The following is a 56229-nucleotide window of genomic DNA, read 5'->3' on the forward strand; positions in this document are numbered from 1 at the left end:
GAATCTATCCACCCCGCTGGGCCCGCAAACCCGTTTCGGCCTCCCTGAGGCGTTTCAGTTCGGTCGCAGCGTCCAGATCACCGTCATCTCCGAGGTCGGCTTGCCGTCCTCGGTGGCGATCTGGACCGCGACGGGGAATTCCGGGCGCTGACCGGCGGCCAGCTCCTCGGCCACCTCGGCCACCGGCCGGCCGAGGCGCGCGGTGGCCAGCACCGGGCCCATGGCGAGCTTCCGGTAGGCGATCTCGGCCCGGACGGCCAACGGCACGGCCCGGTCGAGCAGCTGCCCGAAGGCGGCCAGCACCACCGCGCCGGAGGCCGTCTCGCCGAGGGTGAACATGGCGCCGGCGTGCGGGCCCCCGATGTGGTTGTGGGTGGCCGGCGAGTCGGGCAGCCGGACGACTGCCCGCACGCCGCCCTCCGCCTCGGGTGCCACCTCGACGAACTCGATACCGAGCGTACGAGCGAACGGCACCGCTTCCAGCATGCCGGCCGCCACCTGGCGGGAGTCGATAGTCATGGCCTGACGTTACTAACCGGTAACCAGGCCGGCAACCAGCGACTTCGCCGTCAGGGCACGGTCAGAGGTTGCCGATGATGCGCAGGATCTCCGCATAGAAGTTGCCGTCGATGCTGCGGAAGAAGGAGAAATCCTGCCCCGGGTCGCCAAAGAACGGGCGCAACGTCCACGCCAGCTGGGTGCCGACAAAACCGAAGAGCAGGATCCAGATGTAGAGCAGGGTCATGCTGGCCGGCCGCTGCGTCGGCTCACCGCGTCGGGCCGTACGGCCGTCCCACGGGCGTTGCGCCACGTAGCCGGGCGGCAGCATGCCGGGCGGGAACGAGGCACCCGCCGGCTGACCGGCCCACTGCGTCGGAACCTGGGCCGGAGCCGTCGCGGTGGTCACGGCACCGTTCGCTGTCGACTCGGCCACTGCGGCCCCGGCCGGCACGGCGACCGGCTCGGCGCTCTGACCGGCGGCCGGAGACGGCCCGGCGGGCACCGCGGCGGGCACGGCCTGGACCGGTGCCGGGGCGCTGGCCCGCTCGTCGACAGTGACCTTGGCGGCCTCGGGCGCGAGCAGCCCGTTGTCGTTGAGCACCTGCATCCCGCTGGTCAGGAAGCGCAACCCGACCAGCGCCGACAGGGTCAGGATCGACACGTTGAGCAGCTTGAAGAAACCGTAGTCGTTGGCCGTGATCAGGAAGAAGAGGCTGATCGGCGCGAACGCCACAGCGAGCATCGAGGTGACAGTGATCGCCACCATCACCAGCGCCAACGACTGCCGCACCGAGAGCCGGGCGCCGAAGACCAGGTTGAAGAGGTAGAGCGTGGGCAGGCAGATGACCAGGGTGACCAGGAACAGCAGCGGCAGCTTCAGCGCCGAGGTCAGCGCCATCAGCGGGCTGTGGAAGAAGCCCAGCACCGCCCCGTAGCAGGCCAACGCGATGGCGGAGCTGGTCAGCATCCGCCCGGTGAGGGCGTTGAGGTCACGCTCGGCCACGATCTGCTGCCAGATGCTCTCGCGATCCCGCAGGATGCGCTCGATGACGAGCGGGCTGGGACGGTCACCCGACACGGGTGCACCCCTCTCGGTGGTCTTTCACAGTGGACTGGTGGGCAGACGGTAGGGCACGGGGTGGCGGGCCCGCCACCCCGTCCGGGTACGTCGTCAGCGCCAACCCACGTCGATCCGGTCACCGCGCTCGTCGAAGAAGTGCAGCGCGTCCATCCGTACCGAGACGGCGAGCGGGTGACCGGCGCTGACCGCCGGGTACGGCGCCAGCCGCACCGCCAACTCCGCCGGGCGGCGGTGGTGCCGGCCCGGATCGGGGAGCACGCTGGTCTGGACGCCACTGGGCGGGGCCTCCTGCGCGTCCACCGGCTTGCCGGTGAGCCGCTGCATCACCGAGCCGAAGCGGCGCAGGCCGCGCTGGCCGACCGGCGGCGGTTCGAGGGGGGCACCCATCTCGTCGACAACGATCGCTGTCGCGCCGATGTCGAGGAACGCCAACGACTCGTGCCCGTGGTGCTCCAGGTAGCGGATCCGCCCACGCAGCACGTCGCCGGGGCTGTCCGGTGCGACCGGAGTGAGCGCCTCGGCCCGCATGCCGACCACGATCCGCTCACCGTGGTAGTGCGCCACCGCCCGACTGCGGATGTCGTTCCAGGGCAGGTAGAGCGACTGGTCACCGAGGTTGAGCGTGACGTACCGGTCGAGATGGACGTAGACCGACGCCTCCAGCAGGTTCATCCGTGGGCTGCCCAGGAACGCCGCCACGTAGAGAGTCGCCGGCCGGCCGTACACCTGGGTCGGTGTGCCCACGTCCTGGAGCACGCCACGGCGCATGATGGCCACCCGGTCGGCCATGGTGAGCGCCTCGGCCTGGTCGTGCGTGACGTAGACAGTGGTGACGCCCAGCTCGCGGGTCAGGCCGGAGATCTCCGCACGCAACTCGGCCCGCAGGCCGCTGTCCAGGTTGGACAACGGCTCGTCCATCAGGAACAGGCCGGGCCGGCGGACGATCGCGCGCCCCATCGCCACCCGCTGCCGCTGCCCGCCGGAGAGCTGACCTGGCTTGCGGGCCAGCACGTCACCGATGCCCAGCGCGCTCGCCACGTCGCTGACCCGTTCGCCCCGCGGCTCGGGCTCGACCCCGGCCAGCCGCAGCGGAAACGCGATGTTGTCGCCAACGCTCATGTGCGGGTAGAGGGCGAAGTCCTGGAAGACCATGGCGATCCTGCGGTCCCGTGGGGGCAGGTCGTTCGCCACCTCCCCGTCGAGCATGACCGCGCCGGTGGTCGGCTCCTCCAACCCGGCGATCATTCGCAGCACTGTCGACTTGCCGCACCCGGACGGCCCAAGCAGCACCATGAACTCGCCGTCGTTCACATCCAGGTTGATGCTGTCGACGGCCAGCGTGCCATCTCGGAAAACCTTGGTCACATCCTTGAGCGTGACGGTGCTCACCGTCTTCCCCCCCAGCGCGCGTCGACCGAACCCCACAAGACTGTGACCAGGATCATGGGTTTGTGACATCGGGTAAACGTCTCATGTTCGATCGATGACACTGCTATTACACGACAGAAGCCGCGATCAGCAGCGCGTGGACCGCTCGCCCGGCTCCCCGAGGAACACCTGCCGCACCACCCGCTCCGCCGCCCGGCCGTCGTCCAACGTGCAGAACCGGGCCCGGAAATGCTCGCGGGCCTTGGTCGCCGCGTCCGAGCGCACACCGTCGGTACGGAACAGGTCGAGCAGATCGGCGAAAGTGGAGGCCACCGCGCCCGGCGGTTCGGCGGTGACGTCGAAGTAGACACCCCGGGCCAGCCGGTACGCCTCCCAGTCCGGGGTGTAGAGCACTATCGGCCGGTCCAACACCGCATAGTCGAACATGGCCGACGAGTAGTCGGTGACCAGCACATCCGCCACCAGGTAGAGATCCTCCACCCGTTGATGGCCGCTGACGTCACGAACCCTCTCCCAGTCCCTCGGCTGGCCGGGACGTCGATCACGGTCGTGGAAGTAGTGGCTGCGCATCAGCAACCGGCCGGAGTCACCCAGCGCCTGGACGAACCGGTCCGGGTCGAACGGCGGCCGGTAGCCGGGCAGGTGCTCACGGTGCGTCGGGGCGTACAGGACGACCTGCTCGTCGGGGTCGAGGCCGAACGTCGCACGGAGTCGGCGCACCTCGTCCGGGCTGGCCGTGACCAGGCGGTCGTTGCGCGGGTACCCCACCTCCAGCGTGGTGTACGTGGCCGGGTACGCCCGGTCCCACATCTGGGTGGAGAAGCTGTTGGCGCTGACGCTGTAGTCCCAGCGGTCCACCCGGCGCAGCAGCCCGGCGAAGTCCATCCGGCCCGCGCCGATCGGGTAGCGCTGCTGATCCAGCCCCATCACCTTGACCGGCGTGCCGTGGTGGGTCTGCACGTGCACCTGTTCCGGCCGCTTACGGACGAAGTCCGGAAAGTTGACGTTGTTGACCAGCCACCGGGCGCGGGCGAGCACCCGGTAGTACGCCGGCGTGCCGGCCACCACGTACTCCACTCCGGCCGGCACGGTGTCCACCCGGTCCCGGCGGACCACCCACACCCCGCGCACCCCCGGCGCCAACCGGCGGGCGACCTCGTAGATGGCCGCCGGGTTGCAGGAGTAACCCCGGTACCAGTACGCCGCGTACACCGCGAGCGTCGGGTCGACCGGCCGCCGCAACTCAGCCCGGTAGTACTCGCGCAGCAGCCCGTCCCGGGTCAGCCGGGCACCGCGCCGGGCGACCGGGCCGACAGTGCGGCGCGCGGTGCGGGCCCGCCGGCGGGCGGCGTCGCGGGCCCGGCTGGCGGCCCGCAACGCGCTGAAGGTGCGCCACCGGCCGGAGGCGACCAGCTTGTGCTTGATCCCCTCGACCCCGTCCGGTACCGGGTAGCCGCCGGCCGGCAGCCAACGCTCGTAGTCGGCGGTGATCTGCGCGAAGAACGCCTCCCGCAGCTCCGGCGCGATCCGCTGACCGTTGCCGAGCACTGTCAGGTAGTGCCAGATCATCCGTTCGAAGACCGCCGGCCGCAGGGCCTCCGTCGCCGACCCCCACGAATCCATCAGGTGGAAGACGCGGTGCCACTGCGGGAAGACCTCGAAGTGCCGGTCACCCCGGGTCCGGGTGATCGCGCCGGCGCGGCGTTGGCGGTAGTTGACGCAGACCAGGTCCAGTACGCCGATCCGGTGCGCTGCCATCAGCACCGGGTAGCTGAACGAGACGTCCTCGTACCAGCCGGGCGCGAAGCGAAGCCCCAGGTCGGCGAGGAACTCCCGACGGACCAGCCTGTTCCACGCGGTGTGCAGCAGGTGCATCGCCTGCGGCCGGTCCCGCAGGCGGAAGGTGCCCGGGCCCGGCGACTCCGGAAACACCTCGGCCATCGCGCTGCGGGTGGCGGTGTCGTTCCAGTGGGTGCGCACGTGGTCGACCAGCAGGACGTCCGGGCGAGTGACCCGCAACCGTTCGGCGACCTCGGTCAGGCACTCCGGAGCCAGCCAGTCGTCGCCGTCGAGGAACCACACGTACTCGCCGACGGCCCGGTCCAGCCCGATGTTCCGGGCCGGACCGAGGCCGACGTTCTCCGACAGCCGGACCGAGTGCACCCGCTGGTCGCGGGCCGCGTACTCGTCGATGATGTCGCCGCTGGCGTCCGGCGAGCAGTCGTCGACGGCGATCACCTCGATGTCGGTCTCCGGCTGACCGAGGATGGAGTCCAGGCATTCCCGCAGGTATCCCTGCACCCGGAAGGCCGGCACCACGAAGCTGATCAGAGTCATCCGGCCGCCCTCCGTCAGCGCGGCGCGGCACCTCCAGCGCCCGCCGGCGCCACCGACGCCCGCGCGCTACGGGCCGGTCGCACGAACCAGGCCAGGACGACGCTCACCACGAAAACCACGAGAAGGTACGCACCGAGTGTAGCCAGTCCGATACCCGCAATACCGGCGATCGCCGCGAGGGCCAGCAGCACCGAGCGCCCCTCCCAGCCCAGCGTCGCCGCGTGCAGGGGCGGTGCCACCTGTCGCTTCTCCAGCCGGGCGGTCAGGTCGTAGTGGTGCACGGTGAGCACGAAGACGTACCCGAAGATCAGCCAGCCGGGCGCCTCGCCGACCACCCCGACCGCGATGGCGAACAGGTACTCGGCGGCCCGCAACGCGGCGGGCACCAGCCAGTCCAGCGGACCGTTGTGCGCCGCCCCGGCGCCCAGCCCTCCGACCAGCAACACCAGCAGCGCCACCGGCACCGCCCAACGCAGCCCTTCGGGCGCGTCGCTGAGCAGCGCCCCGACCAGCAGCACCGCCGGGCCGAGCGCGGCGATCACCGCCAGGGTCAGCGGCCCCATCGGGCGGACCACAGGCAACCAGCGGGCCAGCGGCCCGTCGTCGCGGTGCAGGGTGGCGTCGACAGTGTCCAGCACGGGCACCCACATCCAGCGGGCCCGCAGCGTCCGCAGCGCCCCGGTGTACGCGAACGCCAGCACCCCCCAGACCAGCACGGCGATCAGGCTGACCAGCGGGTTGAACAGCGCCACTGTCAGCGCGATCAACGCCCACCGCTCACCGATCGGGAAGACCACTGTCCGCTTCAGCCAGTACGACAGCGAGCCGGTGTCCGCCTGCACCCGGGTCGACGCCGCGTTGAGCCGGTCACCGATCCCGCCGCCGGCGTTCGTCGCCGTACGCGGCCGACGCGCCGCCTCGTCGTGCAGCACCCCGTACCAGGTGTCGGTCATGTGCCGGACGGTCTGCAACGTCATCGCGGCGATCGCGAGCGCCCACCCGTTGCCCAGCCCGGCGTGGCTCACCCCGAAGCCCAGCCCGGCGTAGACCAGGTACTCCTTGGCCCGGTCCGCCATCGTGTCCAACCAGCCACCCCAGGCGCTGAAGTGCCGGGTGTAGCGGGCCAGCTGGCCGTCGACGCAGTCCAGCACGAAACCCAGGTAGAGCAGCACCGCGCCACCGACCAGCGCGGGCCGCCCACCGACCCCGAACAGCACCGCCGCGCCCAACGCGAACAGCACCGAGATCACCGTCACCCCGGTCGGGGTGAGCCGGAGCCGGGCCGAGAGCCGGACCACGTACGGCGACCAGGTGCTGACGAAGTAGGTGGAGAAGAAGTCGTCCTTCTCCTTCACCGACAGCCGCAGCTCGGCCCGGTCCTCGTCGACAGCGGTCACCGCCGTCTCGGCAGCGGTCAGCCCGGCCTGGTCCTCGACCCGGTGGGCGACGAGCAGGCGTACCCGCTGGGCGAAGATCAGGGTGCCGAGCGCCGCGAGACCCGCGAAGATCCGGTCCACGGCGGACCCGGGGCCACCGGCCGCTACCGACCCTCCGGAGCCGGTTCCGCCGGTCGCCGGCAGCGGCGCCACGTCGCCGGCCGGGCCGATCGGGGCGGCGACGGGAAGCATCCCGGACGCGGCGGCACGGGCGGCGGCCGCGAGGTTCGGCAGGTCGTCCACGCCGACCCGCAGCGCGCCGCCGAACACGCCGGTGGCGGCCCCGTCGAGGGCGTCCAACGCGCCGGCGTCGACCACCTGGCCGCGCTCCTCGCGCACCGCGGTCCGACCGGGCACCGGCGGGTCGCCGAGGACCAGCGCGACAGTGGGGCCCACCGGGCTGGTGGCCAGGTGCCGCAGTACGGCGGTGTGCGCGACCAGGTCCGTGCCGGTGATCAGCACCGGGGCGGTCGCCCTGGTGACCAGGTCGGACAGCTCGTCGAGGTTGGCGGCGAAGCGCACCTCGTCCGCCCCGGCCAGGCGCAACTGGGCGGCCAGCCGGTCGGCCAGCGGCTCACCGGTCGCCGTGGTCAGGCCCGCCGCGGGTGTCCCGGCGGCGAGCACGATCGCGAGCGTCACCGCGGAACCGCGGCGTGGTACGCGTCGAGCGCCTCGGCGATGGTGCCGTCGAGCGTCAACCGGCCCGCGTCGAGGTACAACCCCCGACGGCAGAACCGGGTCAGGTCCTTTTCGTTGTGTGACACCAGCACCAGCGTGCGCCCCTCCCCGAGCAGACGATCAATAGTCGCGTAACACTTCTTGCGGAACTCCGCGTCCCCGACCGCGGTCACCTCGTCCATCAGCAGGATCGGGTGCGGCAGGTGCGAGATGATCGCGAAGCCCAGCCGCACCTTCATCCCCGACGAGTAGTGCCGCACCGACGTGTCGATGGCCCGTTCCACCTGCTCACCGGCGAACTCGACGATCTCGTCGAAGTGCCGCTTCAGGTAGCTCGTCGACAGTCCGTGCAGCCCACCGACCAGGTGCAGGTTCTCCCGCCCGGTCAGGTCGTTGGAGAAACCGGCGGACAACTCCAGCAACGGCGCCACCGCGCCGTGCACCCGGATGCCGCCCTCGTCGGGGATGAGCACCCCGGCGATCAGCCGCAGCAGTGTGCTCTTGCCCGTGCCGTTGCGCCCGATCACGCCGACCGTCTCGCCGGGCTCGATGGTGAACGACACGTCCCGCAACGGCCAGAACTGGCCGGGCAACGCGCCACGGGCGCCCCGGTGGATGAACAACTCCCGTAGCCGTAGCTGGCGGCGACGGTTGCGGACGAACCGAATGCCCAGGCCGTCGGCCTCGATGATCGGCGCGGCCACCTCAGAGCTCCTTGAGCACGGCGGGCTCCAACCGGCGGAACGACCACCAACCGGCGGCCAGCACCAGCACGCTGCCGACGATCGTGGTGGTGAGCAGCCGAGCGTCCGGAAACTCGTCCGGATACCAGATCGCGTGGTGCAGCTGGAAGATCCCGACCAGCGGGTTCAGCTCGTACACCACCTTCAACCAGCCGGGCAGCCCCGACTCCCGAACCAGGCTGAGCGGATAGATGATCGGCGTGGCGTAGAACAGCACCCGGATGATCAGCCGCATCAGCCGTTCCACGTCGCGCATCAGCACGTTCCACGCGGACAGCAGCAGGGCGAGCCCGGTCAACAGGACGGCCTGGACGGCCACCGCCAGCGGCAGGGAGAGCAGCGACCAACCGGTGTGGATCCGACCGTGCACCGCGTAGATCACCGCGATGGCGATCAGGATCGGCAGACCGGCCGCGTACTCGGCGAACCGGCCGGTGACCCGGCCGATCGGAAAGACCTGGCGCGGCACGTTCATCGTGGTGATCAGCCGCGACTGGCCGGTCAGCGCGTTCGTCGCCTCGCTCAGCGCCGAGCTGGTCCACATCCAGGCGAAGATGCCGGTGATCAGGAACAACGGGTACGACGCGGCCGCCTCACCGAGGTGCCGACCGGTGTCGGAGGAGTAGAGCACCCCGAAGACGAACCAGTAGATGGCGCCCATGCCGAGCGGCTCGATCAACGACCAGAAGTAACCCAGCACCGACTGCTGGTACTTGACCGCGAGATCCCGCCTGACCAGGATGCGCAGCGAGTTGCGGTGCGACCACAACGCCGCGACGCCAGAGGTCACCGCGAGCCTCCCGCCTCCTGAAACGGACGACAGGTTAGCAGTCGGTGAACGATTGCCCCGAATCGACCGGACTCAGCACTCGATCACGTTGACGGCCAAACCGCCACGCGCCGTCTCCTTGTACTTGACCTTCATGTCGGCGCCCGTCTCCCGCATGGTCTTGATGACCTTGTCCAGCGACACCTTGTGCACCCCGTCGCCGCGCAGCGCCAGCCGGGCGGCCGTGATCGCCTTGATGCTAGCCACCGCGTTCCGCTCGATGCAGGGGATCTGCACCAGGCCACCCACCGGGTCACAGGTCAACCCGAGGTTGTGCTCCATCCCGATCTCGGCCGCGTTCTCCACCTGCTCAGGCGTGCCACCGAGCGCCTCGGCCAGCCCCGCCGCCGCCATCGAGCACGCCGAACCGACCTCACCCTGGCAGCCCACCTCGGCGCCCGAGATCGACGCGTTCTCCTTGAACAACACACCGATCGCCCCCGCCGTCAGCAGGAACCGCACCACACCCTCGTCATCGGCGTCCGGCACGAACCGGGTGTAGTAGTGCAGCACCGCCGGAATGATCCCGGCCGCGCCGTTGGTCGGCGCGGTGACCACCCGGCCGCCCGCGGCGTTCTCCTCGTTGACAGCGAGCGCGAACAGGGTCACCCAGTCCATCACGTGCAGCGGGTCGGCCGACCCGGCCTCCGCCTCCAGACCGCGCCGCAGCTCCGCCGCGCGCCGCCGAACCTTCAACCCCCCAGGGAGTACGCCGTCCCGCTCGCAGCCGCGCTGCACGCACTCCTGCATCACCCGCCAGATCTCCAGCAGACCGGCCCGGATGTCCGCCTCGCTGCGCCAGGAGCGCTCGTTGGCCAGCATCACCTCGCTGATCGACAGCCCGGTGCGGGTGGTGACGTCGAGGAGTTGCGCCCCGGTCAGGAAGGGGTACCGCACCGCTGTGCTGTCCGGCTTGATCCGGTCCGCCCCGGCCGCCGCCTCGTCCACCACGAACCCGCCACCGACGGAGTAGTAGGTGCGGCTGCGCAGCACGGCGCCGGACCGGTCGTACGCCACGAAGGTCATCCCGTTCGGGTGGTACGGCAACGACCGGCGGCGGTGCAGCGTCAGGTCCCGATCCGGGTCAAAGTCGATCTCGTGCGCGTCGAGGATGTTGATCCGCCGCTCGGCCCGGATCCGCTCAACCCGAGGCCCGACGGTGTCCGTGTCGACAGTCTCCGGCGACTCGCCGGCCAGCCCGAGCAGCACCGCCGGACCGCTGCCGTGGCCGTGCCCGGTGGCACCCAGTGAGCCGAACAGCTCGGCCTGCACCCGCGCCGTGTCGCTGAGCAGCCCGTCGGCCTTCAGCCCGCCGACGAACGTCCGCGCGGCCCGCATCGGCCCCACAGTGTGTGAGCTGGACGGCCCGATACCGACGCTGAAGAGGTCGAAAACACTGATCATGGCTGCGCTTCCTCGCCGTCGTCCCGGCGTACGGGACCCGGCCGGGTCGTGACCGCCGATCTGGCGGCCCCGCTCGTGACCGTCCGGGGTATGGGGTGCCGGCCCTCCGGGGTGTGGAAGGCCGATCAGCCAGCCTACCCGCCCAGCTCACCGGCCACCCGGTCCGGGACGTGAACACCCGATCACCGTCTCCCGCCCGGCGCCGCCCCGCGGTGGGCGGGGCGCTGCGGGGAGGCGTCAGCGGGGGGCTGCCCGGGTAAAGCACCTACGGGTCCACTGGTTGCCGCTCCTCCTCGGGACCGAGGGCGAGGTGGCCATCCCTTTCTACCGTGGATTGCAGACGCGGCGCACCGCCGCAGAGTGGGAGTACGACGATGAGTCGCAAACTGGTCCGGCCCCGCGAGGGGCGCATGATCGCCGGTGTCTGCGCCGGCCTCGGACGGCGGTTCGGCATGTCGGCCGGAATGGTCCGGCTGCTGTTCCTGCTGTCGCTGCTGCTGCCCGGCACGCAGGTGATCGTCTACCTGATCCTGTGGGTGCTGATGCCGAACGAGGACCGCTACCTCGCCTCCACCGGCCACTGACCCGCCCGCCGCACCTGACGTAAGCGCAGAACTTGGACGGTTTCCGTCAGCAGGGCGGGAACTGTCCAAGATTGCTCGTGTCGCGACGGCCCTGGCATCTCAGGTCCGGCAGCGGATCGGGGCCGCAGGCCCCCACACGGAAGCGCCCGCTCCGACGGAAGTCGGTGCGGGCGCTTCGGCGTACGGGACGCAGGTCAGGGGGCTATGTAGGTGACAGTGATCTGCTGGTAGCCGAGGGAGCGGAGCAGCCCCTCCAGCATCTTGCGGGTGTTCTCCTCGGCTCGGGCCGAGAGCCCGCTGTCCCGGGCGGCGGCGGTGATCCGCTCCTCGGCGAGCTGGTAGACCTGCTGCTGCCGGTTGGGGTCGTTGCCGACCAGGTCACCGAGTCGGTTGAGCAGACCGCGCTGCTCGGCGAAGACGTAGCTCTTCTCCATGTCGAGGTTTGTCTCACCGAGCTGCGGCGCGGGCAGCTTGATCTCGACGGACTTGCCGTCGGCGGACTGGACGACGGCACCCTCACCGATCTTGGTGAAGTCGACGTACGCCTCGATGCTGCCGGCCCCGACGAACAGGGTGCGCTCGTTGAGCAGGAAGTCCGGAACGTTGCGCCGGTCGTTCTGCGTGTCGACCACCACCTGGAAGTTGCCTTCCGCCGCCACGTAGCGGCTGAGGTCCTGGATCGACTTCAGCAGCGGTGGCTGACTGCGGTCGGTCTGCTCCTTGGCGAACGGGTTGCGGAACTCCGGCAGGATCCCGGTCGCCTGAATGCCGAGCAGCGCGACAACGGCCAGCGCGGCGGCGCCGAGCAGCAGGAGCAGGCCTCGGGCCGCCCCACCGCCACCGCCACCGACGGGGCCATCGCCACCGCTCGTGGGACCACCGGGACCTCCAGGCCCACCGGGGCCAGCGGGACCGGCCGGCTCGCCGGGACCACCCGGCGCATCAGCGGTCCACTCGGGTGTCGCGGTCGACCGCGCCTTGAGATCGTCACCGGTCGGGTAACCGGGGAACTCTCTCGTGGGCTCGTTGCTGCCAGCGTCGCGGGCCATCACGCTCACCGTCCTCGTCAGACAAGTCGTCTGTCAATGACGGTACGGCCCCGATACGACAGTCGCGCGGCGAGCGCCAGGAAGCGACAAAAGGGCAGGTCAGGCGAACGCGGAGAGCCCGGTGAGCCGCTGCCCGATGACCAGTTGGTGGATCTCGGAGGTGCCCTCGTAGGTCAGCACGCTCTCCAGGTTGTTGGCGTGCCGCATCACCGGGTACTCACCGGAGACGCCGTTGGCACCGAGGATCGTGCGGCACTGCCGGGCGATGGCCAGCGCCTCCCGCACGTTGTTCAGCTTGCCCACGCTGACCTGCTCGGGCCGCAGCCGCCGGGCGTCGGCGAGCCGGCCCAGGTGCAGCGCGAGCAGTTGCCCCTTCACCAACTCGACGGCCATGTCGGCGAGCTTGGCCTGGGTGAGCTGAAAGCCGGCCAGGGGGCGACCGAACTGGGTGCGGGTGCCCGCGTACGCCAGTGTGGTTTCCAGGCAGTCGCGGGCCGCGCCGACCGCGCCCCAGACGATGCCGTAGCGGGCCTCGGTGAGGCAGCTCAGCGGCGCCTTCAGCCCGACCGCCTCGGGCAGTTGGGCGTCGGCCGGGAGCCGGACGTCGTCGAGCACGATCTCGCCGGTCACCGACGCGCGCAGCGACATCTTGCGGCGGATCTCCCGGGCCGTGACGCCGGGGGTGTCCATGGGTACGGCGAAACCCCGTACGCCCTCGTCGGTGCGCGCCCAGATCACCGCGACGTCCGCGATCGGGGCGTTGGTGATCCACATCTTCCCGCCGGTGAGCACCCAGTCGTCGCCGTCGCGGCGGGCCCGGGTGGCCATCGAGGCGGGGTCGGAGCCGTGATCCGGCTCGGTCAGACCGAAGCAGCCGATCGCCTCACCGGTGGCCATCGACGGCAGCCACCGTTGCTTCTGCTCCTCGCTGCCGTAGCGCCAGATGGCGTACATGGCGAGCGATCCCTGCACCGAGACCAGGGAGCGGAGGCCGGAGTCGCCGGCTTCCAACTCCTGGCAGGCCAGCCCGTAGGCGACAGCGGAGGCGCCGGCGCAGCCGTAGCCGGTCAGGTGCATGCCGAGCAGGCCGAGCTTGCCGAACTCGCGGGCCAACTCCCGGGCGGGCACCGTGCCGTCCTCGTACCAGTCGGCGACGTGGGGTCGCACCCGGTCGTCGACGAGTTGGCGGACGACGTCGCGGATCTGCCGCTCCTCCTCGCTGAGCGACGGGTCCAGGTCGAGCAGGTCCAGCGCAGCGGTCATGGACGCCACCCTAACGAAGGTTCAGCTCGGGAAAGAAGGGCTCGTCACTCGATCGGCTCGGAGAGCACCAGCACCCGCGCGTGGATCTGGTTGCGCTGCTGGAGGGCTGCGCGCAGCGCCCGGTGCAGCCCGTCCTCCAGGTAGAGCCCGCCGTTCCACTGCACGACGTGCGGAAAGAGGTCACCGTAGAAGGTGGAATCCTCGGCGAGGAGCTTGTCCAGCGCCAACTCACGCTTGGTGGTGATCATCTGATCCAGGCGCAGTGGCCTCGGCGGGATCTCCGCCCACTGCTTGAGCGTCAGATTGTGCTCCGGATAGGGACGCCCGTCCCGGACCGCTCTGAAGATCACGACGGCACGCTCCCCTCCCCGTGGCCGGGCCGACCGACGGCGCCGAGCCGGGCCGCGGCGGGCACCGCGCGGCGCGGCACCGATGACCGTGCCAGCCTAGCGGCCCAGCGCACGCTACGTTCTGCTCCCTGATGTCAGTTTCGCTATCGCTCGTCCGATCCTCAACCGGACGAACGGGACGTCCGCGTCAGTTCCACCGGCCTCGTCGCACGACCTCGTCCATCGGACGGCGTCCACGGCGCAACGATGGTGACCGATGGTCAGCCGCGCGGTAACCGATTGTGACGGCTCCGATGGGTTGGTACTCCACCGGCACGCCGAACGCGTCCCGGTAGGCGGCGAGCCGCTGCGGCGGAATCCCGAAGAAGCACGCCCCGAGCCCCTCGTCCACAGCGGTGAGCAGCATCAGCAACGCCGCGAATCCGGCGTCCACGTGCCAGTACGGCACCGGCCAGCGGTCCGTGGACTGATCCGTCCAGCCCTTGTCCGGCTCCGCGTACCGCCGCAGGTAGGCCGACTCGTTGGCGTGCGGCACCACGATCAGGGGTGCCCGGCGCATGCCCGCGAGCCAGCGCTCCCGCCCACCGCCATCGGGGGTGGTGGCGGCCCAGAACCGATCCCGATCGGCCAGCTCCTCCAACACCAGGAAACCCCAGCCCTGGGCGAAGCCGGCCGACGGCGCGCGGACCGCGTGGTCGAGCAACCGGTCCACCACGTCGGGCGGGACCGGGCGGTCCGGGTCGTAGTTGCGCACCATCCGCCGTCGGCGGACGACCTCGGCGAACTCCATCAGGCGCCGGGGCGGATGCCCCAGGCACCTCGCCAGGTCGTGCCGGGCTTGAGGGTGAGCAGGTCCTTGCCCGACCGGAACGCGTCCGGCGGGCAGGTCATCGGCTCGACCGCCACCGAGCGGCGGTGCCGCTCGCCGGTGAGGGCGTCCCCGGTGAACACCTGCCACCAGCCGAACTCGGCGTCCGCCCAGATGCTCACAGCGGCCGAACCGTCCGGCGCGGCGAGGCTCACCGACGAACCGCCGTCGGCGTCGGAGATCACCTCGCCGAAGCAGGAGTCCAGCACGGCCGCACCGATGCGGCGGGGGCTGGTCCAGTCGTACTCGGTGCCGGCCACCGGGGTCACCCCCACCGGCAGAAGCCGACCGTCCACCAGCACCCGGCTCCGGGTGGGCAGCCGCAGCACCAGGTCGTCCACAGCGACGCCCGGCAGTTGCAGGTACGGGTGCACGGAGAAGCCGAACGGGGCCAACTCCCCGCCGATGTTCGTCACCTCGTGCTCGGCGCGCAGCCCGTCCGCGTCGACGCTCCACCGGCTCCGCAGCCGCAGCGGCCACGGGTAGCCGGGCTGCGGCGGCAGGTCGTAGCCGACCGTCACGGCGTCCGCCGACTGCTCCAGCAACTGCCACGGCACCCAGTTGACCAACCCGTGGATGGCAACGTGCCGCTCCGGCTCGGTCAGCGAAAGCTGGTGCGTCCGCCCGTCGAACGAGTAGCGACCGTCGCGGATCCGGTTCGGCCAGGGTGCCAGCACCTGCCCTGTGCAACCGGGGCAGACCTCGTCGGTCTGGTACCCGTCGAGCAGGTCGACACCGTCGTGCCGGTACGTCCGGAGCCCACCGCCGACCTCCACGATGACGGCCTCGTGGCCGGCGGCGGAGATGGTCCACTGGGCGCCGGAGAACGGGCGCGGATCGGGGCTTTCCATGCCGGCGACACTAACCGGTCAGGTCCGGTTGTCGCTCGATGCCGTCGCCGCCCGGTAGCGCAGCAGCGCCGGGAACGCGACAGCGAGCACCACCACGAGCACCGCGGAGGCGAGCCCGCCGGCCACCCAGGCCACCCCGCCACCGAACCCGGCGGCCATGGTGCCGGCGCGCAGGTCGCCCAGGCGTGGGCCACCCGCCACCACTACCGTGTTCACGCCCTGGAGTCGGCCGCGCATCCGGTCCGGTGCGTAGACCAGCAGCATCGACTGACGCAGCACCGCGCTGATCAGGTCGGCGGCGCCGGCCACGGCGAGCAGCACGACCATCAACCAGAGCTGGTGGGCCAACCCGGCCGCGGCGATCGCCAGGCCCCAGCCGACCACCGCGAGCACCAGGCCGAGCCCTTGGCGGCGGAGCCGGCCGATCCAGCCGGAGGTCAGCCCACCGATCATCGAGCCGATCGCGATGGCGCTGTAGAGCAGACCGACCGAGCCACCGCCGCCGAACCGCTCGTGCGCGATCTCCGGGAAGAGGGCCCGTGGCATGGCGAGGATCATCGCGATCAGGTCCACCCCGAAGGACAGCAGCAGGACCGGGGTGGTGGCCAGGTAGCGGAACCCGTCGACGACGCTGGCCAGACCGGCACGCCGGGCCTGACCGTCGGCGGTGGGCTCGGGCGGGAGCGAGGGCAACCGCAGCGCGGCCCAGAGCATCGCGGTGAACAGCACCGCGTCCAGCCCGTAGGCGATCGGCAGGACCACAGTGGTGTCCGGCGAGGCGGAGAGGATCAGGCCGGCGGCGAGCGGGCCGGCGACCGAGGCTGCGGTGAAGGTCGTGTAGTTCAGGGTGGTGGCGGACGCCACCAGGTCGTCCGGCACCAGCCGGGGCAGCATGGCGCTGCGGGCCGGGGAGCTGATCGCGAACGCCACCGATTGCAACGCCATCAACGCCAGCAGCAGCACCGGGCTGCCCACGTCCAGCACCGCCTGGAGCAGCAGCCCGAGAGTGGATGCCCAGAGCAACAATGAGCCGCCGAGCAGCACCGCACGCCGGTCACGGGCGTCGGCGACCGCGCCGCCCCAGAGCCCGAAGACCAGCAACGGCACGAAGGCAGCCACACCCAGCAGGCCCACCCAGAACGAGTCCCGGGTCAGGGCGTACATCTCCACCGGCACCGCGACGGCGGTGAACTGGAAGCCGAACATCGCCACCGTGTTGCCGAGCCAGAGCCGGCGGTACGCCGGAACCCGCAGCGGACGCACGTCGATCGCCCAGCGGCGCGCTGCGCGCGGCCGGGTCTCCCGCACACCCGTCACGGCGCCAACCGCTCGACGACCCAGTCACCCTGGTCGAGGCGGCGGAAGCGGAGCCGGTCGTGCAACCGGCCGGCCCGCCCCTGCCAGAACTCCACCGACTCGGGTTGGACCCGCAGCCCGCCCCAGTGCGACGGGGTCGGGATCTCCGCCTGGTCGGCGAAGCGCTCGGCCACCTCCTGGTACCGCTGCTCCAACGCCGCCCGACCCGACACCACCTGCGACTGCGGGCTGGCCCAGGCACCCAGTTGGGAGCCACGCGGCCGGCTGGCGAAGTACGCCTCGCTCGTGGCGCGGTCGACGGGCGCGACCCGTCCGGCGACCACCACCTGACGCTGCATGGGAAACCACGGAAAGACCAGGCTGGCGTACGGGTTGGCGGTCGTCTCGACGCCCTTGCGCGACAGGTGGTTGGTGAAGAAGACGAAGCCCTCCGGGTCGTACCCCTTCAGCAGCACCGTCCGCCCGCTCGGCCGGCCGGCCGAGTCGGCGGTGCCCACCACCATGGCGTTCGGTTCGGGCAGCCCGAAGGCCACCGCGTCGGCGAACCAGCCGTCGAACTGGGTGTGCCAGTCGACGGCCAGGTCAGCCTCGGTCAGGCCCAGGTCCGCGGCGTACTCGTTACGCATCGCGGCCGGGGCGGGTGTGTCACCCGTCACGTCCCCACTCCTTTTCGCGGGCCCCGCCAGCACCCTCCCGCGCTGACCAGCCCGCCCTGCCCAGTCTCACTGAGCCGCGCGGAGAATGCGCGTCCGGGGATGTCGCGTGCGGCACAGTCGCAGCGGGTCGCGTATCCCTTACTCAGCAGGCAGTATGTTCCGAACACATCCCTGAGGGTCGCCTAAGGCGCTCGGCCGATCGGGCCGGATGAGCGATCGGGCGCACCGACCAGATCCAGGAGAGCGACATGGCCGATTTCAAACCCGGGCTGGAGGGCGTCGTCGCCTTCGAGACCGAGATCGCCGAACCTGACCGTGAGGGCGGTGCGCTGCGCTATCGCGGAGTCGACATCGAGGATCTGATCGGCCAGGTGTCGTTCGGCAACGTGTGGGCACTGCTGGTCGACGGCCGGTTCGGGCCGGGCCTGCCGCCGGCGGAGCCGTTCCCGGTGCCGGTGCACTCCGGTGACATCCGCGTCGACGTGCAGTCCGCGGTCGCCATGCTGGCCCCGTACTGGGGTCTCAACCAACTGCTGGACATCTCCGACGAGCAGGCCCGTGAGGATCTCGCCCGGGTCTCGGTGACCGCGCTCTCCTTCGTCGCCCAGTCCGCCCGCGGCCTCGGCCTGCCGGCGGTGCCGCAGAAGGAGATCGACAAGGCGCAGACCATCGTCGAGCGGTTCATGAAGCGCTGGCGCGGCGAGCCCGACCCCCGGCACGTCAAGGCCGTCGACGCGTACTTCATCTCGGCCGCCGAGCACGGTCTGAACGCCTCCACCTTCACCGCTCGCATCGTCGCCTCCACCGGGGCGGACGCGGCTGCCTGCATCTCGTCGGGCATCGGCGCCCTCTCCGGCCCGCTGCACGGCGGCGCCCCGTCCCGGGTGCTCAGCATGCTGGAGGCGGTGGAGCGCAGCGGCGACGCGGAGGGCTACGTCAAGGGTGTCCTCGACCGGGGCGAGCGGTTGATGGGCTTCGGCCACCGCGTCTACCGTGCCGAGGACCCGCGCGCCCGAGTGCTCCGGCGTACGGCCAAGGAGCTGGGCGCGCCACGCTTCGAGATCGCCGAGGCGCTGGAGAAGGCCGCCCTCGCCGAGCTTCAGGCCCGCCGCCCGGACCGGGTGCTGGCCACCAACGTCGAGTTCTGGTCGGCAGTGGTGCTGGACTTCGCCGAGGTGCCGGCGCACATGTTCACCTCGATGTTCACCTGCGCGCGGATGGGCGGCTGGAGCGCGCACATCCTGGAGCAGAAGCGCCTGCAGCGGCTGGTCCGCCCGTCCGCCCTCTACATGGGCCCGGAGACCCGCAAGCCGTCCGACGTCGAGGGCTGGGCGGCCATCCCGCACGGCGTCTGAGCTGGTAGGGAAGGGCCCCTCCCCGACGCCGGGCGTCGAGGAGGGGCCCTTCTCGTCGGCGACCGGAGCCGACTGTGGCGAAGGACTCAGACCGACCGCCGGGACCCCGCCCATCGCCGTCCGGTGCGGGTGCGAGGATGAGGGCCGGCAGTGTCGCCGGGCCCGCCCTCGCCCTTGCGGAAGGATCTTCAAGACCGTGGCTGACGCACCGATCATCCGGATTCCCGATGAGATCAAGCCCGCCGATGGACGCTTCGGCTGCGGCCCGTCCAAGGTCCGCCCGGCGGCGGTGTCCGCTCTCGCCGAGGTAGCGACCACCTACCTCGGCACCTCGCACCGGCAGAAGACGGTCCGTGACCAGGTGGCCCGGCTGCGCTCCGGCATCGCCGAGTTCTTCTCCCTGCCCGAGGGCTACGAGGTGATCATCGGCAACGGCGGCACCACAGCGTTCTGGGAGGTCGCCACCTTCGGCCTCATTCGCGACCGGGCCCAGTTCGCCAGCTTCGGCGAGTTCGGCGCCAAGTTCGCCAAGTCGGTCAAGGACGCCCCGTTCCTGGGTGAGCCGACAGTGCGCAAGTCCGACGCGGGCAGCGCGCCGACCCTGGTCGCCGAGTCCGGCGTCGACGCGTACGCGACGCCGCAGAACGAGACCTCGACAGGTGTGGCCGTCCCGATCAGCCGGGTGGCCGGGGCCGACGAGGGCGCGCTGCTGCTTGTCGACGCGACCTCCGGCGCGGGTGGCCTGGAGGTCAACGTCGGCGAGACCGACGTCTACTACTTCGCTCCGCAGAAGTGCTTCGGCTCCGACGGCGGTCTCTGGCTTGCTCTGATGTCCCCGGCCGCACTGGACCGGGCCGCCGAGATCAAGGCGTCCGGGCGCTACATCCCCGCCTTCCTCGACCTGGTCACCGCTATCGACAACTCGCGGCTGGAGCAGACCTACAACACCCCGGCGTTGGCCACCATCTTCCTGGCCGCCGAGCAGACCGACTGGATGAACGTGCAGGGCGGCCTGTCCTGGGCGGCGAAGCGCACCGCCGAGAGCGCCGCCGCGGTCTACGGCTGGGCCGAGCGGTCCAGCGTTGCCACCCCGTTCGTCACCGACCCGACGCTGCGCTCCAACGTGGTCGCCACCATCGACTTCGCCGACTCGGTGGACGCCACGGCGATCGCCAAGGCGCTGCGCGCCAACGGCATCGTGGACACTGAGCCCTACCGCAAGCTTGGTCGCAACCAGCTGCGAGTGGCGCTGTTCCCGGCCGTCGAGCCCGCCGATGTCGAGGCGCTCACCGCGTCCATCGACTACGTGGTCGAGCGACTCTGACGTTCGTCACGGTCGGTGTCCGTTGGGGCCTCCACGGACACCGACCGTGATCATCGCCGCAGCTCAGTCACGACATGCGGGGTGTCGCTTCCCCCACCCCGAGGCAGATGCGCGTACGGTGGTCCGAGACGCCTGGGTGGCCGACTCGTGGCGTGCGGCCAGCGAAGCGGGACGGAGGCAACGCTATGCGCCCAGTACGCTTCGTCGCCCTCTCCGAGGACGGCCAGGCCCTGGTGCTCGCCGACGAGGTGGGGCGACTCCTCGCCCTGCCGATCGACGAACGCATCGCCGGCGTGATGCACCCCGAGCCGGGTGCCCCGCCGCTCGCTGTGGCACCGAGCACCGCCGATCCGATTCCCTCACTGTCTCCTCGGGACATCCAGGCCCGCATCCGTTCCGGTGAGTCCGCCGAGGACGTCGCCCGGATCGCCGGGGTGCCTGTCGACCGGGTGCTGCGCTACGCCGGCCCGGTGCTCCAGGAGCGGGCGATGCTCGCCCAGCACGCCCGTCGCACCCGCCTCAAGGGCGCGGAGAAGCCCACCCCGCTCGCCGAGGTGGTAAACGGTCGGCTGAGCCAGCACGGCATCGACACCGAGAAGATTTCCTGGGACGCCTACCGACGCGACGACGGCACCTGGCGGATCATCGCCACCTGGCCGTCCGGCAAGGCCACCGCGCAGGCCATCTGGGACATGGACAAGGCCCGGCAGGTGGTCACGCCGCACGACGACATGGCGCAGTACCTGTGCGCCGAGCGGCCCACGCCGATCCTCGGTCAGGAGCCGGCACCGGAGCGGACGGGGCACGCCCTGCCCGGTCCGTCACGTGGCGAGCCGAGCCGTGGTGGGCACGGGTTGCCTGCCGCGTCCGAGCACCCGCGCCCCGGCCGCGATCCGATCCGGGCTGGCCGGGACGCGCTGCTCGCCTCCCTGGACCGCCCGCTCGGCGGCTCGTCGGGTCGTGGCCTTGAGCCGCGTACCCCGGCTGCTCTTGCCGGGTCGGACGCACCTCGGCAGCGGCCCGTCGCTGGGGGTGCCGCCGCGATGCTCGGCGGCGGCCAGGGGTCGGCCTTCGACGACGATTCGGACGCGCCCAAGGAGGTGCCGGCCGTGCCGTCGCTGGCGGTGCTGCGACCCCGACGGACGGCCGCCGCGGCGGCCTCCGGGGAGTCCACCGACGCCAACGGCAAGCCACGCAAGCGGCTGCCGAGCTGGGACGATGTGCTCTTCGGCAGCGGCCCGGCCGCCCGCGAATCCTCCTGACGCTTCGCGTTGACGGGTGACGGTGCGTCACCCGTCAACGCGTGCGTTCGGATCTCACCGACTGTCTCCGGCGTCTTCGCGATGAGGGGCGGCGACCCCGCGTACGGCCTCGGCGACGGCGCGGAAGTCCTTCTTGAGGATCGCACCGTGGTTGCTGGCGACCTTCGCCCCGATGGTGATGTGCGGGTTGCGGGCGGTCACGGCGTCGAGGCTGGCGCGGATCTGCTCCTGTTCGTCCCCGCGACTACCGAGGGACGTTCCCGAGGCGACCACGTACCGCACCGGGACACTGATGGCGTCCAGCACCGGGCCCAGTTCGCGCTCGCGGGAGAGTTCGCCGAGTTCGATGTTGCTGTCCGCCATCTGGTCGGCGTTCATCCGTGGGGTGAGGCCGGTCGGGCGGAGCAGCGGCATGAACAGGTTCATCCGTCGGAACATCGTGCGGATCCGCCGCGCCATGGCCTCGTCGAGCCAGTCGTGCGGGAACGCGCCGTCGACCAGGACCGCGCCCAGGGCCCGCTCCGGGTTCCGGTTGGCCCAGTGGGCTCCGACCACCGCTCCGTAGGACCAGCCCACCAGCACCGCCCGGGCCACCCCCCGGGCGGCGAGAACGGCATCGACGTCCCGGACGGCCGCTTCGAACGAGTAGTCGGCTGAGCGCTTCGACTTCCTGCCGCGAGCCCGCTCGTCGTAGGTGATGTGCCGGAATTCGGTGCCCAGCTCGGCGATGACCCGCCGCCAGTAGCCCTGGGTGGCGAACTGGCCGTTGAGGTAGACCACCGGGATGCCGGGGCCGCCGGTGTCGGTGACGGCCAGGGCCGTGTCGTCGACCGGCACCATGCCGGTCCACGCCGAACTGGTCGAGGACACGCTGTTGTTAGTCATCTCGATTCGTCCTTCTCAGAGGCTGCGGGCGTTGATGTCGCCCTGCATGGTGCTGGCGTGGATGTCGAGCTCGACGGTGCCGTCGTTCTTGAGGGCGTTGCTGACGCGGCCGTGGCCGGTGCCGGCGTCAAGGGCGGCCGAGACGCCGGCCGCCGCCGCGATCGAGATGTCGCCGGACTGGGTGCGGAGGACGACAGTGCCGCGCATGGCCTCGGCGACAGTGATGTCACCCCGGGTGGTGCTGATCTCGGCGGGGCCGTTGAGCCGGCCGACCTCGACGTCGCCGTCGATCGCGGTAAGGCGAACACTCGCTGCCTCGTCAATCTTGATTCTCCGGTACGCCCCGTCGACGGCGACGTCGCCGAGGCGGCCGACGCCCCGAAGCTCGGCGCTGGCGGCCCTGGCCTCGACGTGGGAGCCGGCGGGCACCCGGACGGTGACCTCCAGGGCGCCGGAGGGGCCGAAGAGCTTGTTGACGGGAGGTGCGGTCGTGATGCGCAGGACGCCGTCGGCGTAGGAGACGGTGGTCTGCTCGGCGGCCCTCGTGTCGCTGCTCTTGGCGGGGTCGGCCGGGAGGACCTCGACGGTGGCGTCGGCGCGGTCCGCGGCGATGAGCTGGATGCGTCCGGCGGGGATGTCCAGGACGGCGGAGATGGGGGCGGGTGTGGCGAACGTCTGCATCGTGCTCTCCCAGGTCGGCGCTTGTTTCTTATGTGGGAAACGCTACGTTGCTTTCCAGATTCTGCAACACCCATGTTGCAGTGAGACTGCATTTATGCTGTTCACAGCCGTGTCTTTGTTGCAACGACCCAGAATCTAATGCAACATCGCGGATTGCTGCGTTGCATTGGCATGGGAGTTAACGCTATAGTGGTGGAGGCTGGGGCCACCGCCCTACGGGGACCACGAGGGAGATCGCGATGCCGGGAGGCAGGCTCACCCGACAGGAACGTCAGCAGATCGCGCTGGGGCTGGCCGACAGCCTCCCCTACGCCGAGATCGCCCGACGCCTCGACCGTCCCACCTCGACTGTCACGCGGGAGGTGATGCGCAACGGCGGTCCCACCGGCTACCGCGCCGACCTGGCCCATCACGCGACCGAGCGCCGCGCCCACCGGCGCAGGCCCGCCCCCTCCCGAGGCACCGAGGCAGCCCCCCGACAGGACGGACGCGACGCCCAGGCGGCAGCCGACTACGAGGAGTCGTTCACCACGGTCCTCATGGCCTCCGGCCTGAACAAGATGGGGGCCCGGGTGTTGACCAGTTTGTTCCTCACCGACTCCGGCAGTCTCACCGCGTCCGAGCTCGCCCAGCGCCTCCAGGTCAGCCCGGCGTCGATCTCCAAGGCGATCACCTTCCTGGAGGGCCAGAGCCTCGTCCGCCGCGAACGCGACGAACGCCGCCGCGACCGCTACCTGGTCGACGACGAGCTCTTCTACCAGGCGACGATCGCCAGCGCTCGGGCCAACGACCATCTCGTCGCGATCGCACGCCAGGGTGTCGCCCTCCTCGGCGCGCACACCCCCGCCGCCGCCCGACTGGAGAACATCGCTCGCTTCCTCGACTTCATCAGCGAGAGCATCACCCGCGCGGCCGAACAGGCCCGCGAGGTTCTCCGCAGCAGGCCATCCAGCGCGACCAGCGACGTGCCGCCGACTCACAGCGACCAGGCGGCGATCCGTTCGTAACGCGGTCGGCCGCCGAGGTGGCTGCGCACCAGCAGCAGCTCCGATGCCGGCCACGATGGTCCTTCGTACCCGTCCAGGCTGGCCCGGTCGGCCTCGACGTCGGCCGGGTCCATCCGGTCGCCGGGCCGGGCGACGGTCAGGTGGGGCCGAAACGGCTTCTCGTCGTACGGCAGCCGGCCCTGGCTCAGCCGGGACCGGATCAGCCCGGCGAGCACGTGCAACGCCTCGACCTCCCCGCGCAGGTCCACCCAGAGCACTGTGGATCGGACCCGGCCGAACCGCCCACCGCCACCGAGGCTCAACCGGGGTACGGCATCCCGGCCGTCCCGGAACCGCTCGGCGGCCAAACCGAGCGCACTGTCCACCTCGACCAGCCGGGCAGACTCGACGGCACCGAGGAACGCCAGAGTGAGGTGCAGGTCGGCCGGGTCGGCGAGGCGGACATTGATGCCAGCCGCGGTCGCCGCGGCGACGCGCAGGCGCGCGACCTGTGCGACGAGATGATTGACGGCCTCGACGGACGGACGGACCGCGACGAAGAGTCGCACAGCGTACGGCCGATCAGCGGTGCCGCTGCCGAAGCCCAGCCCGGGCCGCGGGGAGGGCCAGCCCGGCGGCGTGCAGCACGCCCTCCACCCGGACCCGCTCGATCTCCTGATCGACGCCCTCCAGCTCGGCGAGGTGTTCGGCGATGCCGAGGGCGCGGCAGGCGAGGCGGAGCCTGTCGTCGTACGCCTGAAGCAACGCGCTGTGCCAGACCATCGAGCGACCGCTGCCGCCGACCCGCTGACCGCCGAGACGGCGCAGGTCGGCGGCGAGCTGCTCCAGCGGCCGGCGGTCAACGCTGTCGAACTCGCTGAGGTCGATGTCCCGGGTCAGCGCGTCGGCCTCGATGGCCCGGTCGAGACGGGCGATCGTGCGCTTCTCCCGGCGGCGGTCACGCCACTCGGACCAGCCGCAGACCACCCGGTCGACGATCTCGTCGTAGCAGAAGATCAGGGCGAATGCCACCGGCAGCGTGGCCACGGCGAGGAACGCCAGGGCCAGCATCAGCGCGCGTCCGACTCCCACGTATCGACGCTAAGCCCCACCGTGCCACCCCGCCACCGGTTTCGCCGCATCCGCGCGATCCGCGCAACCGGACGCGGCCGGTGCCGGTGGTAAACCTCAGCAGTCGGCGGAGGTGACGTAGAAGCGGGGCATCGGCAGCACCCGGAACCGCAGCCGGGCACCGGAGTGGCGCAGCTGCCAGGTGAGGGCGATCACCGCGGCGGCCAGCGAGATGAGCCCACCCATCCAGATGCTGGCACCGGCACCGTAGTGCTCCGCGACCCAGCCGATCAGCGGCGCGCCGACCGGGTTGGTGCCCAGGAACACCAGCACCCACAGGGCCATCACCCGTCCCCGGAACGCCGCGTCGACGCCCATCTGGATCCGCTGGTTGGCGGCCTGGGCGAAGAAGACCATGCAGAAGCCGGTGGGCACCAGCAGCGCCACGACCAGCCAGTACGCAGTGGAGAGGCCGACCAGGGTGCCGAAGCTGGCGCAGGCGATCGCCGCGCCGAGCACCAGCCACACCGACGGGCGGCTACGGCGACCGGTGCCGCTGAGCGCACCGCCGAGCGCGCCGACGGCCAGCGCCGTGCTGAAGAGGCCGAAGGAGGCGGCGCCGGTGTGGAAGACGGTCTTCGCCAACGCGGCCAGGGTGAGCTGGAAGTTGAACAGCGACATGCCGATCACCGACATGATCGCCATTGGCAGCAGCAGGTCGGGGCGGCGCCACACGTACCGCAGCCCGTCGACGACCCGGGCGGACGCCCGCTCGTCGCGAGGCAGCAGGGCGTCGCGGTGCAGCTCGGTCGTCCGCATCCGGACGACATTGACCAGGGGCGCGACCGAGCTGAGGGCGGTGAAGAGGAAGACCGGGCCGACGTCGAACGCGGCGATGGCCAGGCCGGCCACGGCCGGGCCGACGATCCGGGCGGAGTTGAACACGGCGGCGTTCAGCGACAGCGCGTTGGGCAGCAGCGGCGTGCCGACCAGTTCGGAGACGAACGCCTGCCGGACCGGTGTCTCCACCGCGTTGGCAGTGCCGAGCAGCGCGGCGAAGGCGAAGACGTGCCAGAGCTGCACCAGGTCGGTGAGGACCAGCACCGCCATGCCGAGTGCCAGCAGGCTCCAGAAGGCGTTGGCGGCGAAGAGCAGCACCCGCTTGTCGTACCGGTCGGCGAGCCGGCCGGAGAGCAGGGTGAGCAGGAGCACCGGGGTGAACTGGCAGGCGGTGACCACGCCGAGCGCTGTCGCCGAGTTGTTGGAGAGCTCGAGGACGAGCCAGTCCTGGGCGATGAACATCATCCAGACGCCGATCAACTTGATCAGCTGCCCGGATGCGAAGAGGCGGTAGTTGCGGACCTGTAGGGACTGGAACATCGTGCTCAGCTTCGCCTGCACTCTTGGTGCGCCTCCTCCGGACGTACGCGTCATCGACACGTGACGGCACGGACCCGGTGGCGCGGGTGCGGCTCAGGCGCGAGCGAGCTGCTGAAGAATCTCGGCGGCCCTCTGCAGGGTCTCCCGTTCGTCCTCGTCGAGTGCGGCCAGCCGGTGGGCCAGCCACTCGTCGCGGGCCCGCTCGAACTGGTCGAGCACGGCCTGCCCTCCTTCGGTCGCCGCGAGGATGACCTGCCGCCCGTCGGTCGGATGGGGTGTCCGCCGCACGAGGCCGCGGTCCTCCAACTTTCCGACGATCTTGGTCATCGTCGGCGGCTGCACCCGCTCCACATCGGCCAGCTCACGGGGTGTCATCGCGCCCGCCAGCCGCAGGCTGGTGAGCGCGGAGACCTGGGTGACCGTGAGGTCGCCGACCGGTCGGGCCTGTCGGACCCGCCGGTTGAGTCGGGTGATCGCATCACGCAGCTGGGGAGCCAGCTGCGCCGGTGGCACGCGTTCCGCCGTCACCGTCCGCTCCGTCACAGTAGTTAGCTTAACTAATGAGCATGGCTAACGACATCCGTTATGACCAGGCTCACGAGGGGATTCAGATGGTACGGGCGGGGAATCTCGATCGACTCCCCGCCCGGACGCGCCTCAGAGCACCAGGGACTCGATCGGCCCACGCAGGAAGTACAGCACGAAGAGCGCGGCCACCCCGTACAGCAACGGGTGGATCTCCCGGGCCTTGCCCCGCGCCAGCTTGACCACCACGAAGGTGATCAGACCAGCGCCGATCCCGTTGGAGATCGAGTAGGTGAACGGCATCAGCACGATGGTGAGGAACGCCGGAATGGCGATCTCGTAGTCGGACCAGTCGATCGTCCGCACCGCTGTCATCATCAGGAACCCGACCACCACCAGGGCCGTCGACGCCGCCTCGAACGGCACGATCACGACCAGCGGCGCCAGGAACATCGCGAGCAGGAAGAGCGCGCCGGTGACCAGGTTGGCCACGCCGGTCCGCGCACCCTCAGCGACACCGGCCGCGCTCTCGATGTACGACGTGTTGCTGGAGGTGCTGGCCGCACCGCCGGCCGCCGCCGCGATCGAGTCGACGAGCAGGATCTCCTTGGCCTTCGGCGGGGTGCCCGACTCGTCGAGCAGGCCGCCCTCCTGGCCGACAGCGACCATCGTGCCCATGGTGTCGAAGAAGTCCGTGATCAACAGCGTGAAGATGAACATCAGCACGACCAGCCAACCGGCCCTACCCCACGAGTCCAGCACGTTGAACTTGCCGAGCAGCGACAGGTCCGGCAGGTCGACCACCGACGTCGGCAGCTCCGGCACGTTCAGCGACCAACCCTTCGGGTTGGGCTGACCGTTGACGAACGACGGGCCGATGTTGCCGATCGCCTCCACGATCACCGCCAGCACCGTCGAGGCGAGGATGCCGATCAGGATCGCGCCCTTCACCCGACGGACCACCAGCACCAGCGTGATCAGCAGGCCCACCACGAAGACCAGCATCGGCCAGCTCACCAGCTTGCCGCCGATGCCCAGGCTGACCGGAACCGTGGTGTTGGCATCATCCGGGATGCGCCGGACGAAGCCGGCGTCCACCAGGCCGATGATGGTCAGGAACAGACCGATGCCGACCCCGATCGCGCTCTTCATCTGGGTCGGCACCGAGCGGAACACAGCGGTTCGCAGACCGGTCAGCACCAGCACCGCGATGATCAGACCCTCGATCACCACCAGACCCATCGCGTCTGCCCAGGTCATCTCGGGGGCGATCTCGTACGCCACCAGGGCGTTGACACCCAGACCGGCGGCGAGCGCCAGCGGGAACCGGCCGACCACACCCATCAGGATGGTCATCAGGCCGGCGACCAGCGCGGTCGCGGCAGCCAGCGCCGGAATCGGAAGGCTCTTGCCGTCACCGTCGACGGCGCCGCCCAGGATCAGCGGGTTGAGCACCACGATGTACGCCATCGTGAAGAAGGTCGCCAGGCCACCGCGTACCTCACGGCTCACCGTCGAGCCACGGGCGGAGATCTCGAAAAACCGGTCGAAACCGTTACGCGGATGAGCGGGGTTGGAAGGTGTGCCGTTCTCGGGCGGCGCTACGGCCATCAGGTCCTCGCAGGTGATCTTCCAGTTGTCGCGCGCATCGTCCCAGATCGTCGGTGGGCAGGGGAAGTAGATCCCGTACGCTTGCCGAATGCCGAACGAGCAGCCACCGCGGCCCGCACCACTGGATCCGCCGATGGTGCCGTTCGCCCTCGCCGGGTTGATCGCGTGGGCGGTGGCCGGGCTGGTCCTGCTGATCTTCTTCCGGGGCTGGCTGACCGACCACGGTCACCAGAACTGGCTCTGGACCTGCCTCGCCGGTTTCCTGTGGGGCTTCCCGGGCCTCGCCGTGATGATGCGGCACGACGCCAACCGACGCCGCCGCCGCGCGAGGTGAGCTGGCCGCCGCGCCGGAGCACTCCGGCGCGGACGATCAGGAGTGTCCGTACGGCTCCGCCGGCTCAGCGGCCTCCACCGAACCCGGAGCCCGGCTGACCGACATGGCCTCCACCGCGCTGTCGTCGTACACAGTGGGCAGCTCGTCGACAGCGGTCTCGGCCGCCTCGATCAACGTCTCGGAGTGGGCGCCGCACCCGTGGTCGGCACTCACCACCCGGCCGTCGTCGGGGGCGTAGAAGTTGCCGCACGCCCCGAAGGCCTGCCGCATCGCACCGGCCAGCGGCAGGTAGAAGCCGCAGGTGCCGCAGCGGGCGGCGGACGGAGCGGCGGACGAGATGGCCGCGGCGGGGCCGTGGTCACCTTCGTACCAGCGCTGCGCCGTGTCGATGCGACCCTCCCGGGAGAGCACGCGGGCGCGCCCGAGGCCCAACTCCCAGGCCGTCTCCTCGACCGCCGGGTCGTCGGAGAGCAGGTAACCGGGGACCAGTCGATCGTCGTCGGGCGAGGTCGGGAGCAGGTCACCCGGCCCCAGGTCGCCCGGCTTGAGCCGCTCCTGCCAGGGCAGCCAGCCGGGTGCGAGCAGCGCGTCCGGGCCGGGCAGCAGCACCGTCTCGCAGATGGTCACCGTCTTGCTGCGCGGCACCCGGGTGACGGTGACCGCCCAGCGCCAGCCGTTGTAGCCGGCGAGGCGACATTCGAAGTAGTGGGTGACCAGCCGATCACCCTCGGCAACGACCTGCAGGTGGTCGCCGACATCGTCGGCGTCCACCTCGGTGATGCCGGCGCGGGCCACCTCGACGGCGGCGGCGCAGACCTGGTCGAGACGGGCGGCACGGGTGGAGACGGGCCTGGTCACCAGACCATTGTTCCCCATGCGCCCCGCAGGGGTGACAGGGACTCCCGGGGAACCTTTCCCAGCGGTGGTGCGGCGTACCCGGATCAGATGGGCGAGGATGGTGCACATGCCGTCGTACTCCCGCTCCGGGCGTTCCGTCCTCGGGCGGACCGTCGGCACCGGCATTCGCGCCATCCGTCTGCTGTTGCGTGGTTCGGTGGGCAGCGGCCGCTGGGTGACCCGCCGGGCCGGCCGGGCCCGCGCCCGGGGTGCCGGCGGCGAGGTCGGCATGGTTCGCCTGTTCGACCTGCACGCGCTCTCCTGCGCCGGCGACACCCTGATCGCCATCGGTCTGGCCGGCACGATCTTCTTCAACGTGCCGCTCGGCGAGGCCCGCAGCAAGGTCGCGCTCTACCTGCTGGTGACCATGGTGCCGTTCGCGATGCTCGCCCCGGTGGTGGGTCCGCTGCTGGACCACTTCCGGCACGGCAGGCGTTACGCCCTGGCCGCGACGATGCTCGGCCGCGCCTTCCTGGCCTGGTTGATCTCCGACTACATCCACGGATTCGGGCTCTACCCGGCCGCGTTCGGGGTGCTCGCGCTCTCCCGGGCGTACGGCGTGGCCCGCTCCGCGGCGGTGCCCCGGTTGCTGCCGGAAGGGCTCGGCCTGTCCCAGGTGGGTGCCCGGGCGAGCGTCTACGGCACTGTCGCGGGTGCGCTGGTGGCACCGATCGGGTTGGCCGCGTTCTGGTTCGGGCCGCAGTGGCCGCTACGGGTCGCATCGCTGATCTTCCTGGTCGGCATGGTGATCTCGCTGCGGCTGCCACCGAAGGCCGACTCGGAGCCACCGGAGCGGGTCCCCCGGCCCCTACGCGCGCTGGGCCGCCGCCGTGGCGACCGGCCGCTGGGCCGGGGCCGACCGTCCGGCCGGCTGGTGATCGCCACCCTGATCGGTGCGGCGACGCTACGCGCGCTCTACGGCTTCCTGCTGCTCTTCCTCGCCTTCGCGATCAAGAAGGGCGACCTGACCACAGTCGTGTTCGGCCGGGATCTGGGCGCCGAGTGGGCGTTGGGCGTGGTCGGCGGCGCGCTCGCTGTCGGCACCTTCCTGGCCACCGCCATCGGCACCCGACTGCGCATCCACCGGCCGACCGCCATCCAGTCCAGCAGCATGATCATCGTGGCCGGGGTGGCGGTGCTCGCCGTCATCCAGTTCTCGCTGCTGATGGTTGCCCTGCTCTGCCTGGTCGCCGCGCTGGCCAGCGGGATAGCCAAGCTGGCCGTGGACGCCTCGATCCAGGAGCGCATCCCGGAACGGTTGCGGGCCAGTTCCTTCGCCCACTCCGAAACGGTGCTGATGCTCGCCTTCGTGGCCGGCGGCGGGCTGGGGCTGGTGCCGTTCGATGGTCGGATGGGCATCGCCGTCGCCGCCGGGGTCGGCGTACTGGCCGCGATCCGGGGTGTGCTGGCCGCCGCCCGGCTGCGCGGCGAGAAGCTGGCCGGCCGACCGCTCGGTGACGACGAGCTGACCGAGGAGGAACCGGCAGACGAGCCGGCGGACGAGCCCGGCGACCCCACACCGACCTCACCGGCGCCGGCCCAGACCAGCTCACCGCAGTACGACGACCCGAGCCTCGCCCCGCCGGGCTACCACATCTACCGCCCGTCGTCGGCAGTTGGCGGCCCGGGTGGCGGGGCCGACGACGAAACCCGGCGCGAGTCCCCCGGCTCACTCTCGTGACCGGTCTGCTGGTGGTGACGGCGGTTCCCGCCGAGGCGGACGCGGTCCGCGCCGGGCTGACCGACCGCAGCGTGACAGTCACCCCGATCGGTGTGGGTCCGGCCGTCGCCGGTGCCGCCACCGCCCGGCTGCTGGCGCTGGCCGAGGCCGCCGGCCGCCCGTACCGTGCCGTCGTCAGCGCCGGCGTGGGCGGCGGCTTCAGCGGCCGGGCCGAGGTCGGCGACACGGTGCTCGGCACGGCCAGCATCGCCGCCGACCTGGGAGCCGAGTCGCCCGAGGGTTTCATCCCGGTCGACGAGTTGGGCATGCCGCCCGCGCTACTCGGTGCGGGCAGCAGGGTGCCTGCGGACCCGGGTCTGCTGGCGGCACTGCGAGCCGCCCTCCCGACGGCCACGGCCGGTCCGGTGCTCACTGTCAGCACCGTCACCGGCACCACGGCCAGCACCGACGAGTTGCGTCGGAGGCATCCGGAAGCGGTCGCCGAGGCCATGGAGGGGTACGGCGTGGCGGTCGCCGCGGCGCAGGCCGGGGTGCCGTTCGCCGAACTGCGCACCATCTCCAATCCGATCGGCCCCCGCGACCGGGACGCCTGGCGGCTGCGCGAAGCCCTGGCCGCCCTGACCGCAGCAGCCCCAGCGCTGCGCTGAGCCGGCACTGCGCTGAGCCGGCACTGCGCTGACCCGGGCGACGGTCAGGGGAAGCAGCGTTTGCCCGGGTGGCCCAGGCGCAGTGCGGCCGGGCGGCGTCCCTCGATCTCGAAGCCGCACGCCCGCAGCAGGTCGGTGCCGGATCCCTCAGCGATAGCCGCCGCGTCGTCGATGCCCGCCTCGCGCATCCCGGTCACCAGCGCGGTGACCAGCCGACGCCCGAGCCCCAACCGCCGGTACCGGGCGTCGACAAGCACGCCGTCGAGCACCATCTCGCGCTCCGGCAGGTGCGGATGCCACTCCCCGTACTCCAGGAACGGGCTCCGCTCATGGGCCCGCAGCTCACCAACCAGCTTGCCGTCGGGAAGCTCGGCGACGTACCGCCAGCAGGTGGCCGGCAGGTCGTCACTGATCACCCGACGCACCCGCGCAGTCCGCCGGACCTCGGCAGCCCACCGCCGATTGTCGCGATAGCGCCGGTTCAGCTCGTACGCGGCCGGCGGCAGCGGGAGCGGATACCGCTCGGGCGGCAACCGGTACCACTCCGCCCACCAGGCACCGGGCCAGTCCCGCGGCTCGTGCACCGGCCAGACGTCGAGGTGAGCCGGGTATCGGCGGCCCGCCTCGTCACGCATGTCGTCGTGCGGAACCGGCGCGGGTTCGGTGACGCCGGACGCGGATGGTGGGACGCCAACGGCCAACGTCCCACCCGCGGCCTGGACGAGGCGTTCCACTGTCCGGAATCGGGGATCGAGCGCCCGCCCCGACTCGATGCGGGCAAGCGTCGGCTGGGGCACGCCGGATTTCTCGGCCAACTGCCGCTGACTCAGATCGGCCCGCCGACGCAGCGCGCGGAGCGCCCGCCCGAGGTCGGCGCCGCCGGCCTCGTCGGTGTGGTCACTCACCTCGGTCACAGGCCGATGTTCCCGGCTGGTCAGCGAGTTATCAACACCATGCGCGGAGCTGTGGATAACGCTGTGGACAACCTCGACCACCGGTGGATGACCTACTCCCTCGACCCCTTTGGAGCTGAATCGTCTGCGGCATCACCACCCTCTTGGGGGCCACGGTCAACCGGCCCCGCCTCTGGGTCCGGGGCTGGGGCCGGGTCCGGGGCTGGGTCTGAGGCCGGGGCTGGGTCTGAGGCTGGGTCCTGGTCTGCGAGCACCCGTGGCCCCAGCTCCAGACCACGGTCACCGACTCCGGGCGATTCGTTTACGACATCAGCTCCAAAGGGAGACCGGGATAGGTGCTCGCCCCTGCTGGGCCAGTCGTTTCCCCGCGTTGTTCCACCCGGCGTCACGGTCGCGGATCACAGTCGTGGGGTGGGCGAGGAACTTGGGCGGAGGGCGGGGCTACCGTGAGGGTGTGGCGCTCTCCCTGGCGATCTCGCCCTGCCCCAACGACACATTCGTCTTCCACGCGCTGGTGCACGGGCGGGTGCCCGGCGCGCCGCCGGTCGAGGTGACGTACGCCGACGTGGACGTCACCAACACGGCGGCCGAGCGGGGTGCGTTCGACCTGGTGAAGGTGAGCTTCGCGGCGCTGCCCTGGCTGCTCGACGACTACCACCTGCTGCCCTGCGGCGGCGCCCTCGGTCGCGGTTGCGGTCCACTGGTGCTCACCCGGGGCGACCGTGACGGCGGGCCGGACCGCACCGACCTGACCGGTGCCACGGTGGCGGTGCCGGGCGACCGCACCACCGCGTACCTGCTGTTCCGGCTCTGGTCGGCCGGGCGACCGCCGGCCCGGATCGAGGTGGTTCCGTTCCACGAGATCATGCCGGGCGTGGCGGCTGGGCGCTACGACGCTGGGCTGGTCATCCACGAGGCCCGGTTCACCTACCACCGGCACGGCCTGAGCGCGCTTGTCGACCTCGGCGAATGGTGGGAGGCAGACACCGGCCTGCCCATCCCCCTCGGCGCGATCCTGGCCCGACGCGGGGCGGTCGACCCGGAGGCCGCGGCCGGCTGGGTCCGCGAGTCGGTCCGGCAGGCCTGGGCGGACCCGGCGGCCAGCCGGGAGTACGTGCTGGCGCACGCCCAGGAGATGGAGCTCGACGTGGTCGACCGGCACATCGGCCTCTACGTCAACGAGTTCACCGCTGACCTGGGCGAGGCCGGTTTCGCCGCGGTGGCGGCACTGCTCGACCGGGCCGCCACCGCCGGCCTGGTGCCTCAGACCTCCAGCTCGCGGGCCACCGCGTGGACCAGCTGAGCGATCTTCTGCGCGGACTTCTTGTCCGGGTACCGACCCCGGCGCAGGTCCGGCTGGACCTTCGCCTCCAGCACCTTGATCATGTCTTCGACCAGGCCGTGCAGCTCCTCGGCCGGCCTGCGGCGCAGCTCCGACATCGACGGCGGCGCGTCCAGCAGCTTGACCCCCATGGCCTGCGCGCCCCGGCGGCTGTCCACCACGCTGAAGTCGACCCGCTGGCCACCCTTGAGGTCGGTGACACCCGCCGGCAGCGCCCCCTTGGGCAGGAACACGTCGCCGCCCTCGTCACTCGTGACGAAGCCGTATCCCTTGGCCGTGTCGTACCACTTCACTCGACCCGTAGGCACCTGAAAACCCCTGCTTCACTTGAGCCGCTACTGCTCCAAGGCTAGCTGGATCATCCGGTCGAGCGCCGCTGGGAATTCGGTGAGCTCGTTCAGCACCACTTCCGCCCCGGCCGCGCGCAGCTCATCCGAGGAGCAAGGGCCGGTTGCCACACCGATGCCGGGCACCCCGGCCGCTGCGGCCGCCACCATGTCCGCGACATGATCACCGACGTAGTGGGTCGCGCCGTGCTCCCGCAGAGCGGTCGCCTTCTGCTCGGCGAACAGGTCGCCGGCCAACTCGTCGACAGCAAGACCGAGGTGATCGAGGTGCAGCCGGGCCAGCCGGCCGATCTTGGACGTGACGACCAGCACCCGGCCACCCCGCGCACGGATCGCCTCGATGGCCTCCCGGGCACCGGGCAGCAGGAGCGTCGGGGTGATCGCGTACGCCGGGTACAGCTCGCGATACACCCGCACGGCCGACTCGACCTGCTCCGGAGGGAACCAGTGCGCGATCTCGGTACGCAGCGGCGGCCCGAGCCGGGACACCGCCACCTCGGCGTCGACCCGCACGCCGGTCCTGGCGGTCAGCGCCCGGTACGCCGCGGCGATGCCGGGGCGGGAGTCCACCAGGGTCATGTCGAGGTCGAATCCGACGGTCAGTGCGGGCATGTCGAGAAACGTACCGGCTACTCCCAGCCGACCGGACGTCCGAGGGGCGCGGAGGCCCGGTGCCGGGCTAGCGTGGAAAGACGATGACCACCTCACTCGCCGACCACCTGCGGTCGCTGCCCGACGAGTCACTGGCCGCGCTCCTCCAGCTGCGGCCCGACCTCGTCGTGCCCGTGCCGGCCGACGTCTCCGCCCTGGCCATCCGAGCCCAGTCCCGGGTCTCCGTGGCCCGCGCGCTGGACGGTCTGGACCAGTTCACCCTCCAGATCCTCGACGCCGCCCGCCTCACCCGGAGCCCGGACGACGCCACCACGGCCACCGACACCGTGCTCGCGATGGCGACCTCGGGGCCGCAACCGCCGGCTCCGACGGCCGTCCGGGCCGCCGTGGGCCGACTGCGTGCGCTCTTCCTGCTGTACGGCCCGGAGCACGCGCTCCAGGTGCTGCCAGCCGTCGACGAAGTCTCCCCGTACCCCGCTGGGCTCGGCCGACCGGCCGCGGAGCTGGACCCGCGCACTGCCGCGCTCTGCGCGGACCCGGCGAAGCTCCGACGGACGGTGCTCGCCGCCCCGCCCTCGGCCCGGGCGATCCTGGACCGGTTGGCGGCCGGCCCGCCGGTGGGCAGCGTGCCGCCCGGGGCGTTGCAGGCGCCGCCGCTCGGCGCGGCGGACCCGGTCCTGTCCGACCCGACAAACGGTGGCGCGCCGACCGGCTCCCCGGTGCGGTGGCTCGTCGACAACCGACTGCTGGTCCCGGCGACGACCGGTTCGTCCACGGCCAGCGGAACTGTGGAGCTGCCCCGCGAGGTCGGCCTGCTGCTGCGCCGCGACAGCGGCCCCCTCGGGCCGCTGCGTACCAGCCCACCGCCGGTGGCCGCCGCGCCGCGCGAGCCGAAAGCGGTCGACTCGGCCGGAGCCGGGCAGAGCATGGAGGTGGTCCGGCACACCGAAGGGCTGCTGGAGCAGCTGGGCGACGAGCCCGCGCCGGTGCTGCGTTCGGGTGGCATCGGTGTACGGGACCTGCGCCGGTTGGCGCGTACCGCCGGGTTGGACGAACCGACCACCGCGCTGCTGCTGGAGGTGGCGTACGCGGCGGGGCTCCTCGGTGAGCTGGAGATGCCCGGTGCGACCACCAGCCGGTACGGGGCGGATCAGCAGGTGCTGCCGACCGGCGGGTACGAGGTGTGGCGGGCCGCCTCGCTGGCCCAACGGTGGGAGCAACTCGCCCGGGCGTGGCTGACCATGACCCGGCAGGTGGGGCTGGTGGGCCGCCGTGACGACCGGGACCGGCCGATCACCGCGCTCTCCGCCGAGGCCGAGCGGGCCAGCGTGCCGGCCACCCGACGGGCGGTGCTCGGCGTACTGGCCGATCTGGAGCCGGCGACGGCGCCCACCCCGGAGGAGGTGCAGGAGCTGCTGGACTGGCGGGCTCCGCGTCGCAGCCGGGGCCGGGACGCCGCCCACCGGGAGGTGCTGGCCGAGGCCGCACAGCTGGGCGTGACGGGGCTGGGGGCGCTCACCTCGTACGGTCGGCTGCTGCTGGGGGACCTGACGTCGACCGACGGGCGGGGTGACGACCCGTTGGGCGTGCACGCCGACGTCGAGAGCGGCGACCCGTCCAGTGCCGCGCGGGCGCTGGACGCCCTGCTGCCCGCACCGGTCGACCACTTCCTGGTGCAGGCCGACCTGACAGTGGTGGTGCCCGGCCCACCCGAGCCGGCGCTCGCCGTCGAGTTGGAGGCGATGACGGAGCTGGAGTCGGCCGGCGGGGCCAGCGTGCACCGTGTCACCACGGCGAGTGTGCGGCGGGCCCTGGATTCCGGCTACACGGCCGACGACCTGCACGACGTGTTCCGGCGTCGGTCACGTACCCCGGTGCCGCAGGGGCTCACCTACCTGATCGACGACGTGGCCCGTAAGCACGGCGGGCTGCGGGTCGGCCTGGCCGGGGCGTACCTGCGCAGCGACGACGAGACGCTGATCAGCGAGGTGTTGGCCGACCGGCGGCTGGAGTCGTTGGCGCTGCGCCGGCTCGCGCCGACGGTGCTGTGTACGCAGTACCAGGTTGGTCGGCTGCTGGGCGCGCTGCGCGACGCGGGGTACGCCCCGGTGCAGGAGGACGGCACCGGCAGCACGGTGCTGGCCCGGCCGCGAATCCGGCGGGCCCCGCCCCGAGTGTCGGTGACCACCCGGACGATCGACCCGCTGGCCGCCCCGAAGCTACCCATGCCCCGGCTGCTGGGCGTGGTGGAACACATCCGGCGAGGCGACGCGGCAGCGCGGGCCGCCCGACGGGCGCCGGCGGTGGTGCGCGGCGGGGCGCCTGGGCTGGGTGGTGGCCCGGTGCCGGCCCACACCCACAGCGAGGCGCTGGCGGTGCTCCAGCAGGCGGTCCGGGACAAGGCGCTGGTCTGGGTGGGTTATGTCGACGCGCACGGGGCGACGGCGTCACGTCTGCTCAAGCCGGTCTCGATCGGTGCCGGCTACCTGCGGGCCGAGGACGAACGGACCGAGATGCTGCACACGTTCGCGCTGCACCGGATCACCGCGGCGGTGGTGGCGGACTGACCGGCGGCGTAACCGCGCGGGGTGCACCGTCGGTCAGCGGCGGCTGCGGCGGCTGCGGCTGCGGCTGCGGCTGCGGCTGCGGCTGCGGCTGCGGCTGCGGCTGCGGCGTACGGTGCCGACCACCGAGATGATCAGCAGCAGCGCGAAGCCGGCGCCGGCGGATTCCCCGACCGAGTCGACGAAGCCCTGCTGGAGCACCAGCCAGCCGAAGAGGAACCATCCGAGCAGGAGCGTCGCCGCGACGGCGTACGCGATCACCGTCGCTCGGGACACCTCGTCGGGTGGTGCGTGCTCGTGCTCCGCGATCACGTCACGGTCGACCGTCATACCCAGCCTCCCCGCCCGGTCCGGCCCTGGACTCCAAGGGTGACACTCAAGAGTCCGGTCGGACAGGGGGTTACCGCCGCGATTCGCTCAGTGTCACTCAGGTGCCGGGGCGTCGGCCGATCAGCACCACCCGGGTGCCGACCTTGCCGAGCTCCCACATCCGGACGGCGTCGGCGTGCAGCAGGTTGACGCACCCGTGCGAGCCGATCGACTTCTCGTGCAGGTAGGTGGTGGTCTCGTGGAAGCCCATCCCCTGGGTGAAGTGCTGCCAGTACGGCAGCCACACCTCGTACGGGTTCGACCATTCCTTGGGGTTGCGGTAGTTGACGGCGTACGTGCCGGCCGGGGTGCGATAGCCGGACATGCCGGTGCGGGTCACCGTCGGTGCCATGATCACCTTGCCGCCGCGCAGCGCCCAGACGGTCTGCCGGGTCAGGTCCACGCAGAACGTGGTGCCGGTGCCGGCCTTGCAGCGGGTCGTGTCGGTGGTGGCGAGGCGCTGGGCCACGTCGAGGGTGGTGGGTCCGGCGCGACCCTCGACGGGGCGAATGCCGTACCTCTTCTGGAACTTCTTGATCGCCGCGCAGTCGGCGGCGGACTGCCGACCGTCAACCGTCACGGCCCCGAACCCGCCCAACCGGGCCAGGTGGGTCTCCACCGCCCGCTGGTGCTGCCCCTGGGGGCAACCGGCGACGGTCGGCGTACCGGTGCCGGGGGTTTTCGTGGGTGTCGGGCGGGTCGGCTTCGGCGTGGGTTTCCGGGAGGGTTTCGGGGTGGGCGAGACCGGGGTGGGCCGGCCGTGCTGGTCGGGCCCGGACGTGTCGCCCGCCCCCGTTGCCTGTTCCGCCGCACCGGCTGGGGCGGCTCCCCCGCCACCACTCCCGCCGGACTGCGGATCGAACGCGCACGCTCCCGCGCCGACCAGCACGACCACCACGAGGGCAACCAGCCGGGAAGTGGTCCGAACATGCTCCATGGGCCCTCCCCAGACAGTCGTCCCTCTACTAGACGTTCGTGAGTGCCATCACGGTTGCGCCCGGTGAGCATCTTTCTTCCGCGGTCCCGCGTCGTGCAACACTGGATGGTCGGCCAGCAGCGGGTATGCGACCCGTTTCGGCCGGTCGGCCAACCGAGGAGAGGACGCTGGCGTGAGCGGTGGACCACTGATCGTGCAGTCGGACAAGACCCTGCTGCTGGAGATCGACCACCCCGACGCGCAGGCCTGCCGGATGGCGATCGCGCCGTTCGCGGAGCTGGAACGCTCGCCGGAGCACGTGCACACCTACCGGCTGACGCCGCTGGGTCTGTGGAACGCCCGCGCTGCGGGGCACGACGCCGAGGGTGTCGTGGATTCGCTGCTCAAGTACTCCCGTTACCCGGTGCCGCACGCGCTGCTGGTGGACGTGGCCGAGACGATGGACCGGTACGGCCGGCTTCAGCTCGCCAACGACCCGGCGTACGGGCTGGTGCTGCGCGCACTGGACCGGCTGGTGCTGATCGAGGTGGCCAAGAGCAAGAAGCTCGCCGGGATGCTCGGCGACAAGATCGACGACGACACCATCCGGGTGCACCCGTCCGAGCGTGGCCGGCTCAAGCAGGCGCTGCTCAAGCTGGGCTGGCCGGCGGAGGACCTGGCCGGTTACGTCGACGGTGAGGCGCACCCGATCGAGCTGGCCGAGGCCGGCAAGGACGGGCGCAAGCCGTGGACGCTGCGCTCGTACCAGCGGGAGGCCGTGGAGGCGTTCTGGGCCGGCGGGTCGGGGGTGGTGGTGCTGCCGTGCGGCGCCGGCAAGACCCTGGTCGGCGCGGCGGCGATGGCCGAGGCGAAGGCGACCACGCTGATCCTGGTGACCAACACGGTCGCCGGCCGGCAGTGGAAGCGGGAGCTGATCGCCCGCACCTCGCTGACCGAGGAGGAGATCGGCGAGTACTCCGGCGAGCGCAAGGAGATCCGCCCGGTCACCATCGCCACGTACCAGGTGCTCACCTCGCGGCGCGGCGGCGCGTTCACCCACCTTGACCTCTTCGGGGCCCGCGACTGGGGCCTGGTCGTCTACGACGAGGTGCACCTGCTGCCCGCGCCGATCTTCCGGTTCACAGCGGACCTCCAGGCCCGCCGCCGGCTGGGCCTCACCGCGACTCTGGTACGCGAAGACGGCCGCGAGGGTGACGTGTTCAGCCTGATCGGGCCCAAGCGGTACGACGCGCCGTGGAAGGACATCGAGTCGCAGGGCTGGATCGCCCCGGCTGAGTGCACCGAGGTCCGGGTGACACTGACCGACGCGGAGCGGATGTCGTACGCGACGGCGGAGGCGGAGGAGCGCTACCGGATGGCGGCGACCGCTCGCACCAAGCTGCCAGTGGTCAAGGCGCTGGTCGACAGGCACCCGGACGACCAGGTGCTGGTGATCGGCGCGTACATCGACCAGCTGCACCAGCTCGGCGAGTACCTCGACGCGCCGATCATCCAGGGCTCGACCACGAACAAGGAGCGGGAGCGGCTGTTCGACGCGTTCCGGTCCGGCTCACTGCGGACCCTGGTGATCTCGAAGGTCGGCAACTTCTCGATCGACCTGCCGGAGGCTGCGGTGGCGATCCAGGTGTCCGGCACGTTCGGCTCACGCCAGGAGGAAGCCCAGCGGCTGGGTCGGGTGCTGCGACCGAAGGCCGACGGTCGACAGGCGCACTTCTACACTGTGGTGTCCCGGGACACGATCGACACCGAGTACGCGGCGCACCGGCAGCGCTTCCTCGCCGAGCAGGGGTACGCGTACACGATCGTCGACGCCGACGACGTCCTCGGCCCGAAGCTCCCGACCGTCGACTGACCCGTGCGGCCTTGATCGACTCGGTCTTCCGGCCTTGATCGACTCGGTTTTCAGGACGTCGCGGTGTCCGGGACGCTCTGATGCCCCGGCTTCCTGGAACCCGAGTCGATCAGCGCGGTGGGTGCGGGCGCGGGGCGGGGGACGGGGGTCTCGCCCGCTCGCTATGGAGCTGATGTCGTAGACGAATCAGCCGTCCGGGGTGGACGGCGGCCACTGGCAACGCCGGGCAGCCACGCCTCGTGCACCGCGCTCCACACGCCCGCGCACCGTGCACCGCGCGCCCGCGCACCGCGCTCCGGGCAATCAGCGGAACTCAGCGCTTGCGGGACTCCGCGACGAAGACCCCGCGCCCCGGACGACCGACCAACACGCCCTCTTTCCGCAGCTTCGCCACCGCACGGCTGATCGTGGACTGCGAGACGTCGTATTCGTCTGCCAGCACGCGCCCGGACGGAAGCTGTGACCCTGGCGGATAGGTCCCGTCCTTGATCTTCTTCAGAAGATCGTCGAGCAGCTCGTCCATTGTGGGCGGGATCGGCACGTGGAGCCCCTTGCAGTCGGTTGGCTCGCCCAGTATTGATCAGCCGCTGCTGCGCGCCCGGATCTTCGCGCGTACCGCAGCTCGGGTGTTGGTCCGGCTCAGCGCGCGGGTCGAGCCGGGCGGGGTGACCGTCTCGGCGGAGGACCAGCAGGGCGTACGACATTGGGTCTTCTGTGACCGACCACTGCCCGGCGGCGCGCGGTGCGCCCTGCCGGTCGACCACCTCGCGCCGTGCGCGCGACTACCGCGTCAGCCCTGACCGGCGACGCTCACCGGGAGAACCGGTCCACCAGGACCGCGAGCCGGCGGTCGTGGTCGGCGCGGCGGAGCCGGCCGCTGCGCATCAGCGTGACCAGCCCGTGCAGGCCGCTCCAGAACGTCTCGGTGACCGCCTCCAGGTCGTCGTCCCCGGCGACCGGGCGCACCGTCTCGGCCAGTTCGGCGAAGCCCCGGGCCAGGTCGGTTGGCACGTCCTGGCTGGCGAACGGCAGGTCCACGGCGAGTGTGAACATCGCGTCGTAGATCGCGGGCCGCTGCTGGGCGAACGCGACGTACGCGGCTGCCACGTCGGCGACCGCCTGCCGGGGATCGGCGGCGGAGGCTCGGGCCGAGACCAGTGCGGTTGCCAGCTCGGCGAAGCCCTCGACGGCTACCGCCGCCATGATGGCGTCCTTGCCCTTGAAGTGGCTGTAGAGGACGGGCTGGCTGTATTCGATCTCGGCGGCGAGCCGGCGGGTGGTCACGGCGTCCCAGCCTTCCGTCAACGCCAGGTCGCGTGCCGCGGTGATGATCGCCTGCTCCCGTTCCGCCCGCTCGCGCTCCCGGCGCCCCTGTGTCGACATGACAGCAATTCTAGCACCGCTAGCGTTCCTGTCGGCGCTCTGCTAGCGTCGCTCGCGTATCTAGCGGCGCTAGCAATTGGAGCGGATCATGCTGTCCTTCATCGCCTACGGGCTCGCCGTCGTACTCAACCTCTTCGTCGTCTTCATCGGTGCGCGGTTCCTGCTGGTACCGCAAGCCGCTGCCGCCGGGTACGGCGTGCCGGCCCGCCCGGACGGCGACTCCGCCTACCTGACCGTCAAAGGGCTGAAGGACCTCACGTTCGGGCTGCTCGGCCTCGCCCTGATCGCCTTCACGACCGCCGACGCTGTCGCGTGGTTCATGCTGATCGTCGCGCTCGTACCGCTGGGCGACACCGTCATCGTGCTACGGAACGGCGGAACGAAGGCTGTCGCCTTCGGCATCCACTTCGCCACCGCCCTCGTCGTCCTCCTGAACGCCGCCCTGCTGTTCGCCCTGTAGCTGCCAAGATCGCCGGCCGCGCCCTCGCCCGTGTTGATCAAGAGGTTTGCGTCATCGATCGGCCTGATGACGACGCAAACCTCTTGATCAACGGAGTCGATGGGTCACGACGTGGGGGGTGGGCAGCGGTCGGGGAGGGTTACCTCGCCGGGGCGGTGGTCGAAGGTGTCCATGGTGAACCATTCGTCCAGCTCCGGGTCGAAGAGGTTCTGCAGGCCGAACTGCAACACCTGCCACCACCGGCTCGGGTCGTGCTGGTCGACGTAGATGTCGCCGAGCGCGATCGGGAACCGGAAGAACTCCCCCGGCACTGTGGAACCGCCGACCACCCCGACCCGCCAGTGGTCCACGTGCCGGCCCTTCTCACCCTGCAGGATCTCGGGCCCCACATAGCGGGCGGTCTTCAGCTTGTCGTTGAAGATCTGGCGGTTGAAGAACCCCGGGACTTTGCTGCACGCGCGGGGCGGAAACAGCGGGATGTTCGGCCACCTGTAGGTGAGCGTGTAGAGCGTGTTCTCGTAGATCAGGTTCGTGAACCAGATCGGATGGTCCGGGCCACCGGCGGTCATCTGGCTGTTGCCGTCGCGGCCCTGCCAGGAGAACGGCACGTCGATGCCGAGGTCCCGCACGACGTACCGGCCGGTGCCCTGGAAGTCGGCGGGGAGCAGCGGTGGGCGCGGCTCCCGCGAATCGGGGACCGTGGGGCCGTCGGCCTGCGCCGCGCGGGGCAGCGGCGCCGCCGCCGGACCGGGCGCGACCACCCCGAGGGCGAACAGAGCGCCGGCCACCGCCGAAACCAGAGTCCGACGGGTACGCCTCGACACCATGCCTCCTTCGCCGACGTGCACAGTGGCCGGCGCACTGACCGCGCGCGTGCCTTCGGCGAAGCGTAGGAGCAGGAAAAATGTGAGAACGGGCGGAAGGCTGCGGCTCCACCTGACGAGTGACGGGACGCGCACCGCCTGGAACCGAAAGCGGGCCCGAGCCGGCGTAAAGCGCACCTAGCCGCTTGATCAACAGCGCCCTTCGAGGCGCGGGCAGGACATGAGCTGTCCGACCGCTCAGGCGGCGCGGAGCTTACGAAGGACGTACTGGTTGAGACTCATCCCGTCCTCGGCGGCCTCGATGGCGAGCTCGCGATGCAGGCTCTCTCCGACACGGAGGTTGAACTTGCCCGAGTAGCTTCGCTCCGCGAACGGCTGCGGCACCGCCTCGCCCTGCTCCTGCATGTCGACGATCACCTCCTGCAACAGATCTTGAAGGCCCTGCAGCGCCTCCACCTGCGTGGGGGCCAGCCAGGAGAGCGACGCGAATTCGGCGCAGGTGGCGACAAACTCCTGGTCATCGATCGACCAGGTGACACGGTAGGTGTAGTGCGTGATCTCGGGACGGGCGTCGGGTTGCATCACATGGCCTCCTTCTTGTCGATCGCCTTGAGAACCTGCCGGACCTGGTACGCCTTGGCCTTGCCCTTGTCGTCCTGGATGTTGACGCGTGGGTCACCAGCCCACGGCATCCGGAACACGGCATGCGAGGTGCCCGTCTGCCGCGGCTTCCCGAAGTAGTGCTCGCACACCCGATAAAGATCGTTGTAGGCGATGTTCTGCTGACGCTGCCGCATCGCTTCGACAAGCCTGGCTATCGAGGGCACCCAGCAATGGTACTACCCGCAGTACCAGTACTCCACTCTTTAGAGGACCCGGGTCACCTGTTCGGCGGCGACGACCGCGTCCCGCCGCGCCGGGTCGAGGTTGGCGCTGATCACCACTGACGCGCCGGCCGAGAGCGGCGCGAGCAACCACTTCAGTGGCTGCTCGGTCTCGGCGGCGTCGACCAGGAGGCGGTCGCCGGCGCGCAGGTCCAGCATCGTGGCGAACTCCTGGGCGAGCGCACCCCACTGACCGTAGGTGGTGCCGTCCGCGGTGGCCGGATCAGACGGGTGGATGGCGGTGTGGTCGGGCACGCCGTCGCCGTGTCGAAGCACCTCGGCGGACCAGTCCAACCAGCCCAACGGCACGTCGTCCAGCCGCCCCGGCCCGGTGCCGACGAGATAGCGGTGCGGCGCGTCCGGCACGTCCTCCAGCCAGTCGTCCTGCCGCTCCGGCGTCACGAAGACCGCGTCGAACGGCCGATCGCCGCCCGGTTCGAGCACCGCCAGGCCCGCTGTGGCGCGCGGTCGGAACGACACCGCCAGGCCCGAGGCCCAGGCGCCCAACAACACCGCGGCGGTACGCCAGTGCGGCGGCAGCAGGACCGCTACGCGGCTGCCGGGGCCCAGTCGGCAGCCGTCCCGCAGCAGGCTCGCGCTGCGTGCCGCCCACTGACCGACCTGCTGTGCGGTGAGGTCGACGCGCTCGCCGGTCGCCTCGTCGCGGTAGCTGAGCAGCGGACGTTCGGCCTCGACGGGCTGGGCCGCCTGGTCGGCCGTGACGGTTGGCTGCATCTCCACGCTCCCCGGGTCGACGTCGGCACCACAGTACTCAACGACTTTCGTCGCGCCGGTCGTCGGCCGATGGCCGTATCGGGTGACCGGGTGGCCCGCGCACGGTGCAGAGAACGATCCCCGAAACGCCGCCGAGGAGCGCCCATGCCGACCGGACCCGACCCCGTCACCGCCGACCATCCCGCCACCGACCACCCGGCCGCCGCTGGCCGTCTGCCACTGCGTCGGCGGCTCCTGCCGGTGATCGCGTTGCTGTTGCTCGCGCCGTGGGCGGCCGAGTGCTCGTGGGGCGGCTTCGCCATCGACGACTTCCTGCCGGTGCTGATCTTCCTGGGCCCGATGTACGGCGGCGCGGCGATCCTCATCCGGGAGACCGCTCGGCACCTCGGCGCGGGCTGGCCGACCATCGTCCTGCTCGCCGCCGCGTTCGGCGTACTCCAGGCCGGGCTGGTCGACCAGTCACTGTTCAACCCCGACTACCTCGACGACACCCAGTACGCCGACACCCGGGCCGCCGCCGAGGCGACGCTGGTGCCGGGGCTCGAATTCAGCCTCCGGCAGGCGTTCGACTACGTCGGCAACCACATCGTGCTGACGATCTGCGCGCCGATCGTGCTCATCGAGTCGTTCCTCGGGCCGCAACGGCGTCTGCGGCCGTGGCTGGGCCGACCCGGTCTCGCCGTGGTGAGCGTGCTCTACCTGCTCGGCAGTCTGTTGATCTTCTCCGACAGCAGCGGCCGGAAGGACTTCCTGGCCAGCCCGCTCCAGCTGGCGTTCGCGGCGCTGCTGGTCCTCGCCCTCGTCGCGACGGCCCTGCTCCCTCGCTGGCGTCGCGCCCACCCGCGCCGGGTCCGCCGGGTGCCGCATCCGCTCTGGGTCGGTCTGCTGGTCGTCGTCGTCCGCCTCGGCTCCGACCTGACGCCCGCCTGGACGGGGATGATCATCGCGCTTTCGCTGTCCGCCATCGCCGGAGGGCTTGTGGCGTACTGGTCGTCGGGCAACGGCTGGGGGCAGCGGCACGTGCTCGTTGCCGGCACCGCGGGCCTGGTCACCGCCGCCGCGTTCGCGTACCTGGTGCCGCCGTACTCCCCGGCGAGCCCGGCGGCTGCCCTGGCCGGCGACGTCGCGGTCACCGTCATCACTGTCGCCCTGGTCGGCGGTGCCTGGTGGCAGCTGCGCCGTGCTTCGCCGACTGTTCATGTCGGCGCAAGCTGATGCTCCCCGACAACTGTCAGCCTCCGTGCGGGTACGACCTAACGGAGGAAGTCCTTGACACTCAGAAGAGCATTCACCGCGCTCACCGCAGCCGGTGTCGCCGCCGCCAGCCTGACCGGGGCCACCCCCGCGTCGGGCGGCGGCCACCACCATCCAGGCCTGTCGCTCGCCTTCGACCGGGTCGCCACGTACCCGGTGTTCCAGAACCGTCCGGCCGGCGAGGATCCGACGACAGCGACGGTCGCCGAGATCTCGGCGGTCAGCGAGGACGGTCGCACCCTGATCCACACCGACGCGCTGGCCCGGCGCATCGGCTTCCTGGACATCTCCCGTGCCGACCGGCCACGCGGCCTCGGCACGCTCTCCCTGTCCCAGCTCGGCGACGCCGAGGACGAGCCGACCTCGGTCGCCGTGGTCGGCAGGTACGTGCTGGTGGTGGTGAACACCAGCGCCAGTTACACAGCGCCGTCCGGCCGCCTCGACGTGATCGAACTGGCCAGTCGCGAGCGGGTGGCCAGCTTCGATCTCGGCGGTCAGCCCGACTCGATAGCGATCAGCACTGACAAGCGGTACGCCGCGATCGCCATCGAGAACGAGCGCGACGAGGAGGCCACCCCGTCCGGCGGCGAGGAGGGCGACCTGCCCCAGGCGCCCGCCGGTTTCGTGCAGATCGTCGACCTGGCCGGCACGTCTCCGGCCGGTTGGCGGCTGCGGCCTGTCGCGCTGACCGCTGCCGACGGCAGTGCGCTGCCCGCGCTGGCGCAGGCCGGCCTCGCCGCGCCGACCGACCCCGAGCCGGAGTACGTCTCGATCAACGGCCGCAACCAGTTGGCCGTGACGCTTCAGGAGAACAACGGCGTCGCCCTGATCGACCTGCCCACCGGCCGGATCACCACTGTGTTCAGCGCCGGCACCGCCACGATCAGCGGCATCGACACCAATAAGGACGGTGTCATCGACCTGACCGGCGGCATCACCGACGTGCCGCGCGAGCCGGACGCGGTGGCCTGGGTCGACGACCGCTATCTCGCCACTGCCAACGAGGGTGACTGGCACGGCGGCACCCGTGGCTGGTCGGTCTTCGACAGCCGCAGCGGACGCGTCGCCTGGGACGCCGGCAACACCTTCGAGCGGCTCGCCGTCTCGTACGGGCTGCACAACGAGGACCGGGCCGGCAAGAAGGGCACCGAGCCGGAGGGCGTGGCCGTCGCCGAGTACGACGGTGTCCGGTACGCCTTCGTCGGCTCGGAGCGGAGCAACTTCGTCGCCGTCTACGACCTGGACGACCCCACCCGGCCGGTCTTCAAGCAGGTGCTGCCGACCACCAACGGGCCGGAAGGGCTGCTGCCCATTCCGTCGCGCGGGCTGCTCGCGGTCTCCAGCGAGGAGGACGACGCCGCGGTCAACGTCCGGGCCTCGGTGTCGCTCTTCCAGCTCGGCAGTGCCACCCCGGCGTTCCCGAGCATCGTCTCCGGCACCGACCGGGCCGGCACCCCGACCGGTTGGGGAGCGCTCGGCGCGCTGAGCGCGGTCCCGGGCAAGCGGGACCAGCTCTACAGCGTCACCGACGCGGCGTACGGCCAAACCCGCATCCTCACCGTCGACGCGAAACGGACGCCGGCCGTGATCACCGCCGCGCTGCCGGTGCGGGACGCGGCCGGCGCTCCGGTCGGGTACGACGCGGAGGGCATCTTCGCCCGCCCCCAGGGCGGCTTCTGGCTCGCCGTGGAGGGCGCCAAGGGCGCGGAGAACAGGCTGGTCCGGCTCGACGCCGCCGGGGCGACCCGGCAGACCGTCGCGCTGCCCGCCGAGGTCGCCGCCGGCCTCGGCAAGCAGGGCCTGGAGGGGGTCACCGCGACCACCGACCGGCAGGGCCGGGAGATCGTCTGGGTGGCCGTACAGCGGGAGTTGAGCACCGACCCGGCCGGCGTCGTCCGGCTCGGCCGGTACGACGTCGCGGCGGGCACCTGGAGTTGGTTCGGCTACCAGTTGGGGGCCACCACAGTGCCCGGCGACTGGATGGGCCTCTCCGAGATCACAGTGGTCGGTGACCGGCTCGCGGTCATCGAACGGGACAAGCTGAACGGCCCGGCCGCCACCGTCAAGCGGATCTACACGGTGCCGTTGCCCGGTGCGGCGGCGACCGGTCCGCTGACAGTGCTGCCGAAGACGCTCGCCGTCGACGTGCTGCCCGCGCTTCGCGCCAGCAACGGCTGGACGCAGGAGAAGCTGGAGGGTCTGACCGTGGCCGGCGACGGCGAGGTGTACGCGATCACCGACAACGACGGGGTCAAGGACGCCACCGGCGAGACGGTGCTCCTACGCCTCGGCTCCAGCCGCACGGTCTTCGGCCGCCGCTGACCCACCGCCAGTTCCCCTTCGGCCGGCGTCCACCCTCGCGGTGGGCGCCGGCCGATCACGTCAGGTGACCCCGGCTACAGGCCCACCGCACCCACCGAGGAGCCTTTGCTCTGCATACCTATATGCGACACGCACGCTCCGTGATGAGCGTTCCCACCCCTCGACCGCGCGGCCGTGATGAAGTCCCAGTTCAGCGCGGTGGTGCATATAGGTATGCAGAGCAAAGGCGGTGGGTGGCCCGGCCGGGACACTGCGGCCCGTGACACTCTGCTGCTGGTACCGCCCGCGAGCATCCGGGCATCGATCGTCACCCAGTGTCAGCCGGGCAACTCCGGGCCGCCGTCCAGCAGGGGGGCGAGCAGGTCGTCGTACTCGTCGACCCGGGCCAGGACCTCGGCGGCGGTGAACTGGCGGACGGCCGGTTTCCGGCCGCGCGCGCCGGCCTCGACCTCGTCCCAGGTCAGCGGCGTCGACACCGACGGCACCGACTGGGCCCGCAGCGAGTACGGCGCCACAGTGGTCTTCGCCGCGTTGTTCTGGCTCCAGTCGATGAAGACCTTTCCCGGTCGGAGGTTCTTCGCCATCTTCGACACGATCAGCCTCGGGTGGGCCTTCTCCAGTTCCTGAGCGATCCGCCGGGCGTAGTCGGAGACGAGGTCGGACGACTGGGTGCCGGCGATCGGGCAGCAGAGCTGCATGCCCTTCTTGCCGGACGTCTTCGGGTACGACTCGATGCCGTCGTCGGCGAGGCGGTCGCGCATCAGGACCGCCACCGGGCAACACTCGGCGAGCCCGGCCGGCGGGCCCGGGTCCAGGTCGACGACCATCATGTCCGGGTGTTTGCCCACCTTCCACTGCGGTGTGTGCAGCTCCAACGCGGCAAGGTTGGCCAGCCAGACCAGGGTGGGCAGGTCGTCGGCGACCACGTAGTCGATGGTCTCCCGGCCTTTCGTCGACCCGGGCGCGGGCAGGTTCTCCACCCGCACCCAGTCCGGGGTGGCGGCCGGCGTGTTCTTCTCGAAGAACGACTTGTCGTCCACCCCGTTGGGGAAGCGGATCCGGGTGAGCGGCCGGTCCCGCAGGTGCGGCAGCAGCACCGGGGAGATCCGGGTGTAGTAGTCGATCACCTCACCCTTGGTGAACCCGGCCGCCGGGTAGAGCACCTTGTCCAGGTTGGACACCTCCAGCGCGCGACCCTCGACGTTCACCCGTAGCCGTTCAGCCGGCATCGTCGACCTCCTCCGGAGGCTTGTCCGGGCGCAACCGCAGCACCCGGGGGAAGCGCAGCCGGCCGTCGGGGGTGCGCTGGCCGTACTTCACCTCCACCACCACCTGGGGTGTTACCCAGATGACGCCCCGCGCATCCTCGCGCGGCACACCCGGCGCGAACGGTGACACGCCGGAGCGCAGCGGCTCCAGCTCGGCGAGGAGCTGCCGCTCGATGGCCGCGCCGATCCCGCCGCCGACCCGACCCCGGTAGATCAGTCGGCCGTCCGGGCCGGGCACCCCGACCAGCAGCCCGCCGATCCGGCGCGCGCCCGGTCGCCAACCGCCGATGACGAAGTCGCCGGTCACCTCCAGCTTGACCTTCACCCAGTCCGGCGAGCGCACCCCCGGGCGGTAGACGGCCCCGACCCGCTTGGCCATCACCCCCTCCAGGCCGTGCTCCCCGGCCGCCTCGTAGGTGGCCGGCCCGTCGGCGAACATCGGCGGCACCGCCCACCGGAGGCCACCGAGCGCGAGCGCCTCCAGGGCCTCCCGGCGGCGCTCGTACGGCCAGCCGGTCAGGTCGTCGCCGTTCAGCCGGAGCAGGTCGAAGATCATGTACGTCACCGGCATGACCGCTGCCAACCGGGCCGCCTTGGCCCGATCCCGGACGTGCATCCGCTCGGCCAGCGCGGTGAACGACGGCTGCCCGCCCTGGCCGAGCAGCACCACCTCGCCGTCGAGCAGCGCGTCGTCGACCTGCTCGGGCAGGGTGGCCAACTCCGGGTACGCGGCGGTGATCTCCACGCCGGAACGGGCATACAGGTGCTGACCGCCACCTGAGATGTCGGCCAGGGCGCGGACGCCGTCCCACTTGAACTCGTAGGCCCAGCCGTCACCCGCCGGGAGCGGCCCGGTCATCGCGAGCATCGGCTTGAGCGGCGCGCCGGGCACGACCCGACTGTAGTAGCAGCCCGAACACCTCGCGTCCGGTTCTTTCGGATGCGAGCATGGTCGATACCGGGGAAGGGAGCGCAGGATGCGTGCCATCTGGAAGGGAGCCGTGTCGTTCGGGCTCGTCTCGATCGGGGTGAAGCTCTACTCCGCGACCGAGGAGAAGGACATTCGGTTTCACCAGGTGCACCGCGAGGACGGCGGTCGAATCCGCTACAAGCGCACCTGCTCGGTCTGCGGCGAAGAGGTCACCTACGACGACATCGCCAAGGGCTACGACATCGGCGGCGGCGAAATGGTGATCCTCACCGACGAGGACTTCGCCGACCTGCCGCTGACCAGCTCCCGTGCCATCGACGTGCTGGAGTTCGTGCCGGCCGAGCAGGTCGACCCGATCCTCTACAACAAGGCGTACTTCCTCGAGCCGGAGGGTGCGGCGACCAAGCCGTACGTGTTGCTGCGGGACGCGCTCATCGACTCGGAGCGGGTGGCCATCGTCAAGGTGGCGCTGCGCCAGCGGGAGCAGCTGGCCACGCTGCGGGTCCGCGAAGGTGTGCTGCTGCTCAACACGATGCTCTGGCCGGACGAAATCCGCACACCGGACTTCGGTTTCCTCGACGAGGACCTCAAGGTGCGCCCACCGGAGCTGGCCATGGCCAGCTCTCTGATCGACTCGATGACCGGCGAGTTCGAGCCGGACGTCTTCACCGACGACTACCGAGCCGCGTTGCAGGAGGTCATCGACGCCAAGGTGGAGGGTCGGGAGGTCGTCCAGCCGGAGGAGGTCGAGGAGGCCCCGGCTGCGGCGGTGGACCTGATGGCAGCGTTGAAGGCCTCGGTGGAGCGTGCCAAGGCGGCTCGTGGCGAGCAGCCCGCCCGCGGCGGTGGTGGCGGCGAGCCGACGCCCATCTCGTCGGCCCGGTCGGCGCAGAAGGCAGCCGAGAAGAAGGCGGCCAAGGCACCCGCGAAGAAGGCCGCGGCCAAGAAGACGGCCGAGAAGAAGGCGGCGGAGCCGGCGAAGAAGACCGCCGCCAAGAAGACCGCCGCGAAGAAGGCGGAGCCGGCGAAGAAGACCGCCGCACGCAAGACCGCACCTCGCAAGAGCGCCTGACCGGGTACGGCAGCGGCGGCGGTGTCCGCCTCGCCGGGTACGCTCCGCCGGCCGCTGGCGACCGGAGGAGCCCCCATGCCGTACACCCCTGATCTGGACCGGTTACTGACGCCCGGCGCCCGCTTCACCGACCAGCACGGCGGGTACCTGATCGAGGTTCACCCGGTGGGCGACATCGTGTTGCCGACCGGTCGCGTGGTCGGGTGTGACCCGCTGGTCTGCCCGGAGGCGGAGCCGTTCACCGTGACAGTGCCGCCGGGGCGGCATCCCGCCCGCGCCTGGGTGGCTGTGGTGCTCCGGGAGGACGCCGAGGTGGACCGCCGGGTCGCCGCGCTGGAGCTGGTCGTCTCGGCGGAACCGACGATCCGCTGGGAGCCGGCCGTCGCGGGCGACCAGGACGTCGCCACGCTCGGAGGGGACGACTACTTCGGCTACGGGGTGGATGCCGGCGTCGGCACCTTCGCCGACCCGACCGCCCTCGCCGTCCTGGAGGGCTGGGACGAGGACCTGGTCGAGGAGGTCTTCATTCCGGCCGAGCTGCCCTCGTCCCCGGTTCCAGGGCTGATCACCGCCGTGTTGGACGAGGCCAGCGGCGCCAACGTCGTCACAGTGGCCACCGGTTGGGGCGACGGCTGCTACGGCACCTGGATCGGCCGTACCGCCGACGGACGGATCACGTCGTTCGTGACCGACTTCATGGTCGTCCCGGAATAACCGCCCGGGAAAGCCTCGGAATGTCGCACTGGGCGATCCGAGGCGTCGGCGGCGGGCACGGTAGGCCGCGGTGCGGGTACCGTGTGCGTCGGCTTTCCCCCCGGCACCGGGTGCCGGCCACACTTCGCAGCAGGGAGTCGACGACGTGAGCGAGCGGACGCAGCAGACGGGCCCGGACCAGAGCCCGGCAACCAAGTCGGGGCGCCGCCTGGCCGCCCAGTTGGCGGAGAAGAAGGCCGCCGACCGGAGGCGGAAGATCAACGCCGGGCTCAGCAGCCTCGCCGCCCTCGCCGTGGCCGCGACGCTGATCGGCGTCTTCGTGGCGATCGGTGGGGGCGACGACAAGCCCAAGACCCAGGCCGACGCGACCCCGTCCGCCTCCGCCCCGGCCCCCGACGAGGCTGGCGCGCCCCCCGCTCCGCAGCTGCCCGAGGGCTCCGACCCGGCGCTGGGCACCAAGCCGACGGTGACGCCGGGCACCGGTGAGCTCAAGAAGCTCACCGTCACCCCGCTGATCAAGGGCAAGGGCCCGGCCGTGCAGAAGGGCCAGAACATCACCACCAACTACGTGGGGGTGTTCTTCAAGGACGGCAAGGAGTTCGACTCCTCGTGGAAGGCCGGGCAGCCGGCCACCTTCCCGATCGGCGTCGGCCAGGTCATCCCCGGCTGGGACCAGGGTCTGGTCGGGGTGACGGTGGGCAGCCGGGTGCAGCTCGACATCCCGGGCGAGCTGGCGTACGGCAACGACGAGGCCGCCGCCGGTGGACGTCCCACCGGTCCGCTGCGCTTCGTGGTGGACGTGCTCGCCGCCCAGTGACCTGTCCAAGTCGTCCCGGTTGTCGCCGGGACGCGATGGAGTTGTTCACATGGGGCTTCCGGCCCGTCACCCAGCGGCAGTAGGTTCGGCGTCACCCCGGGCGGTTCGCCGCCCGGGGTGAGCAGCATCCGGAACCGGGACGCGGAGGTGCATGTGACGGCGCTGGACGAGCCTGGGCGGACCGCCCGGTCGATGTGGGCGTTCTTCGAGCCGGTGCACACTGTCACCTACCTGCACCCCCGGGCCCGGGCCGCGTACGAGGCGGTCGGGCTGCGCGGCTACTGGCGTGGTTACTTCGCCGGCCGGGCCGCGCCGCTGGGAGCCGCCGAGGCGGCCCCGGTGATCGCCGCCTTCTTCAACTTCGCGCCGCAGATGGTGGCCCGCGCGCTGCCGGCGGTGTGGCGGTTGGCCACCCCGCAGGAGGCGCTACGCGCCCGACTGACCGGTGCCGTGCAGGCGCTCGCCGAGCTGACCTACGAGCTACCCGAGTCGCACCTGGTGGAGGCCGCCGACCTGCTGGATCGGGCCGCCTCGGCGGCGCAGACCGCCGGCCGGGTGCTCGGCGCGGCCAACGCGGCCCTCCCGGCCGGCGAGTACCCGCTGGCGCGGCTCTGGCAGGCCGCCACCACGCTGCGCGAGCACCGGGGGGACGGGCACGTGGCGGCGCTGGTGGCCGCCGGCCTGGACCCGGTGGAGACACTGACCGGGCGGGTCGCGCTGGACGGTTCGTCGCCGCAGTACCTGCTGGGCCGGGGCTGGTCCGAGGAGCAGTGGCAGGCCGCCCGCGAGCGGCTCACCGAGCGGGGCTGGCTGACCGGGGACGGCGCGGCCACCGACCACGCCCGGGCCGGGTTCCAGGCCATCGAGGACGCCACCGACCGGGCCGCCGCGCACCCGTGGCAGGCGCTCGGCGCCCACGACACGGACCGGCTCCGGGAGCTGCTGGAGCCGATCGCCCGTTCCGGTCACACTCTGCTTCCCGAGGGCAGCCCGCTCGGTCTGCCCGCGTTGCCCGGCTGACCGGGCACCCACCGGTCGGGCAGGATGGGCCCGTGACTGATGCGGTGGTCTTCGACCTGGACGGCGTGATCGTGGATTCCGAGCCGGTGTGGGAGGAGGTCCGCCGGGCGTACGTAGCGGCGCACGGCGGGACGTGGCAACCGGACACGCAACGCCGACTCATGGGGATGAGCACCGGGGAGTGGGCCCACTACCTGAGCGGAGAACTGGGCGTCGACCGCACCGCCGAGCAGGTAGCCGTCGAGGTGGTCGAGGAGATGACCCGACGCTACCGGGACCACGTACCCCTCATCGACGGCGCCGACCAGGTCGTTCGCCGGCTGGCCGCGCGGTGGCCGCTCGGGTTGGCCAGTTCGTCGCCGACCCGGCTGATCGAGGCGGCGCTGGCGGCGACCGGCCTGACCGACGCGTTCGGCGCGACCCTCTCCACTGAGCAGACCGAGCGGGGCAAGCCCGCACCGGACGTGTACCTGAGCGTGGCGCAGCGCCTCGGCGTGGACCCGACCCGCTGTGTGGCCGTGGAGGATTCGTCAAACGGGGTGCGTTCCGCAGCGGCGGCGGGGATGCGGGTGGTGGCGGTGCCGCACGGCTCGTACCCGCTCGGTCCGGACGCCGCCGGGCTGGCGGCGGCGACGCTGAACGCGATCGGTGAGCTGACCCCGGAGTTGGTGGACGAGCTGGGTTGACAGGGGTCGAGCCGGGTAGAGACCACGGATGAAGGCCATCGTGTACGAGCGCAACGGCGACCCTTCGGTGCTGGATCTGGTCGACCGGCCGGTGCCGGAGCCGGGTGCGGGCGAGGTCCTGGTGCGGATGGCGGTCTCCGGGGTGAACCCGACCGACTGGAAGTCCCGCCGCAACGCCCCGCCGAACGGGTGGCAGATCCCCGGGCAGGACGGCGCGGGGGTGGTCGAGGCTGTCGGCGACGGGGTCGACCCCGACCTGATCGGTGAGCGGGTGTGGGTCTGGGAGGCCGCCTGGCAGCGACAGTGGGGCACAACGGCGGAGTACACGCTGGTGCCGGTCCGGCAGGCGGTACGCCTCGGCGCCGCCCCGTTCGAGCTGGGCGCGGCCCTGGGCATCCCGTTCCTCACCGCGCACCGCTGTCTGACCGCCGGCGAGTTCATGCCGGACACGCTGCGGGCCGGCGCGTTGGCGGATCACACGGTGCTGGTGCAGGGCGGCGCGGGCGCTGTCGGCAACGCCGCGATCCAGCTCGCCCGGTGGGCCGACGCCACTGTGATCGCCACTGTGAGCAGCGCGGAGAAGGCACAGCTCGCGGCCTCGGCAGGCGCTTCCTTCGTGATCAACTATCGGGAGCAAGACGTGGTCGAGGAGGTCCGCAAGATCGCCCCCGACGGGGTGCACACGATCGTGGAGGTCTCCCCCGCCCGCAACGCCTCGGTCGACGTACGGGTGCTGCGGCACGGTGGCGCGGTCTGCATGTACGCCGACAACGGCGGGGACGAGGTGAGCATCCCGATCCGGGCGATGATGGCGCCGAACGCCCGCTGGCAGTTCGTCCTGGTCTACACGGAGCCGAAGGCGGCCAAGGCGCAGGGCGTGAAGGACGTGGCGGCGGCGGCCAGCCAGGGTGGCATCCGGGTCGGTGCGGACGCCGGTCTGCCGCTGC

At 71.3% G+C, this 56229-nt stretch carries 55 protein-coding genes and 2 pseudogenes (1 of these 57 cut by a window edge); 21 read left to right on the forward strand and 36 right to left on the reverse strand.

From position 1 onward, the window contains the following. Positions 1-54: 54 nt before the first annotated feature. The 8 genes and pseudogenes from NIE111_RS08225 to NIE111_RS08260 form a co-directional block, all read right to left on the reverse strand. A complete protein-coding gene (locus NIE111_RS08225) occupies positions 55-519 on the reverse strand; it encodes a DUF4442 domain-containing protein (RefSeq protein WP_238683791.1) in 465 nt (154 codons plus the stop codon). 61 nt (positions 520-580) lie between these two features. Next, positions 581-1579, reverse strand: coding sequence for a hypothetical protein (locus tag NIE111_RS08230; RefSeq protein WP_238683792.1), 999 nt, complete (start codon positions 1577-1579; stop codon positions 581-583). Positions 1580-1672: 93 nt separating this feature from the next. Next, complete coding sequence (locus NIE111_RS08235) at positions 1673-2971, reverse strand: ABC transporter ATP-binding protein (protein ID WP_238683793.1); 1299 nt, start codon at positions 2969-2971, stop codon at positions 1673-1675. A gap of 126 nt (positions 2972-3097) precedes the next feature. Then, positions 3098-5308 (reverse strand): bifunctional glycosyltransferase/CDP-glycerol:glycerophosphate glycerophosphotransferase, encoded by a 2211-nt coding sequence (locus NIE111_RS08240; protein ID WP_238683794.1) that lies wholly within the window; start codon positions 5306-5308, stop codon positions 3098-3100. Positions 5309-5322: 14 nt separating this feature from the next. Next, complete coding sequence (locus NIE111_RS08245; RefSeq protein ID WP_372488295.1) at positions 5323-7383, reverse strand: DUF5941 domain-containing protein; 2061 nt, start codon at positions 7381-7383, stop codon at positions 5323-5325. Continuing rightward, positions 7380-7985, reverse strand: a pseudogene (locus tag NIE111_RS08250) (ABC transporter ATP-binding protein); the annotation flags it as partial. The gene NIE111_RS08245 and the pseudogene NIE111_RS08250, both read right to left, overlap by 4 nt. A gap of 142 nt (positions 7986-8127) precedes the next feature. Then, positions 8128-8955 (reverse strand): ABC transporter permease, encoded by an 828-nt coding sequence (locus tag NIE111_RS08255; RefSeq protein WP_238683796.1) that lies wholly within the window; start codon positions 8953-8955, stop codon positions 8128-8130. A gap of 72 nt (positions 8956-9027) precedes the next feature. Then, complete coding sequence (locus NIE111_RS08260; RefSeq protein ID WP_238683797.1) at positions 9028-10398, reverse strand: L-serine ammonia-lyase; 1371 nt, start codon at positions 10396-10398, stop codon at positions 9028-9030. Between the two features lie 374 nt (positions 10399-10772). Here NIE111_RS08260 and NIE111_RS08265 point away from each other — a divergent pair, with 374 nt between their 5' ends. Continuing rightward, on the forward strand, positions 10773-10982 hold the full coding sequence (locus NIE111_RS08265; protein WP_030486383.1) for a PspC domain-containing protein: 210 nt from the start codon (positions 10773-10775) through the stop codon (positions 10980-10982). Positions 10983-11176: 194 nt separating this feature from the next. Here NIE111_RS08265 and NIE111_RS08270 read toward each other — a convergent pair whose 3' ends face one another. The 7 genes from NIE111_RS08270 to pdxH form a co-directional block, all read right to left on the reverse strand. Beyond that, positions 11177-12031, reverse strand: coding sequence for a DUF4230 domain-containing protein (locus NIE111_RS08270; protein WP_238683798.1), 855 nt, complete (start codon positions 12029-12031; stop codon positions 11177-11179). 99 nt (positions 12032-12130) lie between these two features. Then, positions 12131-13294: an acyl-CoA dehydrogenase family protein gene (locus tag NIE111_RS08275; RefSeq protein WP_238683799.1), complete on the reverse strand. Its 1164-nt coding sequence runs from the start codon at positions 13292-13294 to the stop codon at positions 12131-12133. Positions 13295-13338: 44 nt separating this feature from the next. Beyond that, complete coding sequence (locus tag NIE111_RS08280; RefSeq protein WP_030329612.1) at positions 13339-13644, reverse strand: type II toxin-antitoxin system VapB family antitoxin; 306 nt, start codon at positions 13642-13644, stop codon at positions 13339-13341. A 187-nt stretch (positions 13645-13831) separates the two neighbouring features. Next, a complete protein-coding gene (locus NIE111_RS08285) occupies positions 13832-14434 on the reverse strand; it encodes a nitroreductase family protein (RefSeq protein ID WP_238683800.1) in 603 nt (200 codons plus the stop codon). Continuing rightward, positions 14434-15363 carry an aldose 1-epimerase family protein gene (locus NIE111_RS08290; RefSeq protein ID WP_238683801.1) on the reverse strand — a complete coding sequence of 310 codons (930 nt, stop codon included), beginning with the start codon at positions 15361-15363 and terminating at the stop codon, positions 14434-14436. The genes NIE111_RS08285 and NIE111_RS08290 overlap by 1 nt, the downstream gene beginning before the upstream one ends. 18 nt (positions 15364-15381) lie before the next feature. Beyond that, positions 15382-16680 (reverse strand): MFS transporter, encoded by a 1299-nt coding sequence (locus NIE111_RS08295; protein WP_210782817.1) that lies wholly within the window; start codon positions 16678-16680, stop codon positions 15382-15384. Beyond that, a complete protein-coding gene (gene pdxH, locus NIE111_RS08300) occupies positions 16677-17306 on the reverse strand; it encodes a pyridoxamine 5'-phosphate oxidase (protein ID WP_238683863.1) in 630 nt (209 codons plus the stop codon). Before pdxH ends, NIE111_RS08295 begins: the two co-directional genes overlap by 4 nt. A gap of 278 nt (positions 17307-17584) precedes the next feature. Here pdxH and NIE111_RS08305 point away from each other — a divergent pair, with 278 nt between their 5' ends. The 3 genes from NIE111_RS08305 to sepH all read left to right on the forward strand — a co-directional run bounded on the left by NIE111_RS08305 (position 17585) and on the right by sepH (position 21277). Then, positions 17585-18691, forward strand: a complete 1107-nt coding sequence (locus tag NIE111_RS08305; RefSeq protein ID WP_210782815.1) for a citrate synthase 2 — start codon at positions 17585-17587, stop codon at positions 18689-18691. Between the two features lie 196 nt (positions 18692-18887). After that, positions 18888-20015 carry a phosphoserine transaminase gene (gene serC, locus NIE111_RS08310; protein ID WP_238683802.1) on the forward strand — a complete coding sequence of 376 codons (1128 nt, stop codon included), beginning with the start codon at positions 18888-18890 and terminating at the stop codon, positions 20013-20015. A 185-nt stretch (positions 20016-20200) separates the two neighbouring features. Next, complete coding sequence (gene sepH / locus NIE111_RS08315; protein WP_238683803.1) at positions 20201-21277, forward strand: septation protein SepH; 1077 nt, start codon at positions 20201-20203, stop codon at positions 21275-21277. 54 nt (positions 21278-21331) lie between these two features. On the opposite strand, the gene NIE111_RS08320 is transcribed toward sepH, so the two are convergent. Beyond that, positions 21332-22162 (reverse strand): alpha/beta fold hydrolase, encoded by an 831-nt coding sequence (locus NIE111_RS08320; protein WP_238683804.1) that lies wholly within the window; start codon positions 22160-22162, stop codon positions 21332-21334. 15 nt (positions 22163-22177) lie between these two features. Beyond that, a complete protein-coding gene (locus NIE111_RS08325; RefSeq protein WP_238683805.1) occupies positions 22178-22843 on the reverse strand; it encodes a DUF4097 family beta strand repeat-containing protein in 666 nt (221 codons plus the stop codon). A gap of 239 nt (positions 22844-23082) precedes the next feature. Here NIE111_RS08325 and NIE111_RS08330 point away from each other — a divergent pair, with 239 nt between their 5' ends. After that, a complete protein-coding gene (locus tag NIE111_RS08330; protein WP_238683806.1) occupies positions 23083-23850 on the forward strand; it encodes a helix-turn-helix domain-containing protein in 768 nt (255 codons plus the stop codon). Here NIE111_RS08330 and thpR read toward each other — a convergent pair. The 5 genes from thpR to NIE111_RS08355 form a co-directional block, all read right to left on the reverse strand. Then, positions 23820-24398, reverse strand: coding sequence for an RNA 2',3'-cyclic phosphodiesterase (thpR, locus tag NIE111_RS08335; protein ID WP_238683807.1), 579 nt, complete (start codon positions 24396-24398; stop codon positions 23820-23822). The two genes, NIE111_RS08330 and thpR, sit on opposite strands and share 31 nt — an antisense overlap. Before the next feature lie 13 nt (positions 24399-24411). Then, on the reverse strand, positions 24412-24921 hold the full coding sequence (locus NIE111_RS08340; protein ID WP_238683808.1) for a hypothetical protein: 510 nt from the start codon (positions 24919-24921) through the stop codon (positions 24412-24414). A gap of 96 nt (positions 24922-25017) precedes the next feature. Further along, positions 25018-26301 (reverse strand): MFS transporter, encoded by a 1284-nt coding sequence (locus NIE111_RS08345; protein WP_238683809.1) that lies wholly within the window; start codon positions 26299-26301, stop codon positions 25018-25020. Between the two features lie 72 nt (positions 26302-26373). After that, positions 26374-26823, reverse strand: a complete 450-nt coding sequence (locus tag NIE111_RS08350; RefSeq protein WP_030486369.1) for a MarR family winged helix-turn-helix transcriptional regulator — start codon at positions 26821-26823, stop codon at positions 26374-26376. Positions 26824-26937: 114 nt separating this feature from the next. Continuing rightward, positions 26938-28416, reverse strand: coding sequence for an NCS2 family permease (locus NIE111_RS08355; RefSeq protein WP_238683810.1), 1479 nt, complete (start codon positions 28414-28416; stop codon positions 26938-26940). A gap of 88 nt (positions 28417-28504) precedes the next feature. On the opposite strand from NIE111_RS08355, the gene NIE111_RS08360 reads away from it, so the two are divergent. Next, entirely contained in the window at positions 28505-28750 is a 246-nt protein-coding gene (locus NIE111_RS08360) for a DUF2530 domain-containing protein (RefSeq protein WP_091395273.1), read from the forward strand. A gap of 36 nt (positions 28751-28786) precedes the next feature. Here NIE111_RS08360 and NIE111_RS08365 read toward each other — a convergent pair whose 3' ends face one another. Further along, positions 28787-29626, reverse strand: coding sequence for a DUF3027 domain-containing protein (locus NIE111_RS08365; protein WP_238683811.1), 840 nt, complete (start codon positions 29624-29626; stop codon positions 28787-28789). 88 nt (positions 29627-29714) lie between these two features. Between NIE111_RS08365 and NIE111_RS08370 the strand changes: the two genes are divergently transcribed. Together NIE111_RS08370 and NIE111_RS08375 are read left to right on the forward strand one after the other, a co-directional pair. After that, a complete protein-coding gene (locus NIE111_RS08370; protein ID WP_238683812.1) occupies positions 29715-31328 on the forward strand; it encodes an MFS transporter in 1614 nt (537 codons plus the stop codon). Further along, positions 31325-31975: a futalosine hydrolase gene (locus tag NIE111_RS08375; RefSeq protein ID WP_238683813.1), complete on the forward strand. Its 651-nt coding sequence runs from the start codon at positions 31325-31327 to the stop codon at positions 31973-31975. Before NIE111_RS08370 ends, NIE111_RS08375 begins: the two co-directional genes overlap by 4 nt. 44 nt (positions 31976-32019) lie before the next feature. Here NIE111_RS08375 and NIE111_RS08380 read toward each other — a convergent pair whose 3' ends face one another. After that, on the reverse strand, positions 32020-32889 hold the full coding sequence (locus NIE111_RS08380) for a helix-turn-helix domain-containing protein (protein WP_238683814.1): 870 nt from the start codon (positions 32887-32889) through the stop codon (positions 32020-32022). 454 nt (positions 32890-33343) lie between these two features. Between NIE111_RS08380 and NIE111_RS08385 the strand changes: the two genes are divergently transcribed. Further along, a complete protein-coding gene (locus tag NIE111_RS08385; protein WP_112677681.1) occupies positions 33344-34192 on the forward strand; it encodes a 1,4-dihydroxy-6-naphtoate synthase in 849 nt (282 codons plus the stop codon). On the opposite strand, the gene NIE111_RS08390 is transcribed toward NIE111_RS08385, so the two are convergent. After that, positions 34153-34539, reverse strand: a complete 387-nt coding sequence (locus tag NIE111_RS08390; protein ID WP_124816498.1) for a cold-shock protein — start codon at positions 34537-34539, stop codon at positions 34153-34155. The two genes, NIE111_RS08385 and NIE111_RS08390, sit on opposite strands and share 40 nt — an antisense overlap. Positions 34540-34566: 27 nt before the next feature. Further along, on the reverse strand, positions 34567-35190 hold the full coding sequence (locus NIE111_RS08395; protein WP_238683815.1) for an HAD family hydrolase: 624 nt from the start codon (positions 35188-35190) through the stop codon (positions 34567-34569). Positions 35191-35273: 83 nt separating this feature from the next. On the opposite strand from NIE111_RS08395, the gene NIE111_RS08400 reads away from it, so the two are divergent. After that, on the forward strand, positions 35274-37757 hold the full coding sequence (locus tag NIE111_RS08400) for a helicase-associated domain-containing protein (RefSeq protein ID WP_238683816.1): 2484 nt from the start codon (positions 35274-35276) through the stop codon (positions 37755-37757). A gap of 96 nt (positions 37758-37853) precedes the next feature. Here the strand turns inward: NIE111_RS08400 and NIE111_RS08405 are convergent. Continuing rightward, a pseudogene (locus NIE111_RS08405) lies at positions 37854-38084 on the reverse strand (hypothetical protein); the annotation flags it as partial. 97 nt (positions 38085-38181) lie between these two features. After that, positions 38182-39060 (reverse strand): L,D-transpeptidase family protein, encoded by an 879-nt coding sequence (locus NIE111_RS08410; protein ID WP_238683817.1) that lies wholly within the window; start codon positions 39058-39060, stop codon positions 38182-38184. A 172-nt stretch (positions 39061-39232) separates the two neighbouring features. Between NIE111_RS08410 and NIE111_RS08415 the strand changes: the two genes are divergently transcribed. Next, positions 39233-40912 carry a DNA repair helicase XPB gene (locus NIE111_RS08415; protein ID WP_124854244.1) on the forward strand — a complete coding sequence of 560 codons (1680 nt, stop codon included), beginning with the start codon at positions 39233-39235 and terminating at the stop codon, positions 40910-40912. 313 nt (positions 40913-41225) lie between these two features. Here NIE111_RS08415 and NIE111_RS08420 read toward each other — a convergent pair whose 3' ends face one another. Further along, entirely contained in the window at positions 41226-41435 is a 210-nt protein-coding gene (locus NIE111_RS08420; protein WP_238683818.1) for a GntR family transcriptional regulator, read from the reverse strand. A 28-nt stretch (positions 41436-41463) separates the two neighbouring features. Between NIE111_RS08420 and NIE111_RS08425 the strand changes: the two genes are divergently transcribed. Then, the gene (locus NIE111_RS08425; protein WP_238683819.1) at positions 41464-41712 is read left to right on the forward strand and encodes a hypothetical protein; all 249 of its coding nucleotides are present in this window, start codon (positions 41464-41466) and stop codon (positions 41710-41712) included. Between the two features lie 10 nt (positions 41713-41722). Here the strand turns inward: NIE111_RS08425 and NIE111_RS08430 are convergent, their stop codons facing one another. Beyond that, positions 41723-42295, reverse strand: coding sequence for a TetR/AcrR family transcriptional regulator (locus NIE111_RS08430; RefSeq protein ID WP_238683820.1), 573 nt, complete (start codon positions 42293-42295; stop codon positions 41723-41725). Between the two features lie 88 nt (positions 42296-42383). On the opposite strand from NIE111_RS08430, the gene NIE111_RS08435 reads away from it, so the two are divergent. Beyond that, positions 42384-42755, forward strand: coding sequence for a DUF4267 domain-containing protein (locus NIE111_RS08435; protein ID WP_238683821.1), 372 nt, complete (start codon positions 42384-42386; stop codon positions 42753-42755). 104 nt (positions 42756-42859) lie between these two features. Here NIE111_RS08435 and NIE111_RS08440 read toward each other — a convergent pair whose 3' ends face one another. From NIE111_RS08440 to NIE111_RS08455, 4 genes are all read right to left on the reverse strand, one after another. Further along, positions 42860-43543, reverse strand: a complete 684-nt coding sequence (locus NIE111_RS08440; protein WP_238683822.1) for a hypothetical protein — start codon at positions 43541-43543, stop codon at positions 42860-42862. Positions 43544-43816: 273 nt separating this feature from the next. Beyond that, the gene (locus NIE111_RS08445; RefSeq protein ID WP_238683823.1) at positions 43817-44161 is read right to left on the reverse strand and encodes a type II toxin-antitoxin system HicB family antitoxin; all 345 of its coding nucleotides are present in this window, start codon (positions 44159-44161) and stop codon (positions 43817-43819) included. After that, a complete protein-coding gene (locus tag NIE111_RS08450; RefSeq protein WP_238683824.1) occupies positions 44161-44406 on the reverse strand; it encodes a toxin HicA in 246 nt (81 codons plus the stop codon). The genes NIE111_RS08445 and NIE111_RS08450 overlap by 1 nt, the downstream gene beginning before the upstream one ends. Before the next feature lie 39 nt (positions 44407-44445). After that, positions 44446-45198, reverse strand: coding sequence for a TIGR03089 family protein (locus tag NIE111_RS08455; RefSeq protein ID WP_238683825.1), 753 nt, complete (start codon positions 45196-45198; stop codon positions 44446-44448). A gap of 144 nt (positions 45199-45342) precedes the next feature. On the opposite strand from NIE111_RS08455, the gene NIE111_RS08460 reads away from it, so the two are divergent. Together NIE111_RS08460 and NIE111_RS08465 are read left to right on the forward strand one after the other, a co-directional pair. Next, positions 45343-46413 (forward strand): hypothetical protein, encoded by a 1071-nt coding sequence (locus NIE111_RS08460; RefSeq protein WP_238683826.1) that lies wholly within the window; start codon positions 45343-45345, stop codon positions 46411-46413. A gap of 54 nt (positions 46414-46467) precedes the next feature. After that, positions 46468-48774: an esterase-like activity of phytase family protein gene (locus NIE111_RS08465; protein ID WP_238683827.1), complete on the forward strand. Its 2307-nt coding sequence runs from the start codon at positions 46468-46470 to the stop codon at positions 48772-48774. Between the two features lie 317 nt (positions 48775-49091). On the opposite strand, the gene ligD (NIE111_RS08470) is transcribed toward NIE111_RS08465, so the two are convergent. Continuing rightward, the gene (ligD, locus tag NIE111_RS08470; protein WP_238683828.1) at positions 49092-50003 is read right to left on the reverse strand and encodes a non-homologous end-joining DNA ligase; all 912 of its coding nucleotides are present in this window, start codon (positions 50001-50003) and stop codon (positions 49092-49094) included. Continuing rightward, positions 49993-50934 carry a non-homologous end-joining DNA ligase gene (ligD, locus tag NIE111_RS08475; RefSeq protein ID WP_238683829.1) on the reverse strand — a complete coding sequence of 314 codons (942 nt, stop codon included), beginning with the start codon at positions 50932-50934 and terminating at the stop codon, positions 49993-49995. The genes ligD (NIE111_RS08470) and ligD (NIE111_RS08475) overlap by 11 nt, the downstream gene beginning before the upstream one ends. An 85-nt stretch (positions 50935-51019) precedes the next feature. On the opposite strand from ligD (NIE111_RS08475), the gene ku reads away from it, so the two are divergent. The 6 genes from ku to NIE111_RS08505 all read left to right on the forward strand — a co-directional run. Next, the gene (gene ku / locus NIE111_RS08480) at positions 51020-52045 is read left to right on the forward strand and encodes a non-homologous end joining protein Ku (RefSeq protein WP_238683830.1); all 1026 of its coding nucleotides are present in this window, start codon (positions 51020-51022) and stop codon (positions 52043-52045) included. A 75-nt stretch (positions 52046-52120) separates the two neighbouring features. Beyond that, entirely contained in the window at positions 52121-52759 is a 639-nt protein-coding gene (locus NIE111_RS08485) for a DUF4241 domain-containing protein (RefSeq protein WP_238683831.1), read from the forward strand. A 145-nt stretch (positions 52760-52904) separates the two neighbouring features. Beyond that, positions 52905-53576, forward strand: coding sequence for an FKBP-type peptidyl-prolyl cis-trans isomerase (locus NIE111_RS08490; protein ID WP_238683832.1), 672 nt, complete (start codon positions 52905-52907; stop codon positions 53574-53576). A 192-nt stretch (positions 53577-53768) separates the two neighbouring features. Then, on the forward strand, positions 53769-54596 hold the full coding sequence (locus tag NIE111_RS08495) for an SCO6745 family protein (protein ID WP_238683864.1): 828 nt from the start codon (positions 53769-53771) through the stop codon (positions 54594-54596). 32 nt (positions 54597-54628) lie between these two features. Further along, positions 54629-55282, forward strand: coding sequence for an HAD family hydrolase (locus NIE111_RS08500; protein ID WP_238683833.1), 654 nt, complete (start codon positions 54629-54631; stop codon positions 55280-55282). A 28-nt stretch (positions 55283-55310) separates the two neighbouring features. After that, on the forward strand, positions 55311-56229 hold the 5' portion of the coding sequence (locus NIE111_RS08505; protein WP_238683834.1) for an NADPH:quinone reductase. It continues 92 nt past the right edge of the window; 919 of the gene's 1011 nt are visible here — the first part of the coding sequence; its start codon is at positions 55311-55313; its stop codon lies off the right edge, out of view.

This window comes from Micromonospora hortensis, from assembly GCF_022230935.1.
GTDB lineage: Bacteria > Actinomycetota > Actinomycetes > Mycobacteriales > Micromonosporaceae > Micromonospora > Micromonospora hortensis.

What these genes read in the sequence shown, in the direction of transcription:
- NIE111_RS08360 (WP_091395273.1), top strand. Translation starts at nt 28,505, where the DNA reads ATGCCGAACGAGCAGCCACCGCGGCCCGCACCACTGGATCCGCCGATG.
- ligD (WP_238683828.1), bottom strand. Translation starts at nt 50,003, where the DNA reads ATGCCGGCTGAACGGCTACGGGTGAACGTCGAGGGTCGCGCGCTGGAG.
- NIE111_RS08370 (WP_238683812.1), top strand. Translation starts at nt 29,715, where the DNA reads ATGCCGTCGTACTCCCGCTCCGGGCGTTCCGTCCTCGGGCGGACCGTC.
- NIE111_RS08355 (WP_238683810.1), bottom strand. Translation starts at nt 28,416, where the DNA reads ATGGCCGTAGCGCCGCCCGAGAACGGCACACCTTCCAACCCCGCTCAT.
- NIE111_RS08330 (WP_238683806.1), top strand. Translation starts at nt 23,083, where the DNA reads ATGCCGGGAGGCAGGCTCACCCGACAGGAACGTCAGCAGATCGCGCTG.
- NIE111_RS08260 (WP_238683797.1), bottom strand. Translation starts at nt 10,398, where the DNA reads ATGATCAGTGTTTTCGACCTCTTCAGCGTCGGTATCGGGCCGTCCAGC.
- NIE111_RS08410 (WP_238683817.1), bottom strand. Translation starts at nt 39,060, where the DNA reads ATGGAGCATGTTCGGACCACTTCCCGGCTGGTTGCCCTCGTGGTGGTC.
- NIE111_RS08275 (WP_238683799.1), bottom strand. Translation starts at nt 13,294, where the DNA reads ATGACCGCTGCGCTGGACCTGCTCGACCTGGACCCGTCGCTCAGCGAG.
- NIE111_RS08400 (WP_238683816.1), top strand. Translation starts at nt 35,274, where the DNA reads ATGACCACCTCACTCGCCGACCACCTGCGGTCGCTGCCCGACGAGTCA.
- NIE111_RS08485 (WP_238683831.1), top strand. Translation starts at nt 52,121, where the DNA reads ATGCCGTACACCCCTGATCTGGACCGGTTACTGACGCCCGGCGCCCGC.
- sepH (WP_238683803.1), top strand. Translation starts at nt 20,201, where the DNA reads ATGCGCCCAGTACGCTTCGTCGCCCTCTCCGAGGACGGCCAGGCCCTG.
- NIE111_RS08495 (WP_238683864.1), top strand. Translation starts at nt 53,769, where the DNA reads ATGTGGGCGTTCTTCGAGCCGGTGCACACTGTCACCTACCTGCACCCC.
- pdxH (WP_238683863.1), bottom strand. Translation starts at nt 17,306, where the DNA reads ATGCGTAACGAGTACGCCGCGGACCTGGGCCTGACCGAGGCTGACCTG.
- ku (WP_238683830.1), top strand. Translation starts at nt 51,020, where the DNA reads ATGCGTGCCATCTGGAAGGGAGCCGTGTCGTTCGGGCTCGTCTCGATC.
- NIE111_RS08435 (WP_238683821.1), top strand. Translation starts at nt 42,384, where the DNA reads ATGCTGTCCTTCATCGCCTACGGGCTCGCCGTCGTACTCAACCTCTTC.
- NIE111_RS08430 (WP_238683820.1), bottom strand. Translation starts at nt 42,295, where the DNA reads ATGTCGACACAGGGGCGCCGGGAGCGCGAGCGGGCGGAACGGGAGCAG.
- NIE111_RS08460 (WP_238683826.1), top strand. Translation starts at nt 45,343, where the DNA reads ATGCCGACCGGACCCGACCCCGTCACCGCCGACCATCCCGCCACCGAC.
- NIE111_RS08240 (WP_238683794.1), bottom strand. Translation starts at nt 5,308, where the DNA reads ATGACTCTGATCAGCTTCGTGGTGCCGGCCTTCCGGGTGCAGGGATAC.
- NIE111_RS08265 (WP_030486383.1), top strand. Translation starts at nt 10,773, where the DNA reads ATGAGTCGCAAACTGGTCCGGCCCCGCGAGGGGCGCATGATCGCCGGT.
- NIE111_RS08455 (WP_238683825.1), bottom strand. Translation starts at nt 45,198, where the DNA reads ATGCAGCCAACCGTCACGGCCGACCAGGCGGCCCAGCCCGTCGAGGCC.
- NIE111_RS08365 (WP_238683811.1), bottom strand. Translation starts at nt 29,626, where the DNA reads ATGGGGAACAATGGTCTGGTGACCAGGCCCGTCTCCACCCGTGCCGCC.
- NIE111_RS08290 (WP_238683801.1), bottom strand. Translation starts at nt 15,363, where the DNA reads ATGGAAAGCCCCGATCCGCGCCCGTTCTCCGGCGCCCAGTGGACCATC.
- NIE111_RS08305 (WP_210782815.1), top strand. Translation starts at nt 17,585, where the DNA reads ATGGCCGATTTCAAACCCGGGCTGGAGGGCGTCGTCGCCTTCGAGACC.
- NIE111_RS08285 (WP_238683800.1), bottom strand. Translation starts at nt 14,434, where the DNA reads ATGGAGTTCGCCGAGGTCGTCCGCCGACGGCGGATGGTGCGCAACTAC.
- NIE111_RS08420 (WP_238683818.1), bottom strand. Translation starts at nt 41,435, where the DNA reads ATGGACGAGCTGCTCGACGATCTTCTGAAGAAGATCAAGGACGGGACC.
- NIE111_RS08320 (WP_238683804.1), bottom strand. Translation starts at nt 22,162, where the DNA reads ATGACTAACAACAGCGTGTCCTCGACCAGTTCGGCGTGGACCGGCATG.
- NIE111_RS08225 (WP_238683791.1), bottom strand. Translation starts at nt 519, where the DNA reads ATGACTATCGACTCCCGCCAGGTGGCGGCCGGCATGCTGGAAGCGGTG.
- NIE111_RS08395 (WP_238683815.1), bottom strand. Translation starts at nt 35,190, where the DNA reads ATGCCCGCACTGACCGTCGGATTCGACCTCGACATGACCCTGGTGGAC.
- NIE111_RS08325 (WP_238683805.1), bottom strand. Translation starts at nt 22,843, where the DNA reads ATGCAGACGTTCGCCACACCCGCCCCCATCTCCGCCGTCCTGGACATC.
- NIE111_RS08445 (WP_238683823.1), bottom strand. Translation starts at nt 44,161, where the DNA reads ATGCAACCCGACGCCCGTCCCGAGATCACGCACTACACCTACCGTGTC.
- NIE111_RS08270 (WP_238683798.1), bottom strand. Translation starts at nt 12,031, where the DNA reads ATGGCCCGCGACGCTGGCAGCAACGAGCCCACGAGAGAGTTCCCCGGT.